The 55,970-nt window shown below is 70.5% G+C and carries 53 protein-coding genes (1 of these 53 cut by a window edge); 39 read left to right on the plus strand and 14 right to left on the minus strand.

The annotated features are described in order from the left end of the window. Together B9O00_RS19665 and B9O00_RS19670 are read right to left on the minus strand one after the other, a co-directional pair. Positions 1-228, minus strand: the 5' end (the start) of a protein-coding gene (locus B9O00_RS19665) for an ABC transporter permease (RefSeq protein WP_085124499.1). It extends 636 nt beyond the left edge of the window; only the first 228 of its 864 coding nucleotides appear in the window; the start codon lies at positions 226-228; its stop codon lies off the left edge, out of view. Positions 229-457: 229 nt separating this feature from the next. After that, a complete protein-coding gene (locus B9O00_RS19670) occupies positions 458-1,546 on the minus strand; it encodes an ABC transporter substrate-binding protein (RefSeq protein WP_085124427.1) in 1,089 nt (362 codons plus the stop codon). 176 nt (positions 1,547-1,722) lie between these two features. Here B9O00_RS19670 and B9O00_RS19675 point away from each other — a divergent pair, with 176 nt between their 5' ends. Both B9O00_RS19675 and B9O00_RS19680 read left to right on the plus strand, forming a co-directional pair. After that, on the plus strand, positions 1,723-2,334 hold the full coding sequence (locus B9O00_RS19675) for a TetR/AcrR family transcriptional regulator (protein WP_085124429.1): 612 nt from the start codon (positions 1,723-1,725) through the stop codon (positions 2,332-2,334). Between the two features lie 468 nt (positions 2,335-2,802). Beyond that, positions 2,803-3,423: a transglycosylase SLT domain-containing protein gene (locus B9O00_RS19680; protein WP_218822898.1), complete on the plus strand. Its 621-nt coding sequence runs from the start codon at positions 2,803-2,805 to the stop codon at positions 3,421-3,423. A gap of 13 nt (positions 3,424-3,436) precedes the next feature. On the opposite strand, the gene B9O00_RS19685 is transcribed toward B9O00_RS19680, so the two are convergent. Then, positions 3,437-4,246 carry a helix-turn-helix transcriptional regulator gene (locus B9O00_RS19685; protein WP_085124433.1) on the minus strand — a complete coding sequence of 270 codons (810 nt, stop codon included), beginning with the start codon at positions 4,244-4,246 and terminating at the stop codon, positions 3,437-3,439. A 167-nt stretch (positions 4,247-4,413) separates the two neighbouring features. On the opposite strand from B9O00_RS19685, the gene B9O00_RS19690 reads away from it, so the two are divergent. From B9O00_RS19690 to B9O00_RS19710, 5 genes are read left to right on the plus strand one after another with little or no spacing between them, the layout of a single operon-like run. Beyond that, positions 4,414-5,538, plus strand: coding sequence for an ABC transporter ATP-binding protein (locus B9O00_RS19690; protein ID WP_085124435.1), 1,125 nt, complete (start codon positions 4,414-4,416; stop codon positions 5,536-5,538). 35 nt (positions 5,539-5,573) lie between these two features. After that, positions 5,574-6,728, plus strand: coding sequence for an ABC transporter substrate-binding protein (locus B9O00_RS19695; protein WP_085124437.1), 1,155 nt, complete (start codon positions 5,574-5,576; stop codon positions 6,726-6,728). Positions 6,729-6,762: 34 nt separating this feature from the next. Continuing rightward, a complete protein-coding gene (locus B9O00_RS19700) occupies positions 6,763-7,647 on the plus strand; it encodes an ABC transporter permease (RefSeq protein WP_085124438.1) in 885 nt (294 codons plus the stop codon). An 8-nt stretch (positions 7,648-7,655) separates the two neighbouring features. Continuing rightward, positions 7,656-8,477 (plus strand): ABC transporter permease, encoded by an 822-nt coding sequence (locus B9O00_RS19705; RefSeq protein ID WP_085124440.1) that lies wholly within the window; start codon positions 7,656-7,658, stop codon positions 8,475-8,477. 7 nt (positions 8,478-8,484) lie between these two features. Further along, positions 8,485-9,246: an SDR family NAD(P)-dependent oxidoreductase gene (locus tag B9O00_RS19710; protein WP_085124442.1), complete on the plus strand. Its 762-nt coding sequence runs from the start codon at positions 8,485-8,487 to the stop codon at positions 9,244-9,246. Between the two features lie 4 nt (positions 9,247-9,250). Here the strand turns inward: B9O00_RS19710 and B9O00_RS19715 are convergent, their stop codons facing one another. Then, on the minus strand, positions 9,251-9,862 hold the full coding sequence (locus tag B9O00_RS19715; protein WP_085124444.1) for an HD domain-containing protein: 612 nt from the start codon (positions 9,860-9,862) through the stop codon (positions 9,251-9,253). A 233-nt stretch (positions 9,863-10,095) separates the two neighbouring features. Here B9O00_RS19715 and B9O00_RS19720 point away from each other — a divergent pair, with 233 nt between their 5' ends. From B9O00_RS19720 to B9O00_RS19790, 15 genes are all read left to right on the plus strand, one after another. After that, positions 10,096-10,329 carry a hypothetical protein gene (locus B9O00_RS19720; protein ID WP_085124445.1) on the plus strand — a complete coding sequence of 78 codons (234 nt, stop codon included), beginning with the start codon at positions 10,096-10,098 and terminating at the stop codon, positions 10,327-10,329. 131 nt (positions 10,330-10,460) lie between these two features. Further along, positions 10,461-11,363 (plus strand): LysR substrate-binding domain-containing protein, encoded by a 903-nt coding sequence (locus B9O00_RS19725; RefSeq protein WP_085124446.1) that lies wholly within the window; start codon positions 10,461-10,463, stop codon positions 11,361-11,363. Positions 11,364-11,605: 242 nt separating this feature from the next. Continuing rightward, positions 11,606-12,775, plus strand: a complete 1,170-nt coding sequence (locus B9O00_RS19730; RefSeq protein WP_085124447.1) for an ABC transporter substrate-binding protein — start codon at positions 11,606-11,608, stop codon at positions 12,773-12,775. A gap of 78 nt (positions 12,776-12,853) precedes the next feature. Next, positions 12,854-13,885, plus strand: a complete 1,032-nt coding sequence (locus B9O00_RS19735; protein ID WP_085124448.1) for an ABC transporter ATP-binding protein — start codon at positions 12,854-12,856, stop codon at positions 13,883-13,885. Next, entirely contained in the window at positions 13,885-14,844 is a 960-nt protein-coding gene (locus tag B9O00_RS19740) for an ABC transporter permease (RefSeq protein WP_085124449.1), read from the plus strand. Before B9O00_RS19735 ends, B9O00_RS19740 begins: the two co-directional genes overlap by 1 nt. Beyond that, on the plus strand, positions 14,834-15,646 hold the full coding sequence (locus B9O00_RS19745; RefSeq protein ID WP_085124450.1) for an ABC transporter permease: 813 nt from the start codon (positions 14,834-14,836) through the stop codon (positions 15,644-15,646). The genes B9O00_RS19740 and B9O00_RS19745 overlap by 11 nt, the downstream gene beginning before the upstream one ends. Positions 15,647-15,690: 44 nt before the next feature. Further along, positions 15,691-17,133 carry a gamma-aminobutyraldehyde dehydrogenase gene (locus B9O00_RS19750; protein ID WP_085124451.1) on the plus strand — a complete coding sequence of 481 codons (1,443 nt, stop codon included), beginning with the start codon at positions 15,691-15,693 and terminating at the stop codon, positions 17,131-17,133. A gap of 611 nt (positions 17,134-17,744) precedes the next feature. Next, positions 17,745-19,478: a glycine/sarcosine N-methyltransferase gene (locus B9O00_RS19755; protein WP_085124452.1), complete on the plus strand. Its 1,734-nt coding sequence runs from the start codon at positions 17,745-17,747 to the stop codon at positions 19,476-19,478. 213 nt (positions 19,479-19,691) lie between these two features. Continuing rightward, positions 19,692-20,696: an AAA family ATPase gene (locus B9O00_RS19760; protein WP_085124453.1), complete on the plus strand. Its 1,005-nt coding sequence runs from the start codon at positions 19,692-19,694 to the stop codon at positions 20,694-20,696. A gap of 37 nt (positions 20,697-20,733) precedes the next feature. Continuing rightward, entirely contained in the window at positions 20,734-21,645 is a 912-nt protein-coding gene (locus tag B9O00_RS19765) for a DUF58 domain-containing protein (protein ID WP_085124454.1), read from the plus strand. Continuing rightward, complete coding sequence (locus tag B9O00_RS19770) at positions 21,629-22,090, plus strand: DUF4381 family protein (protein WP_085124455.1); 462 nt, start codon at positions 21,629-21,631, stop codon at positions 22,088-22,090. The genes B9O00_RS19765 and B9O00_RS19770 overlap by 17 nt, the downstream gene beginning before the upstream one ends. Continuing rightward, the gene (locus B9O00_RS19775) at positions 22,087-23,115 is read left to right on the plus strand and encodes a VWA domain-containing protein (RefSeq protein WP_085124456.1); all 1,029 of its coding nucleotides are present in this window, start codon (positions 22,087-22,089) and stop codon (positions 23,113-23,115) included. Before B9O00_RS19770 ends, B9O00_RS19775 begins: the two co-directional genes overlap by 4 nt. Beyond that, complete coding sequence (locus B9O00_RS19780) at positions 23,112-24,038, plus strand: VWA domain-containing protein (protein WP_085124457.1); 927 nt, start codon at positions 23,112-23,114, stop codon at positions 24,036-24,038. The genes B9O00_RS19775 and B9O00_RS19780 overlap by 4 nt, the downstream gene beginning before the upstream one ends. A gap of 1 nt (position 24,039) precedes the next feature. After that, positions 24,040-24,705, plus strand: a complete 666-nt coding sequence (locus B9O00_RS19785; RefSeq protein ID WP_085124458.1) for a hypothetical protein — start codon at positions 24,040-24,042, stop codon at positions 24,703-24,705. Next, a complete protein-coding gene (locus B9O00_RS19790) occupies positions 24,699-25,937 on the plus strand; it encodes a BatD family protein (RefSeq protein ID WP_085124459.1) in 1,239 nt (412 codons plus the stop codon). Before B9O00_RS19785 ends, B9O00_RS19790 begins: the two co-directional genes overlap by 7 nt. Here B9O00_RS19790 and B9O00_RS19795 read toward each other — a convergent pair. Then, positions 25,934-27,139, minus strand: a complete 1,206-nt coding sequence (locus B9O00_RS19795) for a 3-hydroxybenzoate 6-monooxygenase (RefSeq protein ID WP_085124460.1) — start codon at positions 27,137-27,139, stop codon at positions 25,934-25,936. The genes B9O00_RS19790 and B9O00_RS19795 overlap by 4 nt on opposite strands. Before the next feature lie 19 nt (positions 27,140-27,158). Next, positions 27,159-27,620, minus strand: coding sequence for a MarR family winged helix-turn-helix transcriptional regulator (locus tag B9O00_RS19800; RefSeq protein WP_085124461.1), 462 nt, complete (start codon positions 27,618-27,620; stop codon positions 27,159-27,161). Between the two features lie 84 nt (positions 27,621-27,704). On the opposite strand from B9O00_RS19800, the gene gtdA reads away from it, so the two are divergent. After that, positions 27,705-28,769 carry a gentisate 1,2-dioxygenase gene (gene gtdA, locus B9O00_RS19805; RefSeq protein WP_085124462.1) on the plus strand — a complete coding sequence of 355 codons (1,065 nt, stop codon included), beginning with the start codon at positions 27,705-27,707 and terminating at the stop codon, positions 28,767-28,769. Positions 28,770-29,012: 243 nt separating this feature from the next. Beyond that, positions 29,013-30,905 (plus strand): bifunctional sugar phosphate isomerase/epimerase/4-hydroxyphenylpyruvate dioxygenase family protein, encoded by a 1,893-nt coding sequence (locus B9O00_RS19810; protein ID WP_085124463.1) that lies wholly within the window; start codon positions 29,013-29,015, stop codon positions 30,903-30,905. A gap of 154 nt (positions 30,906-31,059) precedes the next feature. Here the strand turns inward: B9O00_RS19810 and B9O00_RS19815 are convergent, their stop codons facing one another. Beyond that, positions 31,060-32,511 carry a mannitol dehydrogenase family protein gene (locus tag B9O00_RS19815; RefSeq protein WP_085124464.1) on the minus strand — a complete coding sequence of 484 codons (1,452 nt, stop codon included), beginning with the start codon at positions 32,509-32,511 and terminating at the stop codon, positions 31,060-31,062. A 127-nt stretch (positions 32,512-32,638) separates the two neighbouring features. On the opposite strand from B9O00_RS19815, the gene B9O00_RS19820 reads away from it, so the two are divergent. The 6 genes from B9O00_RS19820 (at position 32,639) to B9O00_RS19845 (ending at position 38,553) form a co-directional block, all read left to right on the plus strand. Next, positions 32,639-33,340 (plus strand): GntR family transcriptional regulator, encoded by a 702-nt coding sequence (locus B9O00_RS19820; RefSeq protein WP_085124465.1) that lies wholly within the window; start codon positions 32,639-32,641, stop codon positions 33,338-33,340. 50 nt (positions 33,341-33,390) lie between these two features. Continuing rightward, positions 33,391-34,374, plus strand: a complete 984-nt coding sequence (locus tag B9O00_RS19825) for a TRAP transporter substrate-binding protein (protein ID WP_085124466.1) — start codon at positions 33,391-33,393, stop codon at positions 34,372-34,374. 75 nt (positions 34,375-34,449) lie between these two features. Then, positions 34,450-34,947, plus strand: a complete 498-nt coding sequence (locus B9O00_RS19830; RefSeq protein ID WP_085124467.1) for a TRAP transporter small permease — start codon at positions 34,450-34,452, stop codon at positions 34,945-34,947. A 3-nt stretch (positions 34,948-34,950) separates the two neighbouring features. Further along, positions 34,951-36,231 (plus strand): TRAP transporter large permease, encoded by a 1,281-nt coding sequence (locus B9O00_RS19835; protein ID WP_085124468.1) that lies wholly within the window; start codon positions 34,951-34,953, stop codon positions 36,229-36,231. Between the two features lie 34 nt (positions 36,232-36,265). Next, the gene (gene manD, locus B9O00_RS19840) at positions 36,266-37,474 is read left to right on the plus strand and encodes a D-mannonate dehydratase ManD (protein WP_085124469.1); all 1,209 of its coding nucleotides are present in this window, start codon (positions 36,266-36,268) and stop codon (positions 37,472-37,474) included. Positions 37,475-37,491: 17 nt separating this feature from the next. Continuing rightward, a complete protein-coding gene (locus B9O00_RS19845) occupies positions 37,492-38,553 on the plus strand; it encodes an L-idonate 5-dehydrogenase (RefSeq protein ID WP_085124470.1) in 1,062 nt (353 codons plus the stop codon). A 32-nt stretch (positions 38,554-38,585) separates the two neighbouring features. Here B9O00_RS19845 and B9O00_RS32580 read toward each other — a convergent pair whose 3' ends face one another. Together B9O00_RS32580 and B9O00_RS19850 are read right to left on the minus strand one after the other, a co-directional pair. Continuing rightward, positions 38,586-39,542, minus strand: coding sequence for an ImmA/IrrE family metallo-endopeptidase (locus B9O00_RS32580; protein WP_143596287.1), 957 nt, complete (start codon positions 39,540-39,542; stop codon positions 38,586-38,588). Between the two features lie 6 nt (positions 39,543-39,548). Next, on the minus strand, positions 39,549-41,267 hold the full coding sequence (locus tag B9O00_RS19850) for an HD domain-containing protein (RefSeq protein WP_085124471.1): 1,719 nt from the start codon (positions 41,265-41,267) through the stop codon (positions 39,549-39,551). A gap of 106 nt (positions 41,268-41,373) precedes the next feature. Between B9O00_RS19850 and B9O00_RS19855 the strand changes: the two genes are divergently transcribed. Beyond that, entirely contained in the window at positions 41,374-41,643 is a 270-nt protein-coding gene (locus tag B9O00_RS19855) for an MDR/zinc-dependent alcohol dehydrogenase-like family protein (RefSeq protein WP_085124472.1), read from the plus strand. Positions 41,644-41,668: 25 nt separating this feature from the next. On the opposite strand, the gene B9O00_RS19860 is transcribed toward B9O00_RS19855, so the two are convergent. Beyond that, a complete protein-coding gene (locus B9O00_RS19860; RefSeq protein ID WP_085124473.1) occupies positions 41,669-42,436 on the minus strand; it encodes an SDR family oxidoreductase in 768 nt (255 codons plus the stop codon). Positions 42,437-42,456: 20 nt separating this feature from the next. Then, positions 42,457-43,764 carry a type I glutamate--ammonia ligase gene (locus B9O00_RS19865; RefSeq protein ID WP_085124474.1) on the minus strand — a complete coding sequence of 436 codons (1,308 nt, stop codon included), beginning with the start codon at positions 43,762-43,764 and terminating at the stop codon, positions 42,457-42,459. 180 nt (positions 43,765-43,944) lie between these two features. On the opposite strand from B9O00_RS19865, the gene B9O00_RS19870 reads away from it, so the two are divergent. Then, positions 43,945-45,012, plus strand: coding sequence for an adenylate/guanylate cyclase domain-containing protein (locus B9O00_RS19870; RefSeq protein WP_085124475.1), 1,068 nt, complete (start codon positions 43,945-43,947; stop codon positions 45,010-45,012). A gap of 18 nt (positions 45,013-45,030) precedes the next feature. On the opposite strand, the gene B9O00_RS19875 is transcribed toward B9O00_RS19870, so the two are convergent. Then, a complete protein-coding gene (locus tag B9O00_RS19875) occupies positions 45,031-45,819 on the minus strand; it encodes a GntR family transcriptional regulator (protein WP_159460271.1) in 789 nt (262 codons plus the stop codon). Positions 45,820-46,038: 219 nt separating this feature from the next. Here B9O00_RS19875 and B9O00_RS19880 point away from each other — a divergent pair, with 219 nt between their 5' ends. From B9O00_RS19880 to B9O00_RS19910, 7 genes are all read left to right on the plus strand, one after another. Next, positions 46,039-47,562, plus strand: coding sequence for an ABC transporter substrate-binding protein (locus B9O00_RS19880; RefSeq protein ID WP_159460272.1), 1,524 nt, complete (start codon positions 46,039-46,041; stop codon positions 47,560-47,562). A gap of 19 nt (positions 47,563-47,581) precedes the next feature. Continuing rightward, the gene (locus B9O00_RS19885; RefSeq protein WP_085124478.1) at positions 47,582-48,526 is read left to right on the plus strand and encodes an ABC transporter permease; all 945 of its coding nucleotides are present in this window, start codon (positions 47,582-47,584) and stop codon (positions 48,524-48,526) included. Further along, a complete protein-coding gene (locus B9O00_RS19890) occupies positions 48,523-50,454 on the plus strand; it encodes a dipeptide/oligopeptide/nickel ABC transporter permease/ATP-binding protein (protein ID WP_085124479.1) in 1,932 nt (643 codons plus the stop codon). Before B9O00_RS19885 ends, B9O00_RS19890 begins: the two co-directional genes overlap by 4 nt. Further along, entirely contained in the window at positions 50,451-51,476 is a 1,026-nt protein-coding gene (locus tag B9O00_RS19895) for an oligopeptide/dipeptide ABC transporter ATP-binding protein (protein WP_085124480.1), read from the plus strand. The genes B9O00_RS19890 and B9O00_RS19895 overlap by 4 nt, the downstream gene beginning before the upstream one ends. After that, positions 51,473-52,435, plus strand: coding sequence for an alpha/beta hydrolase family protein (locus B9O00_RS19900; RefSeq protein ID WP_143596288.1), 963 nt, complete (start codon positions 51,473-51,475; stop codon positions 52,433-52,435). Before B9O00_RS19895 ends, B9O00_RS19900 begins: the two co-directional genes overlap by 4 nt. Positions 52,436-52,443: 8 nt before the next feature. Then, the gene (locus tag B9O00_RS19905) at positions 52,444-53,646 is read left to right on the plus strand and encodes a CaiB/BaiF CoA transferase family protein (RefSeq protein ID WP_085124482.1); all 1,203 of its coding nucleotides are present in this window, start codon (positions 52,444-52,446) and stop codon (positions 53,644-53,646) included. A gap of 340 nt (positions 53,647-53,986) precedes the next feature. Continuing rightward, on the plus strand, positions 53,987-54,526 hold the full coding sequence (locus B9O00_RS19910; RefSeq protein WP_085124483.1) for a hypothetical protein: 540 nt from the start codon (positions 53,987-53,989) through the stop codon (positions 54,524-54,526). 37 nt (positions 54,527-54,563) lie between these two features. Here B9O00_RS19910 and B9O00_RS19915 read toward each other — a convergent pair whose 3' ends face one another. Both B9O00_RS19915 and B9O00_RS33835 read right to left on the minus strand, forming a co-directional pair. Beyond that, a complete protein-coding gene (locus B9O00_RS19915) occupies positions 54,564-55,082 on the minus strand; it encodes an RES family NAD+ phosphorylase (RefSeq protein ID WP_085124484.1) in 519 nt (172 codons plus the stop codon). 10 nt (positions 55,083-55,092) lie between these two features. Further along, positions 55,093-55,533 (minus strand): MbcA/ParS/Xre antitoxin family protein, encoded by a 441-nt coding sequence (locus tag B9O00_RS33835; RefSeq protein ID WP_322111204.1) that lies wholly within the window; start codon positions 55,531-55,533, stop codon positions 55,093-55,095. Positions 55,534-55,970 lie beyond the last annotated feature (437 nt).

The raw sequence follows: 55,970 nt of genomic DNA on the forward strand, positions 1-55,970 counted from the left end.
CTCGATCGAGTTGAGCAGGCTCTCCAGGAAGAAGGACTTGGCCAGGAAGGCCCGGTAGTTGGCCAGGCTGAGCTCGGTGACGAGGCGCATGCCGAGGCGCTGCCACAGGCTGTAGAGCGCCATGACGGCGAGCGGCAGCAGGAAGAAGGCGAGCGTCCAGACGAGGCCCGGCAGCACGAAGCCCCAGCCGCGCAGGCGCCCGCAGAGGGTGCGGGGGGCGTCAGGCATGACCAGCCGGCTCCCCTCCTCCGTCGTCATCCCGGAAGCCGCTCTGCCCGGCAGCTCTGCTGCCGCCGGCGAAGCGAGCTGTCCGGGATCCAGGGGCGACGAGCCGGAGCGGTACGGCCCTGGATCCCGGGCTGCAAGGCTCGCAAGCCGAAGGCCCTTGCGGGCCTTCGGGCTCGCCTGGCCCCCGGGATGACGGGGAAAGGAGGACCACCTCCACGCCCCCGCCCCCTCAGTGCTGCAGGAACTCGGTCCAGACGTCGAGCATCTTGGCGTCGAGTGCTGCGTCCGGGATGAAGTAGCGGTAGGAGCGGGCCAGGAAGTCCGGCTGCTCGTCCCAGCGCAGGGTCGCCTTCTGGGCGTCGCTCAGCACCGCGCCGGCCTTGCGGTTCGCCGGCATGCCCCAGAAGCAGGAGGAGGTGGCGAGGCGCGCCTGGCCCTCGGGGCTCATGATGTACTTCACGAACGCCAGGGCGAGCTGCTGCTTCTTCGAGCTCTGGAAGACGCCGATCGACTGCGCCCAGAGGATGCCGCCCTGCTTGGGCAGCACCCAGGTCAGGTCGGGGTTGTCGGCCTCCATGACCGCGACGGCCCACTCGCCGCCGCCGAGCAGGATGTCGGCCTCGCCGGTCGCCAGCGCGGTGGTCGAGGACACGACCTCGCCGACCATGGCGGCGTTGTCCTTCAGCTTGAACAGCGCCTCGCGGATCTTCGGCAGGGTCTTCTCCGAGATCTCGTCCGGCTTCATGCCGAGCTCGAGCGCGACCAGGTCCATCAGCGGGATGTAGTAGTCGTAGACCGCGATCCGGCCCTTGTACCTGTCGCCCCAGAGCGTCGTCAGGTCGCGCATGTCGGCCGGGTCGACCTTGGCCTTGTTGTAGCCGACGACGTTGTAGCCGAACTTCTCCATGACCGCGTAGCGCTTGCCGTCGTGCACCGTGACGTCGTCCATGCGGACCTGCGGGAAGACGTCGTCGAGCGGCAGCTGGTCGTCGGGCAGCGGCGCCAGCAGCCCGGCCTCGACGACCCGCGGCACGTCGACCCCGTCGACCACGAAGACGTCCCAGTCGCCGGGCTGCGACTGGTCGACCAGGGCCAGCGCGGTGCCGGTGCCCTCGTACTCCTTGAGGTTGACCTTGACGTCGTGGGCCTTCTCGAAGGGCTCGATCAGCGCCGGGTCGGTGTGGTCGCACCAGACCAGGGCGTTGAGCTCCTCGGTCGCCGCCGCCGGGCCCGGCCGCAGCGCCAAGACGGCGAGCGCCGCCGCGGCCAGGGCCGGCCGCAGGCCGGTGGGGGATTCCGATCGCACCTTACTCGACATGGTTCTCTCCCTGCTGTCAGCTTCGCAAAGCCTCGTCCCGCCAGTGTTTCTGCCGGCGGCACCCGGCCGCCGGGCGCTCTCTTGCGGAGCCCTCGCGCCTCGTCAATAATCGAAGCGACTTCAAACTTTAGAATGACAAAAAATTTGAAGTCAATTCAGTTTATGGAGGAGCGGGCGTGAGCGGTCTCAGGGAGAAGCAGAAGGCCGAGCGGCAGCGCCGGCTGGTGCGGGCGGCGGCGGCGCATTTCCGCGAGGCCGGCTTCGAGAAGACCCGGATCGAGGAGATCGCGGCGACCGCCGAGCTGTCGGCCGGCACGGTCTACAACTACTACCGCCACAAGGGCGAGCTGCTGATCGCCGTGGTCGCGATGGAGGTCCACGAGGTCCTCGCCGCGGGCGAGCCGCTGGTCCAGCACCCGCCCGAAACGGCCGAGAGCGCGATCAACGCCCTGATCGACACCTACCTGGACCACGCCCTGGTCTATCTCTCCAAGGACAACTGGCGCCATGCCATGGCCGCGGCCATCGCCCAGCCCGACGCCGTGCTGGCCCGGCGCTACACCGAGCTGGACGCGCGCCTCGCCGACCAGGTCCGCCGCCTGCTCGATTCGCTGCAGCAGCGCGGCGCGGTGCGTGCCGACCTGGACACCATCGCCTTCGGCAAGATGATCTTCAACAACACCAACCAGCTGTTCACCGAGTACGTGAAGGAGGAGGGCCAGGAGCTGGCCGAGCTGAAGGCCGGCCTGCGGGCCCAGCACGCCGCGCTCTGCCGGCTGATCGCCTGAGGCCGGCGGCTGGCCCGCGGCCGAGGCCAGCTTCGCTTCGCTTTCCTTCGGCCGCCGACCCGCGCGCCGCTGCGCGCAGCGCCGCCCACCGCTCGCCGCTCGCCGAAAAAAAAGGGCCGTGCGCGAGGCACGGCCCAAGTTTAGGGAGGAAACGCCCTTAGAGACGTACGGCAGAACAGCAGCGGACAGTGCCATTCATGCCGCACTGCAAAATATGATCCCTGACGAGCGGTTTGGCAAAGGGAAAATGCATCGCCAGCAGATCCATATGGTTAGGGCCGGATCCGAAGGTCGGCTCCGAGGCGGGCCCGGCAATCTCTGCCGCACTGCAGCATCGCGCTTGCGGGAGAACCGCCGCGCCGGGCCCGAGCCGCGCGAAACCGCACTAAACTGCGACTAAACCGGCCGCCACGGCTGGCACGGCACTTGCGTCGGAGGGGGCAGGTACCGACCAGGAGGCCGTCACCCGTGTTCCGTTCCGCGTTTCCCGCATTGCTGTCCGCCTGCCTCGCCATCGCGCTGCTGCTGCCCCCCGCCGCCCCGGCGGCGGCCGCCGACTCCGTGGATAACTGGGACATCTGCGCCCGCCACATCGAGGCCGCCGAATCGATTCTCTCGCTGCCGCCGAAGCTGCTGACCGCGATCTCGCTGGCCGAATCGGGCCGCTACAACGAGCAGCGCTCGGCAACTCTTGCCTGGCCCTGGACGGTCATGGCCGAGGGCCGCGGGCGATATCTGCCGAGCCGTGCCGCGGCCATCGCCGAGGTCAAGCGCCTGAAGGCGCGCGGCGTGACCAACATCGACGTCGGCTGCATGCAGATCAACCTGCACTTCCACGGCGACGCCTTCGACAACATCGATCAGGCCTTCGACCCGGCCTTCAACGTCGCCTATGCCGCCAAGTACCTGATGGACCTGCGCGACGAGACCAATTCCTGGATCCGCGCCGTCGCCCGCTACCACTCGGCGACACCGGTCTACGCCAACAGCTACCGCGCCAAGGTGATGGTGCTGTGGCGCGAGGCCCGCAACGAGGCCTACCGCGCCCAGCTCGCCGAGCTGCAGGCGGCGCGCGGCCGGCTGAACTGAGCGGCCGCCGCCCCTACCCGCCCCCGGCGCCGCTGCTGAGCGCCCGGATGAACTGCGAGAAGAGCTCGCCCTGGGAGTTGATGCCGAGCTTGGCGTAGATGTTCTTGCGGTGGATCCGCACGGTGCCGGGCGAGATGCCGAGGATCTTGCCGATCGCCTCGGAGGAGTGGCCCTTCAGCACGTACTCGACGACGTCGCGCTCGCGCGCCGTCAGGACCGAGCGGCCGAAGGTGCGGAAGGCGTAGTCGATCGTGCGCTGGATGGTCGAGGGGCCGTCGCCCGGGTCCTCGACCGAGAAGTGGCGGTGCAGGTCGCGCCAGTGCTGGCCGGCCGCCGCCGCGACCACCGGCCAGGCCTCCTGCAGCGTCGCGAACTCGCGGGCGCTGAAGGCCGGCGTCGCGTCGGCGCGCATCAGTGAGACCACCGCCCTGACCTCGCCCGGCAGCGCCAGGAAGAAGCCGATCTCCTCGGACAGGCCGGTCTGGACGTAGTAGGAGCGGAAGTATTCGCTCTGATAGAAGCGGTCCGGCGCCAGGTCGCGCAGCCGGTAGAGCGCCGGCGCGACCTTGCGCGCGCAGGCCAGGTAGAAGGGATCCAGGAGGTAGGGCCCCTCCTGGTAGAGGTCGACGAAGACCCGCCGCTTGCCGGCCGGGAAGTTGTCGTAGAGGTCGATCGGCCGGACGTCGCCGCAGTAGGCGAACATCACCGAGTAGTCGAAGACGGCGAGACGCTTCAGGGCCGCGACCAGCTCCGCCGGGAACTGCGGCGAGCCGATCGCCGAAACGGCCCCGGCGAGCCCCTGGTTCCAGGCCGCGAGGCTCATGCCCGGCCCCCGGTCGATCGCGGCGGGCCCAAGTCTATCCCAAATGGAGTATCCATCGCGGTGTATATACAGGAAAATCCACTGTCGCCTAAGCTTAGGGTCATTCAAGGGCTATCCGTCAGAAGGGCCCTGTACCGGGAAACGCCGCGTTTGGAAGGGTAGTCCGGATGCCATCAGGGGGGGCTTCGGTCCCGGTCGTCCAGTTCCGGGACGTGACCAAGCGCTTCGGCGAGGTGGTCGCCGCCCGCGACCTCGACTTCGAGGTGCGCGCCGGCGAGTTCCTGTCGTTCCTCGGTCCCTCGGGCTGCGGCAAGACCACGACCCTCCGGATGATCGCCGGCTTCGAGCAGCCGAGCGCGGGCGAGGTCCACCTGGAGGGCCGCGTCGTCAACGGCGTGCCGGCCTACCGGCGGCCGGTCAACATGGTCTTCCAGCACTACGCCCTGTTCCCGCACCTCGACGTCGCCGGCAACGTCGCCTACGGCCTGCTGCAGCGCACGCCCAGGCCGCCGCGCGCCGAGGTCCGCCGGCGCGTCGCCGAGACCCTGGAGCTGGTCCGGCTCGGCGGCTTCGAGAAGCGCCGCAGCTGGGAGATGTCCGGCGGCCAGCAGCAGCGCGTCGCCCTCGCCCGCGCGCTGATCAACGAGCCCAAGGTGCTGCTGCTCGACGAGCCGCTGGCCGCCCTCGACCGCAAGCTGCGCCGCGACATGCAGATCGAGCTGCAGAACCTGCAGCGCCGCCTCGGCATCACCTTCGTGCTGGTCACCCACGACCAGGAGGAGGCGCTGTCGATGAGCGACCGGGTGGTCATCATGCGCGAGGGCCGGATCGTCCAGATCGGCAGCCCGCGCGCGCTCTACGACCGGCCGGCCGACCGCTACGTCGCCGACTTCGTCGGCAAATCCAACTTCTTCGAGGGCCGGGTCGAGCGGGTCGCCGACGACAGCCTGGAGATCCGCCTCGCCTCCGGCGCCCTGCTGGCGGCCGCCTGCCCCGCCCCGGCGCCCGCCGCCGGCGCCGCCGTCAGCCTGGCGGTCCGGCCCGAGCAGATGATCCTGGCGCGCGCCGCCGAGGGCCTGCCGCCCGACGCCGCGCTGACCGTCGGGGCCAGGGTGCTCAACCGCATCTTCCTCGGCGAGCACACCGAATACCTGCTGGCCAGCGAGACGCTGGGCGAGTTCCTCGCCCTGGTGCCGCGCCAGAGCGAGCTCAACGAACGCCCCTTCGAGACGGGCGAGAGCCTCCAGGCCGCCTGGAGCCGCGCCGCGGCCCTGGTCCTGGAGGAACGGTGACAGGGACAGGCTTCTAGCAGAGGAGGCGATTTCAGATGTCCAGGAACGATCCGACGATCAGCCGTCAGAAGTTCATCGACGAGCTCATGCGCTGGCGCCGCGGCTCCGTGACCCGCCGCCATTTCCTCGGAGTGACCGGCCTCGGCCTCGCGACCGCGGTGATGGCCCAGGCCGTGCCGGGCCTGAAGCCGCGCCGCGCGCTGGCCGCCGACCTCGGCGACACGCTCAACTTCACGACCTGGCCGAACTACTTCGACCCGGCCAACCTCGAGGCCTTCACCAAGCAGACCGGCGTCGCGATCAACGTCTCGGTGTTCGGCTCGAACGAGGAGATGCTGGCCAAGCTCCAGGCCGGCGGCACCGGCTGGGACGTCTTCGTGCCGACCAACTACACGATCTCGACCTACAAGAAGCTCGACCTGATCGACCCGCTCGACCTCAAGCGCCTGCCGAACTACGACCCTTCCAGCCAGGACCAGCGCTTCGTCAAGCCGGGCACGATCGACGGCACGGTCTACGCCGTGCCGAAGGACTGGGGCACCACCGGCTACGTCGTCAACACCGCCAAGGTGAAGGGCGAGATGACGAGCTGGAAGCAGTTCTGGGACCGCACCCGCGACGACCTCTCGGGGCGGGTCATGGTCCACGACTACCAGCTGACGACGATCGGCAACGCCCTCAAGTACTTCGGCTACTCCTTCAACTCGATCGACCCGAAGGAGCTGGCCGACGCCGAGAAGCTGCTGCTCGACGCCAAGCCGCACCTCTTCGCGATCAACTCGGACTACCAGCCGGCGATGCGCGCCGGCGACGCCTGGATGTCGGTCTGCTGGACCGGCGACGGCGAGCAGCTGCACCGCGACATGCCGGAGATGGCCTACGTCATCGGCCGGGAGGGCGGCGAGATCTGGACCGACTTCTACGCGATCCCGAAGTCGGCGCCGCACAAGGCCGCAGCCTACGCCTTCATCGACTACATCCTGACCCCGGAGGTCAACGCCCGCGAGGTGCTGGCCCACGGCTATCCGAGCACCGACGCCCGGACCAACAAGCTGCTGCCGGCGAAGGTCCTGGACGACCCGATCCTCTATCCGGCCCAGGAGCTGCTGACCAACCTCGAGTTCGGCGCCGCGGCGACCCTGACCGACCCGAACCGCGCCGAGCTGATGGCGCGCTTCAAGTCGGCCTGAGCGGCAAGCTCGACCGGCAAGGGACGGCAGGGGCATGACGGCGGCAGCCGGAACCAGGGACGAGGGCCGCGGCGGCGGCAGGGCGACGACCGCCCTGCTGCTGGCCCCGGCCTCGGCCTTCTTCCTGCTGCTGCTGCTCCTGCCGCTCGCCGTCGTCATCGTCTACAGCTTCGGCGAGCGCGCGCCCGCCGGCGGCTACCTGCCGGCCTTCAGCTTCGACAACTACCTGAACCTGGCGGCGCGCGGGCAGGCCTTCCTCAACACCCTGACCCTGGCGCCGCTCGGCACGCTGCTCTGCGCCCTGGTCGCCTACCCCCTCGCCTACTTCCTGGCGGTCAGGGCGAGTCCCAGGATCCGCACCCTGCTGCTGGTGCTGGTCATCGTGCCCTTCTGGGCCAGCCAGCTGCTGCGCATCTATGCCTGGCTGCTGATCCTGGGCTCCAAGGGCATCCCGGCCCTGCTGTCGCTGGTCGGCATCGAGGACCTGCTGCTGGTCAACACCCGCTTCGCGGTGCTGGTCGGCATGGTCTACGGCTACCTGCCGCTGATGATCTTCCCGATCTACGTCAGCCTGGAGAAGCTCGACAAGCGGCTGCTCGAGGCCTCCTCGGACCTCGGCGCCCGGCCCTGGCGGACCTTCCTGCAGGTCACCCTGCCGATGTCCCTGGAGGGCGTCGCGACCGGCTCGCTGCTGGTCTTCATCCTGCTGATGGGCGAGTTCATCATCCCGGCGCTGCTCGGCGGCGGGAAGGTCTTCTTCATCGGCAACGCCCTGGTCGACCTGTTCCTGCAGTCGCGCAACTGGCCCTACGGCGCCGCCGTCTCGATCGCGCTGATCGCGATCATGCTGGCCAGCATCGTGACCTACATGCGCTTCGTGCTCGGCAAGCGCGGCCAGCGCCCGAACGCCTTCATGTGAGCGGCCCCATGCGCTGGTACGCCCTGGCCATCTACGTCTTCCTCTACCTGCCGATCGTGCTGATCGTCTTCTTCAGCTTCAATTCCGGGCGCTACGCCATGGACTGGCAGGGCTTCTCCTTCCAGTGGTACGGCCGGGCCTTCGCCAACCGCTTCGCCATGCAGGCGCTGGCGACCAGCCTGGAGGTCGGGCTCTGGACCGCGGCGCTCTCGACCGTCATCGGCACGCTGACCGCGATCGGCCTGGAGCGCACCCGCGGCTGGCCGCGCCGCCTGTTCGACGGGCTGATCTACGTCGCCATCATGGTGCCGGGCGTGGTCATCGGCATCGCCACGCTGATCGCCTTCGTGACGCTGTTCGGCGCGCTCAACCCCCTGCTGGCGCACCTCTTCGGCCCGGACGGGCCGCAGCTCGCCATGGGCCGGGCGACGGTGGTCGGCGCCCACGTGCTGTTCAACCTGGCCGTGGTCACGCTGATCGTGCGCGCCCGCCTCGCCGGCCTGGACCGCAGCCTGATCGAGGCCTCCGAGGACCTCTATGCGACGCCGCTCGGCACCTTCCGCCAGGTCGTGCTGCCGCTGCTCACGCCGGCGATCCTGGCCGGCTTCCTGCTCAGCTTCACCTTCAGCTTCGAGGACTTCATCATCGCCTTCTTCGTGGCCGGGCCGAACAACACCCTGCCGATCTACATCTTCTCCTCGATCCGCCGCGGCATCACGCCGGAGATCAACGCCATCGGCACGGTCGTGCTGATCGTGTCGCTGACCCTGCTGATCACCGCGCAGTTCCTGCTGCGCTCGCGGGACCGGGCCGTCGCCGGCAAAGGATAGGAAATCCATGATCCTGGAGGGTCGTGTCGCCGTCGTCACCGGCGCGGGCTCCGGCATCGGCCGCGGCAGCGCCGAGATCCTGGCGCGCGAGGGGGCCGTGGTCGTCGCCTCCGACCGCGACGGCGCGGCGGCGGAAGAGACCGCCCGGCGCATCCGCGCCGCGGGCGGCAGCGCGCGGGCCGTCACCTGCGACGTCACCGACGACGAGGCCCTGGCCTGCTTGATCAGCTCGGCGGTGCGCGCCCACGGCCGCCTGGACATCCTGCACTCCCACGCCGGCATCCAGGTCGAGGGCACGCTGGAGCAGGTCGAGCCGGCCGGCATGGACGCCTCCTGGCGGCTCAACGTGCGCGCTCACTTCATGGCGGCGCGCCTCGCCGTGCGCCAGATGAAGCGCCAGGGCGGCGGCTCGATCGTGATCACCTCCTCGAACTCCGGCGTGCTCTACGACCGCGAGATGATCGCCTACGCGACGACCAAGCACGCCGTCGTCGCCATGGCCCGGCAGGCGGCGCTCGACTACGCGCGCCACAAGGTACGGATCAACGCCCTCTGCCCCGGCTGGGTCGACACGCCCTTCAACGAGCCCTTCATGCGCCAGATGGGCGGCCGCGAGGCCCTGGAGCGCTACGTCAGCGAGAAGATCCCGATGGGCCGCTGGGCGACGGTCGAGGAGATCGCCGAGGCCGTGCTGTTCCTGGCCTCCGACCGCTCCTCCTTCATGACCGGCCAGGCCCTGGTGATCGACGGCGGCGAGTGCCTGGGCTGAACGGTCAGGCGGTCCCGGGGCCGGCCAGGGCGCGGAAGCGCGCCAGGTAGGCCTGCTTGGCCTCGGCCGCCGGCGCCGGCGCCAGGCGGATCGCCAGGATCGTCTTCGCGACGGCGCCGCGCGGCTTGCCGAAGTAGGTGCGCGCCTCGGCCTCGGCGAAGCCGGCGAGCTGGGTCGCCTCCAGGTAGGCCGAGGCGATGTCGGCGCGCTTGATCGCCTCGGTCACGCCGGCCGGCAGCTCTCCGGGCAGGCCGAAGCGGATGTGGATCGCCGAGAGCAGGCGCAGCTCGAAGGCCTTGTAGTCGATGCCGACCGCCGCCTTGAAGGGCGAGATCAGGTCGCCGACGACGTATTCCGGGGCATCGTGGAGCAGCGCCGCCAGCCGCCAGCGCGGCGGCCAGCCCGGCATGATCAGGCCCGCCAGGCGCTCGACCAGCAGGCAGTGCTCGGCGACGCTGAAGGCGCAGGCGCCGCTGGTCTGGCCGTTCCAGCGGGCGACCCGCGACAGGCCGTGGGCGATGTCCTCGATCTCGATGTCGAGCGGCGAGGGATTGAGCAGATCGAGCCGGCGTCCCGACAGCATGCGCTGCCAGGCCCGGGCGGCGGCCTGTGCCATGGCGGCTCCGTCGGTCCCATGCGGAAGCGCGCGAGCATAGAGGCGGCGGCAGGGAACTCAAGGCGCGGCGTGCCGCCGCCGGCCGGGGCACTCACGGAGCGCGCCCGGAGAAATCACGCGGCATTCACGCCACTGCCCTAAATCTCCGCTTCATGAAGCGACGGCGGGAGGGGTTCCGACCGTTGCATGACGGGAAGCGGCCGCCGGAAACGGCCAGGAGGATTGCGGTGCCCATGACCTACCAGCGGCGGGAGAGTTTTCCCGCCGGCACGACCGAGGAGCATATCGTCCAGGAGCAGCGGCGGCGCCTCGCCGACGGCGCGACGGTCAGCGCCTACAGCGGCAGCGAAGAGACCGGCTGGTCACTGATCGCGACCTGGGACCTGTTCCGCGACCACGAACGCCAGGGCCCGCGCGGCCCCGGCGCCACCGTGACCCCACTCCACGCCGCCCGCAGCGGACACTAGCCCGCGGGACCCGCGCGCGCGACAGGTCGCCGTGCCACCGGAAGTCCGCCTTGCCGGTCTCGTGGTTGCAGGCCCGCTCCCGGGCGTCGCTTTGCCGCGACGGCCGGCGTGAGGATCGCTAGGCTCGGCCCATGGCCTTCTCGTTCCGCCAGCTGCAGTACTTCATCGCGGTCGCCGAGAGCGGCACGATATCCGGCGCCGCGCAGCAGCTCTCGGTCTCGCAGTCGACCATCACCGAGGCGCTGCAGGACCTGGAGGCCGAGCTCGGCGCCAGGCTGCTGGAGCGCCACCCGCGCGGCATGGCGCTGTCGCACCGCGGCCATCAGTTCCTGCGCCACGCCCGGCGCATCCTGGCCGAGGTGCAGAGCGCCCGGACCCTGTTCTCGGGCGGCGCCGAGGCGATCCGCGGCACGCTCAACCTCGGCGTCACCTCGATCGTCGCCGGCTACGTCATCTCCGACCTGCTGGCGCGCTACCGCCGCGCCTATCCCGAGATCGCGGTCTCGGCGATCGAGGACACCAGCGAGTACCTGGAGCACCTGCTGCTCAACGGCGAACTCGACCTGATCGTCGCGGTGCTGGCCGGCCTCGGCGAGCCCTCGGCCTTCGATTCGACGGTGATCGAGCGCTCCGGCTTCCGGGTCTGGCTGCCCGGCGGCCACGCCTTCGGGCGCCTCGCCGCGGTCGGCCGCGACCGCATCGCCGGGGAGAGCCACATCCAGCTCGCCGCCGACGAGGTGCGCGCCGCCCACGACAGCCTGTGGCGCGGCCGGCCCGGGCGGCCGAAGATCGTGTTCCGCACCCGCTCGGTAGAGGCGGTGCGCAGCCTGGTCGCGACCGGCGCCGGGATCGCCGTGCTGCCCGACCTGATCTACCGGCCCTGGTCGCTGGACGGCGATCGCATCGAGGCCGTCGCCCTGGAGGAGCCGCTGCCGACCCTCGAGGTCGGCCTCGCCTGGCGCCGCGGCTCCAGCCTCTCGGCCTCGACCCAGGCCTTCATCGAGCTCGCCGGGGAGAAGAGCGCAGCGGCGTGAGGCGGGCCGATGGCGCTTGTGGCAGACGCCTTTTGCGCTTCGTGGTTCGACAGGCTCACCACGAAGCATGCAGGCTCCATCAAATCAATGACACAAAGCGTAGCGGCCCCGGCGAACATCGCGCCAAAATTTCGGAAAAGCCGATATCGACTATCTGATTAAGGGAATTGTGGCTGTCCGGGCGCCCGCTCATAGTTCCCGACGGGGAGACAGCGTTTTCACGCCAAGCGGGAGGCTCAGCAATGAAGCAGTTCGTGGTTCTGACGGCCGCCGCGGCGCTCGCCGGCGCGACCGTGCTGCCGGCGTTCGCCCCGACGGCGCTGGGGGCCGAGATGAAGAGCGAGATCGGCAAGCCCGAGGGCCAGGTCGCGATCGTCGCCTGGCCCGGCTACATTGAGCGCGGCGAGACCGACCCGGCCTACGACTGGGTCACCGACTTCGAGAAGCAGACCGGCTGCAAGGTCGAGGTCAAGACCGCCAACACCTCCGACGAGATGGTCGCGCTGATGAACGAGGGCGGCTTCGACCTGGTCACGGCCTCGGGCGACGCCTCGCTGCGCATGGTCGCCGGCCATCGCGTCCAGCCGATCAACACCGCCCTGATCCCGAGCTGGAGCAAGGTCGACCCGCGCCTGCAGAGCGCGCCCTGGCATACGCTCGACGGCGTGCACTACGGCGTGCCCTACCAGTGGGGCTCCAACGTGCTGATGTACAACACCAAGACCTTCCCGACGCCGCCCGACAGCTGGAAGGTGGTGTTCGAGGAGATGACCCTGCCCGACGGCAAGTCGAACAAGGGCCGGGTCCAGGCCTTCGATGGCCCGATCTACATCGCCGACGCCGCGCTCTACCTGAAGGCCCACAAGCCGGAGCTCGGCATCAAGGATCCCTACGCGCTGAGCCAGGACCAGTACGACGCGGCGCTCGAGCTGCTGCGCCAGCAGCGCGCCCTGGTCGGCCGCTACTGGCACGACGCCTTCGTGCAGATCGACGACTTCACCAACGAGGGCGTGGTCGCCTCCTCGTCCTGGCCGTTCCAGGTCAACCTCCTGAAGTCGCAGAAGCAGCCGATCGACAGCGTGATCCCGAGCGAGGGCGCCACGGGCTGGGCCGACACCACGATGATGCACGCCGACGCCCCCCATCCGAACTGCGCCTACCTCTGGATGGAGCACTCCCTGCAGCCGAAGCTGCAGGGCGACCTCGCGGCCTGGTTCGGCTCGGTGCCGGTCGTGCTCGACGCCTGCAAGGGCAACGCGCTGCTCGGCGACGAGGGCTGCCAGACCAACGGGCTCGACAACTTCGAGAGGATCTCCTTCTGGCGCACGCCGGTCTCGAAGTGCGAGCAGGGCGCCTGCGTGCCCTACTACCGCTGGGTCACCGACTACATCGCGATCCTCGGCGGCCGCTGAGTCGCGCGACGCCGGCCGCCGGCAGGAGTCCCCCTGCCGGCGCCCCCCCTTCCGACCGCTTCGCACCGCCGGGATGCCATGGTCGCCGCCGTCCACCTCGTCCGCACCTCGCGCCGCTTCGGCGCGACCCTGGCGCTCGACGCCATCGAGCTGGAGATCGCCGAGGGCGAGTTCTTCGGGCTGCTCGGGCCGTCGGGCTCCGGCAAGACGACCTGCCTCAGGCTGATCGCCGGCTTCGACCACCCGACCTCGGGCCACGTCGAGATCTTCGGGCAGCGCTGCGAGGACCTGCCGCCCTATCGCCGTCCGGTCTCGACGGTGTTCCAGGACTACGCCCTGTTCCCGCACATGACCGTGCTCGACAACGTCGCCTACGGCCTGATGGTGCGCGGCATCGGCAAGGCCGAGCGCTACACGGCGGCGCGCGAGGCCCTGGCGCTGGTCAAGCTGGCCGGCTTCGACGCGCGCCGGCCCTCGGAGCTGTCCGGCGGCCAGCGCCAGCGCGTCGCGCTGGCCCGCTCGCTGGTCACGCGGCCAAAGGTGCTGCTGCTCGACGAGCCGCTCGGAGCCCTCGACCTCAAGCTGCGCGAGGAGATGCAGGTCGAGCTGAAGGCGCTGCAGAAGCGCCTCGGCATCACCTTCGTCTTCGTCACCCACGACCAGGGCGAGGCGCTGTCGATGAGCGACCGCATCGCCGTCTTCGACCACGGCAGGGTCATGCAGGTCGGCAGCCCCGAGGCGATCTACGAGCGCCCGGAGGTGCCCTTCGTCGCCGACTTCGTCGGCGGCTCCAACCTGATCGACGGCGCCGGGCTCGGCCACGCCGGCGTCGAGCCCGGCCGCTACAGCCTGAGGCCCGAGAAGATCGTCCTGGGCCGGCCGGCCGGCGACGGGGCCGGCGACGGGGCCGCCGACGGAGCCATACGGGCGGAGGGCCGCATCAAGGCGATCCTCTACCAGGGCGGCCAGCACCGGGTGACCGTCGCGCTGCCGGCCATCGAGCTCACGGTCCTGGTGCCGGCCGCCGAGGCACGCGGCCTGACGGTCGGCGAGACCCTGCCGGTCAGCTGGCGGCCCGAGGACATGCACCGCATGACGGGGGCCGCCTGATGGTCCCGGGAGCGACCGCCGCCTCGGCCCTGGCGGGCGCGCGCGAGCCGGGCTTCTGGACCCGGCTCTCCGACCTGCTCTACCGGCGCGGCGGACTGGTGCTGGCGCTGCTGCTCGGCCCGCCGCTGCTGTGGATCGGCGTGATCTACCTCGGCTCGCTCTTCGCGCTGCTGCTGCAGTCGTTCTTCTCGATCGACGAGTTCAGCGGGATGGTGAAGTACCAGCTGACGCTCAAGACCTACGGCGAGCTGCTCAACCAGGCCAACCTCGACATCATCCTGCGCACCGTCGTGATGGCGGCCCTGGTCACCCTGGTCGGCGGCTGCATCGCCTTCCCGATCGCCTACTTCGCGGCGCGCTACGCCCGCGGCCGGGTCAAGGCCGGCTTCTACATCGCGGTCATGCTGCCGCTCTGGTCGAGCTATCTGGTCCGGGTCTACGCCTGGAAGCTGATCCTGGCCAAGGAGGGGGCGCTGACCTGGGGCATCGACAGGGTCGGCCTGACGCCGCTGCTCGACGCCCTGCTCAGCCTGCCGGTGATCGGCGGGCCGTCGCTGTCGTTCAGCTACATGGGCACCTTCCTGGTCTTCCTCTACCTCTGGCTGCCCTTCATGATCCTGCCGACCCAGGCGGCGCTGGAGCGCGTGCCGGCCTCGATGATCGAGGCGGCCGGCGATCTCGGCGCCCGGCCGGGCCAGGCCTTCCGCACGGTGATCCTGCCGCTCGCCCTGCCCGGGGTCGTCGCCGGCTCGATCTTCACCTTCTCGCTGACGCTGGGCGACTACATCACGCCGCAGATCGTCGGCACCTCGCGGCTGTTCATCGGCCAGGCCGTCTACATCCACCAGGGCACCGCCGGGAACATCCCGCTGGCCGCCGCCTTCTCGGTCGTGCCGATCCTGGTCATGGCGGTCTACCTGACGATCGCCAGGAAGCTGGGGGCCTTCGATGCGCTCTGATGGAGCAAAGGCGGGCCTCGGCCTGAAGCTGGCCGCCGCCGGCGGCCTCGCGTTCCTGCACCTGCCGCTGCTGATGATCCTGCTCTACGCCTTCACCACGGAGGAGAAGAGCTATCAGTTCCCGCCGCCCGGCCTGACCCTCAAGTGGTTCGCCGTGGCCTGGGCGCGCGACGACATCTGGGCGGCGCTGTCGATCTCGGTGCAGATCGGCCTGGTCTCGACGGCGGTCGCCCTGCTGCTCGGCACGCTGGCCGCCGCGGCGGTGGCGCGGCGCCGCTTCTTCGGGCGCGAGACCATCTCGCTCCTCATCATCCTGCCGATCGCCCTGCCCGGCATCGTCACCGGCATCGCGCTGCGCTCGGCCTACAGCCTGGCCGACATTCCCTTCTCCTTCTGGACCATCGTGCTGGGCCACGCGACCTTCTGCGTCGTCGTGGTCTACAACAACGCGGTCGCGCGCCTGCGCCGGACCTCGCCCTTCCTGATCGAGGCCTCGATGGACCTGGGCGCCAACGGCTTCCAGACCCTGCGCCACGTGCTGCTGCCGAACCTCGGCACGGCGCTGCTCGCCGGCGGCATGCTGGCCTTCGCGCTGTCCTTCGACGAGGTCATCGTCACGACCTTCACGGCCGGCCAGCAGACCACCCTGCCGATCTGGATGCTGAGCGAGCTGGTGCGGCCGCGCCAGCGGCCGGTGACCAACGTGGTCGCGGTCTTCGTCATCGCCGTGACCTTCCTGCCGATCCTGGTCGCCTACTACCTGACCCGCGACGGCGAGCAGGTCGGCGGCGCCGGCAAGTAGCGAGTCCCCGAGAAACGGCAGAGCGAGGAGCCGAGGAGACGACGATGTCCTCTCAGATCACCGAGACGAAGATGCTGGTCGGCGGCGCGTTCCTCGACGGCAGCGAGCAGGCCGAGACCGTGCTGAACCCGCGCAGCGGCGCGACCCTGATCGAGCTGCCCGAGGCCGCGCCCGAGCAGATCGACGCCGCGGTCGCCGCGGCCCGCGCGGCCTTCGAGGGCTGGCGGCTGTCGACGCCGGGCCAGCGCGCCGGCCTGCTGCTGGCGCTGGCCGACGCGATCGAGGCGAATGCCGAGGAGTACGCCCGGCTGGAGGCGCTGAACTGCGGCAAGCCCTACCATGCCGTGCTGGCCGACGAGATCCCGGCGGTGGTCGACGTCTTCCGCTTCTTCGCCGGTGCGGCGCGCTGCCTGCCGGGCAGCGCTGCCGGCGAGTACCTGCCGGGCCACACCTCGATGATCCGGCGCGACCCGATCGGCGTCGTCGCCTCGATCGCGCCCTGGAACTACCCGCTGATGATGGCCGCCTGGAAGCTCGGCCCGGCGCTGGCCGCCGGCAACGCCGTGATCATCAAGCCCTCGGAGCAGACGCCGCTGACCAGCCTGCTGTTGGCCCGGCACGCCGCGGAGATTTTCCCGAAGGGCGTGCTCAACGTGGTGGTCGGGCGCGGCGAGACGGTCGGCAACCACCTGATCAGCCACGACGGCGTCGACATGGTGTCGCTGACCGGCGACATCGCGACCGGCAAGAAAATCCTGGCCGCCGCCGCGCGCACCGTGAAGCGCACCCACCTGGAGCTCGGCGGCAAGGCGCCGGTCATCGTCTTCGACGACGCCGACCTGGAGGCCGTGGTCGAGGGCGTGCGCACCTTCGGCTACTACAACGCCGGCCAGGACTGCACCGCCGCCTGCCGGATCTACGCCGGCCCGAAGATCTACGACCGCCTCGTCGCCGACCTCACCTCGGCAGTCGCCTCGATCCGCTACGACCGCCCCGACGACTCGGAGAACGAGATCGGCCCCCTGATCTCCGAGCGCCAGCGCAGCCGGGTCGCCAGCTTCGTGCAGCGCGCCGCCGAGCTGAACCACGTCGAGGTCACGACCGGCGGCGAGAGTGCCCCCGGCGGCGGCTTCTACTACCGGCCGACGGTCGTCGCCGGTGCCCTGCAGGAGGACGAGATCGTGCGCCGGGAGGTCTTCGGCCCCGTCGTCTCGGTAACGCCCTTCAAGGAGGCCGAGGAGGCGGTCGCCTGGGCCAACGACTCGAACTACGGCCTGGCCTCCTCGGTCTGGACCCGCGACGTCGGCCGCGCCATGGCGACGGCGGCGCGCCTGCAGTACGGCTGCACCTGGGTCAACTGCCACTTCATGCTGGCCAACGAGATGCCGCACGGCGGCGTCAAGCAGTCGGGCTACGGCAAGGACCTGTCGCTCTACGCCCTGGAGGACTACAGCGCCGTCCGCCATGTCATGGTCAAGTTCGGATAGCGGACGCCGGGCACTCCCGGGGGCGAGGCGCGGCGAGGCCGCGGGGACTCGCCGGCCGAACAATCCGTGTCCCAACGGCAGCAGCGAGACTTGATGTCGAGGATTCGCCGGCTTCACCAAATCGTCACATTCAGACACCCAGTCACCACAGCCAACGGCGAGGTTCGGACGTCGTTCTGTTCAGGCCTGTACTACTGAGACGAGACGAGGAGTCTGGATGGAAGCGGGAAAACGTAGCACAGAAAGAATCCAATTTAACCCTTAGAATTATCTCCCGGCCTGCTAACCTTTGATCGTCAGGTTCGGAGCCCGCGACGGCGAGCGTCGAACCGCACCCTGATCGGGAGCCCTCCGGCTTCCGCGCATCCTTTCGGATCGGCTGGTTCCGCGCTGCCGCGGACCGGCGACGCGCGGTCCCGATCGTCGAGGCCGGCCTGGGTCCGGCCCGCCCCAGAATCGGCCCGCAGCCCGATGACGCGTCGTCTCAGAGCGACGCTGCCGCTGCGCCGTCCGATCGTCCCGGAGCGGCGCCGACCGAGCCAGCCTGCCACTGCCCCCCGCCCCGCGCGCCGCCCGGCCGCGGGCCCATGACGAAAAAGGAGCCGGGACGAATGACCTCCGACACGATGCGCCGCGACGAGATCGAGCGCCTGGAGAACGCGGAACTGACCGCCGTGACCCAGGACTACGGCCGGGACCCCCTGGCCAAGCGCGAGACCGGCCACTACCGCGCCGAGTACGTGAAGACCTTCGTCGAGAAGTGGGACGAGCTGATCGACTGGGACGCGCGCGCGGCCGGCGAGGGCGACTTCTTCATCGACATCCTGCGCTCGCGCGGCAAGCAGAAGGTGCTGGACGTCGCCTGCGGCACCGGCTTCCACTCGGTGCGCCTGACCGAGGCCGGCTTCGACGTCACCTCGGTCGACGGCAACGCGGCGATGCTGGCCAAGGCCTTCGAGAACGCCAGGAAACGCAGCCTGATCCTGAAGACCACCCAGGCCGACTGGCGCTGGCTCAACCGGGACATCCAGGGCAAGGCCGACGCGATCGTCTGCCTGGGCAACTCCTTCACCCACCTGTTCGAGGAGATGGACCGGCGCCGGGCGCTCGCCGAGTTCTACGCCGCGCTCAAGCACGACGGCCTGCTGATCATCGACCAGCGCAACTACGACGCCATCCTCGACCACGGCTTCACGACGACGCACAAGTACTACTACTGCGGCCGCCGGGTGAGTGCCGAACCGGAATACTTCGACGACGGCCTGATCCGCTTCAAGTACTCCTTTCCCGACGACTCGTCCTACACCCTGAACATGTTCCCGTTGCGCAAGAACTACCTGCGCCGCCTGCTGCGCGAGGCCGGCTTCGAGCGGGTCCACACCTACGGCGACTTCGAGGAGGACTTCCAGGACCACGAGCCCGACTTCCTGATCCATGTCGCCGAGAAGTCGGTGGTCCGCCAGGTCCAGGTCCGTGCGCCGCAGGCCGAGACCGGCGGGGCCGGCTCCGAGATCCGCGAGCAGACCCGCGCGGTCGCCGAGGACTACTACGACAGCGATGACGCAGACGCCTTCTACCACCGCATCTGGGGCGGCGAGGACATCCACATCGGCCTCTACGAGGAGACCGACCGGATCAAGGAGGCGAGCCGGCGGACCATCGAGGCCATGGCCGGACGGCTCGAGGGCCTGGGCCGCGAGAGCCGGGTGCTCGACATCGGTGCCGGCTACGGCGGCGCGGCGCGGCTGCTGGCCAGGACCCACGGCTGCGAGGTCTCCTGCCTCAACGTCAGCGAGACCCAGAACGACACCAACCGCTACCTCAACCGCCGCCAGAAGCTGAACGACCAGGTGACGGTGGTGCACGGCACCTTCGAGGACATTCCCGAGCGGGACGGCTCCTTCGACGTCGTCTGGTCGCAGGACGCGATCCTGCACAGCGGCGACCGCGAGAAGGTCTTCCAGGAGGCCCTGCGGGTGCTGAAGCCCGGCGGCTCCTTCATCTTCACCGACCCGATGCAGGCCGACGACTGCCCCGAGGGCGTGCTGCAGCCGGTCTACGACCGCATCCACCTGGAGAGCCTGGGCTCCTTCGGCTCCTACCGCGAGACCGCCGAGAAGCTGGGCTTCGAGACGGTCGAGCTGGTCGAGCTGACCGGCAACCTGAGGACCCACTACGCCCGGGTCGGCGAGGAGCTGAAGGCGAACTACGAGGAGCTGGCCGGGCTCTCCAGCAGGAGCTACCTCGACCGCATGCTGGTCGGCCTCGACAACTGGGTGAAGGCCGCCGACCAGGGCTGGCTGGCCTGGGGCATCCTGCACTTCCGCAAGCCCGCGCGGAACTGACCTGAAGAGACGCTTCCTCTGGGAGAAGCAGGCCGGGCGCGGAGGGGAGACCGCGCCCGGCGTTTTCCTGCCTGGCAGCCCCGGCCCCGCGGCCCGCCACCAGCCGACCGCGATTGACAGCCCGGCCGGTGCAACCGATGCTCTTCCCGGCCGGTTCGCCGCACGGGCGCTCCGGCCCGTCGTTCCTTGCTCGAGAACGTGGAGACCGGGGACATGCGGGAGGGCGCGCGCCACGCCGAAGGGCTGCCGGAGGCCGCCGCCGTCGCCGTCGGGGGGCGGATCGGCGCGCTCGCGGAGCGTCTGTCCCGCGGCCTGGTCGGCCGGACGCCGCTGGTCCAGCGCCTGCTGATCGGCCTGCTGTCCGGCGGTCACCTGCTGGTCGAGGGCGCGCCGGGACTGGCCAAGACCCGCGCCGTCAAGCTGCTGTCCCAGGGCATCGACGCCTCCTTCTCGCGCATCCAGTGCACGCCCGACCTGATGCCGGCCGACCTGACCGGCACGCCGGTCTTCCGGCCCGACCGCGGCAGCTTCGAGTTCGTGCGCGGCCCCGTGTTCCACTCCCTGGTCCTGGTCGACGAGATCAACCGGGCGCCGCCCAAGGTGCAGTCGGCCCTGCTCGAGGCCATGGCCGAGGGCCAGGTCACGGCCGGCGGCACCACCTATCCGCTGCCCGATCCCTTCATGGTCGTCGCGACGCAGAACCCGATCGAGCAGGAGGGCACCTTCCCGCTGCCCGAGGCCCAGCTCGACCGCTTCCTGCTGCATGTCGTGCTGGAGCTGCCCGACGCGGTCGAGGAGCGCGAGATCCTGGACCTCGTCGAGCGCGAAACCATCGACCCGGCCCTGCCGCAGAGCGACCGCCTCGACCTTGCGGCGCTGCGCGAGGCGCGTACGGCCGCCCTGCAGGTCCACCTCGCGCCGGCGCTCAAGGACTACATCGTGCGCCTGGTCACGGCGACGCGCGATCCCTCGATCGCGCCCGAGCTGCAGGCCGCCGTCGAGCACCCGGTCTCGCCGCGCGGCACCCTGGCCCTGGCGGCGGCGGCCAAGGTCCGGGCCTACCTCGCGGGACGCGACTACGCGCTGCCCGAGGACGTCGCCGAGCTGGCGACCGACGCGCTGGCCCACCGCCTCGTGCTGACCTGGCGCGCCGCCGCCGACGGCGAGACGCCGCGGCGCCTGATCGACCGGCTCTGCGACCGGGTGCAGCCGCTGTGAGGCGCCCGTCGCCGGCGCGCCGGCCCGGAGCCGGGCGATGGATCCCCTGAGCGCGCCCGGCGTCGCCGCCGACACCGAGAGCCTGCTGAAGCTGCGCCACGTCGTGCGCAACATCCCGGAGCGCCATCTCGCGCCGACGGGGCTGCCCGGCGGCTTCGTCACGCGCCGCCGCGGCCGCGGCCTCGAGACCGTGGACGTCCGGACCTTCGCCTTCGGCGACGACATCCGCCACCTCGACCGCAATACGACGGCCCGGACCGGAGAACCGCACGTGCGGACCTTCCGCGACGAGCGCGACCGCTCCGGCCTGCTGCTCGCCGACTTCCGGCCCTCGATGCTGTGGGGCACGCGCCGGGCGCTGCGCTCGGTCGCCGCCGCCGAGGCCCTGGCCATGACCGGCTGGCGGATCGTCGATGCGGGCGGCCGCGTCGGCCTGCTCGCCTTCGGCTCGGGCGAGCCGCTGTTCGTGCCGCCGCGCGGGCGGACCCGCGGCATGGTCGACGTCGTCGGCGGCCTCGCGGCCGCCCACCGCAGGGCCCTCGAAGCCGCGGCCGCAGGGCCGGACGCAGAGGAGCCGCCGCTGGAGGAAGCCCTGGAGCTCGCCGCCCGGCTGGGGCGGAGCGGCGGCTTCCTGGTGCTCGGCTCCGGGCTCGACCGGCCGGGCCGGAACTTCGACGCGATGGCGTGCGCCCTCGACCGCCGCACCGCCCTGACCATCCTGCTGATCACCGACCGCTTCGAGCGGAGCCCGCCGGACGGCTCCTACCCCTTCACCACCGGCGGCGCGGTGCGCTGGGCCTCCTGCCGGGCCGGCCGGCGCCCCAAGGTCACGGACGTGAGGCTGGAACGGATGGCGCGCGCCGGCATCCGCACCGTCGCCGTCGACGCGAGCGTGCCGCCCGAGGCAATGGCCGAGCAACTGGACTTCTTCGATGGTGGACGTCGCTGACCGGCTCGCCCGCCTGCACGGGCTCCGGCTGCCCGCGCTGGACACCGGGGCCGTGCTGGCCGACGTCGCGGCGGCCTTCGCGGCCGGCCTCCTCCTCGCCATCCTCGTCGTGCTGCTGGCGCGCGCCTTCCTGCGGCCGGCCGATTCGCCGCGCCGCCGCCTCCTCGCGGACCTGGCCGGCAGCCGGACCCTGCCCCGGGAAGAGCGCCTGCTCGCCCAGGCCCGGTTGCTCCGCCGGCTGGCCGCCGAGATCGAGGAGGGGGAGCCGGTGCGCGCCGAGGACTGGCCGGGACTGCTCGACCAGCGGCTCGGCACGGACTTCTTCACCGCCGGCGCCGGCGCCCGCCTCCGCGAGGCGCTCTACCGGCGCGACGCCGCGCTCGACCCCGAGTCGATCGACCGGGAGCTGACCCGGCTGCTGCGCCGGACGAGGCTCCGGCCATGACCTGGGGCCTCGCCGCGCCGCTCGCCCTGCTGCTGCTGCCCCTGCCCCTGCTCGCGCACCGCCTGCTGCCGCCGGCGGGCGGAAGCGGCGGCGCGCTGCTGGTGCCGAGCGCGATCGGCGAGGGCCTCGAGGCGCGGACCTCAGCGCAGGGAACGGTACGGGGCGCGGCGGCGCGCCGGCTGGTCCCCGGCCTGCTCTGGCTCTGCCTCGTCGTCGCGCTGGCCGGCCCCCGGGTCGTCGCGCCGGCACCGGCGCTGCCGGCCAGCGGCCGCGACATCGTGCTGGCCCTCGATCTCTCCGGCAGCATGGAGCAGAGCGACTTCCGGCTGGACGGCGCGCCCGTGAGCCGTCTCGCAGCGGTCAAGCGCGTCGCCGAACGGTTCGTGCGCGGCCGCGGCGGCGACCGCGTCGGCCTGGTCATCTTCGGCGAGACCGCGTTCTTCGCGGTACCGCCGACCTTCGATACGGAAGCCGTGGCCCAGGGCATCGAGGCCGCGACCGTCGGCATCGCCGGGCGCTCGACGGCGATCAGCGACGGCCTGGGGCTCGCGCTCAAGCGGCTCGCCCGCTCGGACGCCGCCTCCCGCGTGGTCGTCCTGCTCTCCGACGGCTCCAACACCTCGGGCAGTGTCGACCCGCGCGACGCGGCCGGCCTCGCCGCCGAGCTGGGTGTCCGGATCTACACCATCGCCCTCGGGCCGCAAGCCCTGGACGACCCGGGCCGCCCGGGCGACGCCGTCGACGTGCGGACCCTGAAGGCGATCGCCGAGGCGAGCGGCGGCACCGCCTTCCGGGTCCGGACCAGTGCCGACCTCCAGGCCGTGGCAGGCACGATCGACGCCCTGGAGCCGAGCCTGCGGAACGCCCCTCCGACCCTGGTCTACCGGGCGCTCTGGACCTACCCGGCGGGCCTCGCCTTCCTGCTCGCCCTCGGCATCCTGCTGGAGCGCGTGGCGATCCGGCTGCCGCGGCTCGCCTCCGGCTTCCGGGCCCGGCCCGCCCGCAGACGCTGGAGGCGGGCATGATCGAGCTCGGCGGCATCGCGCTGCTGCGGCCCGCCTGGCTCCTCGCCCTGCCGGCCGTCGCCCTGCTGGCGCTGCTCTCGGCGCGCCGCGCCGGGCTGCTCGGCGGCTGGGACCGGGCGGTCGATCCGGCCCTGATGGCGGCCCTGCGCCGGCTCGGCCGCGTCGTTCCCGGCCGCGGCGGCCACGACTGGCTGCCGGCCGTCGCCGCGGCGCTGATCGCCCTGGCGCTGTCCGGCCCGGCCCGCGAGACCCGCGACGCGCCGGCCTTCCGCAATCTCGACGGGATCGTCCTGGTCCTCGACCTGTCGCGCTCGGTCGCCGAGAGCGGCTACCTGCCGGAGGCGCTGGCCGCCGCGCGCCTGGTCGCCGAGCGCAGCGGCGCCCGCCCGCTGGCGCTCGTCGTCTATGCCGGGGACGCCTACCTCGCCAGCGCCTTCACGACCGATGCCGAGGCGCTCGGGACGACCATCGCGGTGCTCGACGGCGCGACGGTGCCGGACGCCGGCAGCCGGCCCGACCGCGCCCTGGCCCTGGCCGGCCGGACGCTGCGGCAGGCGGACATCGTCGCCGGCGACGTCGTCCTGGTGACCGATGGCGGCGGCCTGGACGAAGCCGCCCGGCAGGAGGTCGGCAAGATCGTCGCGGCCGGCGGCCGGGTCTCGACCCTCTTCGTGCCGCCCGCCCCCGACCCGGCCGGCGGGCCGCTCCCGGACCGCCGGCAGCTGGACGCCCTGGCCGCGCTCGGCGAGGGCCTCGGCGGCTCGGTCGACCACCCGCTCGAGCTCGCCGAGGCGCTCGGCGGGGAGCAGGCCTCGCGGATCGCGCAAAACGATCTCTCGGCGCTGTTCTGGCGCGACTGGGGCCGCTACCTGCTGCTGGCCGCGCTGCTGCCGGCCCTCGCGCTGTTCCGGCGGAGGGCCTGACATGCGTCTCGCCGCCACCGCCGCGCTGCTCGTGATCGCCGCCGCCTCGGCCCTGCTGCTCGGCGGCACGGCTCCGTTCGGCCGGCTCGCCCTCGGGCTCGGCCTGGACCGGACGGCGAGCCGTCTGCTCGGCGACCCCGCCTGGCGGGGCGTCGCGCTCTACCGGACCGGCGAATTCGGCGCGGCCGCCGAGGCGTTCCGGCGGACCGGGCCGAGCGCCAGCTTCAACCGCGGTAACGCGCTGGCCTTCGCCGGCCGCTACCGGGAGGCCGTCGCCGCCTACGACGCCGTGATCTTCCGCGATCCGGGCGACGCGGAGGCCCACGCCGACCGCGACCTGATCGCGCCGCTCGTCGAGCCGGTCATCGGGGAGGACGTGTCGGGCGGCCGGACCGAGACCGTCGCCGCGCAGCCCCGGGCCGGCGACAGGGCACAGCGCGAGCAGGCCCCGGCGCCGCGTCCGCTGAGCGAGCAGGACATCGTCGCCATGCTGCGGAAGCTCTACACGACCAAGCGCCAGACCGGGCAGTCGGTCGTCGCCAGCCGGCAGTGGCTCGCGACGCTGCCCGACGAGCCGGGCCGCTACCTGAAGCTGCGCCTGATCGCCGAGCACGCCCGGCGGGTCGCCGCCGGCCTGGCGGTCGCGCAGGGCGGCGACCCATGGTGAGCCGCCGGCGGAACGGCCTGCTCGCCGGGCTGCTGGCGCTCGCCTGCGGCCTCGCCCCGGCGACCCGCGCCCCCGCCGCCCAGACCGACGCGCCGGAGTTGCGGCTCGAGGTCCTGCGCGAGGCGCCGTCGGAGACGCCCTATCCGCAGGAGATGGTGCTGCTGGCTCTGCACGGCTCCTACCAGGGCACGATCGCGCGGGAGGAGCTGGAGCTGCCCGCCTCGCCCGACTTCGGCTGGATCGAGCTGGGCGCCGACCACTGGGACGAGACCGGCGGCGCCGGCGGCCGGGTCCGCACCTTCGAGCGCGGCGTCGCGCTCTTCGCCCGGCACAGCGGCCGGCTCGTGGTGCCGCCCTTCGTCCACCACCTGACGCTGATCGATGGCCAGGGACAGCGCTACGAGAGCGCTGTCGCGTCCGCGCCACTGCTCCTGGAGGTCCAGCCCAAGCCGGCCGGCATCGACTGGTGGCTGCCGGCCCGCGAGGTGCAGCTGAGCGAGCGATGGAGCAAGCCGCCCGGCAGCCTCGCCCCCGGCGAGCTGGCTCAGCGCAGCGTCACCCTGGAGGCGGCGGGCGTCGGGCCCGAGCTGCTGCCGCCCGCCCCGGTCCTGCGAGCGGCCGGGCTGAGCGTCTTCTCCGATCCCGAGGAACGCGCGACCCGGCTGACACCCGAGGGGCCGGTCTCGAGCGTGACCTGGCACTGGACGGTCAGGCTCTTCTCGGACACCACGCCGACGCTGGCGGCCCTCAGCATCCCCTGGTTCGACACCAAGACGCGCGAGATGCGACAGGCGACACTGCCGCCGCGCCGGCTCGGCCGCTCGGCAGCGGGACCTGGCCCCGAGCGCGGCCTTGCCCTCCGGCTGGCCGTGCCGGGCGGCTTCCTCGCCGGCTTCCTGCTCGGACTGCTGCTCCTGCTACCCGGCTGGCGGCTGCGTCCGCGGGCCGAGATCCTGGCCGGGCTGGACCGGTTCGGCCTGTCGCTCGCGCCCGAGGCGCGCGCCCTGCGCACCGCGGCCAGGCAGGGCGATCCGGCGGCGGTGCGCGCCGCGGCCCTCCGCCTGCTGCGCCGCCGACGGGCCCTGCGTCGCGATCCGCCGCTGCCGCAGGCCGTCGAGCTCCAGCTGAGGCGCCTCGACCGGCTGCTGTTCGGCCCGCCGGGAACCGGCGAGCCCCCCGACCTCGGCGCCCTCGCCCGCGGCCTGCTGCGGGCGCGGCGCGGCGCGCTCTAGCGCACCGCCGCCGCGCCGACGGCGAGGCCGGAGCCGCCGTAGAGCCACTGCAGGGCATCGTAGTGGTCGCTCGGCGACATCGAGCCAAGCATGGTGTTGCGCAGGTGCGCGTGGCCGCCGGCCGGGTGGTAGATGTGGTCGCCGATCAGGCGCGACTGCAGCTGGACCCGGGCGGTGCGGTCGACCCGGCTGTCGCGGTAGGCCGCGAAGGCGGCCTCGACGTCGCCCTCGTACTGCTCGACCGAGCGGGCGAGGCAGACCGCATCCTCCATCGCCATGCAGGCGCCCTGCGCGAAGTACTGCATCATCGGGTGGGCGGCGTCGCCGAGCAGCACGACCCGGCCGTCCTGCCACTCCAGGACCGGGTCGCGGTCGCACAGCACCCAGAGCTTCCAGTCGCTTCCCTGCTCGATGATCCGGCGCGGCAGCTCGTGGATGTGCTCGAAGCCGCGGCGCACCTCCTCGACCGGCACCGGCTTGCCGGCGACCGGCTCGGGCGCGTCGTTGTGGTAGGTGACCACCAGGTTGAAGACCTTCCAGCCGCTGAGCGGGTAGTGCACCACGTGGCACTTCGGCCCGGCCCAGAGGGTCGCCGCGTTCCAGCGCAGCGCCTCGGGCATGCGCTCCAGCGGAATCACCGAGCGATAGGTCGTGTGGCCCGAGACCCGCGGCGCCGAGTCGCCGACGACCTGGCGGCGCACGTTCGACCAGAGGCCGTCGGCGCCGACCAGGGCCCTGCCCGCCACCGTCCCGCCGTCGGCGAGGCGCGCCGTGACGCCGCTGTCGTCCTGCCCGTAGCCGACGACCTCGGCGCTGGTGCGCAGCTCGACCAGCGGGCTCTCTTCGCAGGCGCGCAGGAAGACGCCGTGCAGGTCGCCGCGATGGACCACGGCGTAGGGATTGCCGAAGCGCGTCCGGAAAGCCTCGCCGAGCGGCACGCGGGTGATCTCCGCGCCGCTCATCGCGTCCATCAGCAGCAGGTTGTCGATGTAGACCGCCATGGCGCGCGCGGCATCGCCGACGCCCAGGTAGTCGAAGGCATGGAAGGCGTTCGGGCCGAGCTGGATGCCGGCGCCGATCTCGCCGAGCTTCACGGCCCTCTCCAGCACCAGGCTGCGGAAGCCCTTCTGCGCCAGGCCCATGGCGGTCGCGAGGCCGCCGATGCCGCCGCCGGCGATCAGGATCGGTTGGTCCTTGGGCATCTCTTCCTCCGCTTCGTCGTCAGAGCGCGCGCTTCAGCGGCACGCGCGAATGTTCGTTGTTGAGCTCGACCAGGGCGCCGAGCAGGCGCATCAGCTCCTGCCGCTGCGGCTCGGCGAGCGGCTGGACGATGCGCTCCTGGGCGCGCCGCACGTGCGGCTCGGCGGCCGCGAGCAGGCCCGCCCCCGCCTCGGTCAGGAAGAGCTGCTTGACCCGCCGGTCGCCCGGGCTCGGCCGGCGCTCGACCCAGCCCTTCTCCTCGACCCGGTCGAGCACGCTGCCGAGGGTCGAGCGGTCGTAGGCGATGACCTCGGAGAGGCGCGTCGCGTCGATGCCCGGCGCGTCGCGGGTCGCGACCAGGACGGCGTACTGCACCGGGGTCAGGTCGAGATGCCGGCACTCCTCGACGAAGATCGCCACCGCGATCTGCTGGGCCCGGCGGATCAGGTGGCCCGGCTTGCCGTAGACGTCGTCCAGGAACATGGCCGCCTCCCCGCGCGCCGATAGATGGACCGCATACTGAATATGAGTATGCTGTCCATCAAGCCGAAGCCACGGGAGGATGCGATGGCGTCGAGGGACGAGCCGGCGAAGGCCGGCGGGAACGGCAAGCGCGAGGCCTTCTACGAGAAGATCGACAAGTCGAACATGACCGCGCTCTGGACGGTGCTGGGCTCGCTGATCACCCGGGAGCCGAAGAGCGCCTGCCGGCCGTTCGGCTGGCGCTTCGACGCGATCCGCGAGGCGATGGTCGAGGCCGGCGCCCTGATCACCGCCAAGGAGGCCGAGCGCCGCGTCCTGGTGCTGGAGAACCCCGGCCTGCGCGGCCAGTCGAAGATCACCACCTCGCTCTATGCCGGCGTCCAGCTGGTGCTGCCCGGCGAGGTCGCGCCCGCCCACCGCCACAGCCAGTCGGCCCTGCGCCTGGTGCTCGAGGGCAAGGGCGCGCACACCGCGGTCGAGGGCGAGAAGGTGATGATGAGCCCCGGCGACTTCATTATCACGCCCTCGATGACCTGGCACGACCACGGCAACGAGACCGACGAGCCGATCTACTGGCTCGACGGCCTGGACATCCCGCTGGTGCAGTTCCTCGACGCCTCCTTCCTGGAGCACCTGGGCGCCGACGAGCAGCCGATCACCCGGCCGAACGGCGATTCCCTGGCACGCTACGGCAGCAACCTGCTGCCGGTCGACTTCCACCCCTCGGCGGCCAGTCCGACCTCGCCGGTCTTCTGGTACCCCTACGCGCGCAGCCGCGAGGCGCTCGACCAGCTCGCCCGTGCCCAGGACTGGGATCCCTGCCACGGCCTGCGCCTGCGCTACGTCAACCCGGCGACCGGCGAGCATGCCATGCCGACCATGGCGACCTTCCTGCAGCTGCTGCCCGGGGGCTTCGCGACCCGGCGCTACCGCTGCACCGACGCCACGGTCTTCGCCTGCCTGGAGGGCGGCGGCCGCAGCCGGATCGGCGAGGAGACGATCGAGTGGGGCCCGCGCGACATCTTCGTGGCGCCCAGCTGGTTCCCGGTCAGCCACGAGGCCGAGGCCGAGAGCGTGCTGTTCAGCTTCTCCGACCGCCCGGTGCAGGAGAAGCTCGGCCTGTGGCGGGAGGACCGCGGCAACGGCTGAACCGGTCGGCCGACGCCCGCCTCTCCCGAGGGGCTTGGCGCGCGGGCACGAAGGGATTTCGTTCGTTCGGCGGGGGACGGCGGCGGCCGCCTGTCGAGGCGACCGGCACGGGCGGTAGGGTCCGACCGATCCCTCTTTTCCGACAGCAGTCGGGGCGGAAGCTTTGACCGCCCGCCAGAAGTCATATTGTACTAACTAGTTAGTGTATTGCGCAACAACGGCTTCCGATGGGAAAATCCGGAGATGCACCGAACCAGCATCGCGACCGTCTCGCTGTCCGGCGACCTCCGGGAGAAGCTGGACGCCATCGCCGCCGCCGGCTTCGACGGCGTCGAGATCTTCGAGAACGACTTCCTGGCCTACCCGGCCGGCGCCGCCGAGGTCGGCCGCCTGGTCCGCGAGGCCGGCCTGGCGGTCACGGTGTTCCAGCCGTTCCGCGACTTCGAGGGGCTGCCCGAGCCGCAGCGCGGCCGCGCCTTCGAGCGCGCCGAGCGCAAGTTCGACGTCATGCAGGCGCTCGGCACCGACCTGATGCTGGTCTGCTCCAACGTCTCGCCGGCAGCGCTCGGCGGCATCGACCGCGCCGCCGAGGACTTCCGCGAGCTCGGCGAGCGCGCCGCCCGGCGCGGCCTCCGGATCGGCTACGAGGCGCTGGCCTGGGGCCGCCACGTCAGCGACCACCGCGACGCCTGGGAGATCGTGCGCCGCGCCGACCATCCGGCGGTCGGGCTGGTGCTCGATTCCTTCCACACCCTGGCGCCCGGCCTCGACCCCGAGACGATCCGGCGGATCCCCGGCGACCGCATCTTCCTGGTCCAGGTCGCCGACGCGCCGAAGCTGGAGATGGACCTCCTGTCCTGGAGCCGGCACTTCCGCTGCATGCCCGGCCAGGGCCAGCTCGACGTGGCCGGCTTCCTGGCCGCCGTCGAGGCGACCGGCTACGCCGGCTACCTGTCGCTGGAGATCTTCAACGACCAGTTCCGCGCCGGCTCGGCGCGCCAGGTCGCGGTCGACGGCAGGCGCTCGCTGATCGCCGTCGCCGACCAGGTCGCCCGCTCCGCCGGCCGGACAGACGGGCTGCTGCCGGCCCGCGCGCGTCCGCTCGGCGTCGAGTTCGTCGAGTTCGCGGTCGACGAGCCGGGCGCCGAGCAGCTCGCCGAGCTCTTCGCCGCGCTCGGCTTCGCCTGCGCCGGGCGCCACGTCTCGAAGGCGGTCGAATGGTGGCGCGAGGGCGGCATCAACCTCGTCGTCAACGCCGAGAAGGAGGGCTTCGCCCACGCCTCCTGGCTGACCCACGGGCCCGGAGTCTGCGCCGTCGGCCTGCAGGTCGAGGACGCCGGAGCGGCGATGGAGCGCGCCCGCGCCCTGCTCGCCCAGCCCTTCAGCCAGCCGGTCGGCCCCGGCGAGCTCGAGGTCCCGGCGATCCGCGGCGTCGGCGGCAGCCTGCTCTACTTCACCGACCCGAAGAGCGAGCTGGCGCGGGTCTGGGAGATCGAGTTCCGGCCGGCCGACCGGCCCGGGGCGCCGGCCCGCAAGAGCGCCGGCCTGACCCGCATCGACCACGTCTCGCAGTCGATGGAATACGACGAGATGCTGTCCTGGCTCTTGTTCTATACCTCCATCTTCGAGATGGAGCGCACGCCCGAGCTGGACATCGCCGACCCCGGCGGGCTGGTGCGCAGCCAGGTCGTCGAGAGCGCCGACAAGGCCGTGCGCATCCCGCTCAACGGCACCCAGAGCCACCGCACCCTCGCCGCCCGCTTCCTCTCGGAGTTCTTCGGCTCGGGGGTGCAGCACATCGCCTTCGCCAGTTCCGACATCTTCGCCAGCGCCGCGGCGCTCGAGGCCAACGGCGTCGCACTGCTGCAGGTGCCCGACAACTACTACGACGACCTGGAGGCGCGCTTCGGCCTGGAGCCCGAGCTGCTGGAGCGGCTCAGCGCCAACGCGGTGCTGTTCGACCGCGACGAGGCCGGCGACTACTTCCAGCTCTACACCCGGCCGTTCCAGGAGCGCTTCTTCTTCGAGATCGTCGAGCGCCGAGGCACCTATGCCGGCTTCGGCGCCGCCAACGCCCCGATTCGCCTGGCCGCGCAGAGCCTGAGCGCCCGGCATCCCGCGGTGCCGCGGCGCTAGGCATCACGGCTGACGGCCCCCTCACCCTCCCACGGCTTCGCCGTGGGCCCCTCCCTCTCCCCTGAAGGGCGAGGGATTGACCGGAGCGCCGACGTAAGCCCTCGCCCTTCAGGGGAGAGGGCGCCGAGCGTGAGCGAGGCGGGTGAGGGGGACCTTAGGCGTAGCCGCCCAGATACCGCTCCACCGCCTCGACCAGCGCCTCCCGCAGCGTCTCGCTGTCAGCCAGGTCCCGCCCGAACACCGCCTCCAGCGACAGCAGCGCCCCGACCAGCGCCGCCGGTGTCCGATCCACTCCCGCCAGCCGCGCCGCGATCTTATCCGCGAGCGGATCGTCGAGCGCCGCGGCGCCACCGGCGCGGATCCGCACGACGACATAGGCCATCCAGGCGCCGACCGCCGTTGTCAGGTGCCCACAGGGCGCCCCCTTCGCCAGGCGGTCGCGCAGCGGCGCGAGCAGGCGGGGCGGCAGCTTCTGGGAGCCGTCCATGGCGATCTGCGCGGTGCGGTGGCCGAGCGCCGGGTTGCGGAAGCGCGCCATCAGGGCGCGGGCGTAGGCTGCGGGATCGCTCGGCGCGGCGAAGGTCCCGGCGGTCTCGGCCCAGAGGCCCTCGACCAGCCCGGCGATCTCCGGGTCGGCGACCGCCGCATCGACCGTCGGGTGGCCCTTCAGCTGGCCCAGGTAGGCGATCGCCGAATGGGCGCCGTTGAGCATCCGCAGCTTCATGCGCTCCCAGGCGCCGATGTCGCTCGAGAAGACTGCGCCGCCCGCCTCCCAGGCCGGCCGGCCGAGCGGGAAGTCGTCCTCGATGACCCACTGGGAGAAGGGCTCGGTCACGACCGGCCAGGCATCCTCCAGGCCGAGGGCCCGGTCGATGCGCAGGCGGTCCGCCTCGGTCGTCGCCGGGGTGATGCGGTCGACCATGGTCGAGGGGAAGGCCGCCTCGCCCTCGATCCAGCGCGCCAGCTCCGGATCGAGGGCGCCCGCGAAGGCCAGCACGGCGCGGCGCAGCACCCGGCCGTTGTCGGAGAGGTTGTCGCTCGACAGCACCGCGAAGGGCGCCAGGCCCGCCGCCCGGCGCCGGCGCAGCGCCTCGACGATCAGGCCGTGGACGCTGCCCGGCGCCCGCGGGCTCGCGAGGTCGGCGGCGACGGCCGGCGCCGCGAGGTCGAGCGCGCCGCTCGCCGGATCCAGGTGATAGCCCTTCTCGGTGACCGTCAGGCCGACGATCCGCGTGGCCGGGTCGGCCATCCGACCGAGCAGCGCCTCTGCCGAGCCCGGCAGGACCAGCACGTCCAGCAGCGCGCCGACCACGGCCAGCCGCTCGCCGAGGCCGTCGCGCACCGCAAGGCTGTAGAGGCCGTCCTGCGGCGCCAGGGCCGCGCGGGTCGCCGGCGAGCGCAGGCTGGCGCCGACGATGCCCCAGTCGAGCGCGCCGTCGGGCTCCGACGCCAGGGCGGCCTCGGTGCAGACGGCCTGGTGCGCGCGGTGGAAGGCGCCGACGCCGAGATGGACGAGACCCGGCGTCAGCCGGCTGCGGTCGTAGGGCGGGCGCGCGACCCCGGCCGGCAACCGCCCGAGGGTCGCGTTCGAAAGCCGCTCCGTCATCGCCGTCCTCCCCCGCGCACAGACTGGCATACTTGTATGGTATTGCGAACTTGTATGGAAGTATGGCAGGGTCCGCGCGCAATCGAGGGACGGGCGCCGCCCGTCCCGGTCCGGGGAACTGCCGCCGATGGCGCTCACCGCGTCCAGGAAACCCGACGAGATCCAGCCGCAGGAGCCGATCGCCGCGCAGCTGTTCCAGCGCCTGCGCACGCGGATCATCCAGCTCGACTTCGAGCCCGGGCAGGTGCTGTCCGAGACCGAGGTCGCCAAGGACTACGCGGTCAGCCGCCAGCCGGTGCGCGAGGCCTTCATCAAGCTGGCCGGCGCCGGCCTGGTCGAGGTCCGGCCGCAGCGCGGCACCTTCGTCAAGAAGATCGAGGTCGCCGCGGTGATGGACGCGCGCTTCGTGCGCGAGGCGATCGAGGCCGATGTCGTGCGCGCCGCCGTCGCCGAGGTCGACGCCGAGACGATCGCCGGCCTGCGCGCCCAGATCGCCGCCCAGCGCGCGATCCCCGAGACCGACCACGCCGGCTTCCTGGCCGCCGACGAGGCCTTCCACCGCACGCTCGCCGAGATCGCCGGCAAGGCCTACGCCTGGCGCGTCGTCGAGGAGGTCAAGGCGCAGATGGACCGCGTGCGCTACCTGAGCTTCGGGGGGGCCACCAGCACCGCCGTCCTGATCGACCAGCACGAGCGCATCGTCGACGCCCTCGAGGCGCGCAGCCGCAAGTCCGCCGAGGCGGCGATCCGCGTGCACCTGCGCGAGATCCTGAAGTCGCTGCCGCAGATCGCGGCGGCCCATCCCCGGCTGTTCGACGCGCTGCCGTAGCGCGTGCCGCGACAACAAGAAACCACCGTCCCGCAACAGGAGGAACCGTCATGACGAGACGCTTGAAGATCCTTGCCGCCAGCGCGCTGGCCGCCGCCCTGATCGGCTTCGCCGGCACCCACGCCCAGGCCGCCGACGTCACGCTGAAGCTCGGCCACCTCGCGAACGAGGACAACATCTGGCACAAGGCCTGCCTGAAGTTCGCCGAGGAGGTCGCCAGGCTGACCGACGGCAAGGTCGAGGTCCAGGTCTTCCCGAACGAGACCCTGGGCAAGGAGATCGACCTGATCAACGGCATGCAGCTCGGCACGGTCGACATGACGATCACCGGCGAGTCGCTGCAGAACTGGGCGCCGAAGGCGGCCCTGCTGGCCCTGCCCTACGCCTACACCTCGCTCAAGCAGATGGACGCCGTCGCCTCCGGCCCGATCGGCAAGGAGATCGAGCAGGAGATCCTCGAGAAGGCGAAGATCCGGCCGCTCGCCTACTTCGCGCGCGGCCCGCGCAACCTGACCTCGAACCGGCCGATCAAGAGCCCGGCCGACCTGAACGGCCTGAAGCTGCGCGTGCCCAACGTGCCGCTCTTCGTCAACGTCTGGAACGCGCTCGGCGCCCAGCCGACGCCGATGGCCTTCTCCGAGGTCTTCACCGCGCTGCAGAACGGCACGATCGACGCCCAGGAGAACCCGCTCGCGCTGATCAAGAGCGCCAGCTTCTTCGAGGTCCAGAAGTACGTGAACCTGACCGAGCACGTGCGCAGCTGGATCTATCTCGCGATCGGCGAGAAGAGCTTCGCCAAGCTGACCCCCGACGAGCAGAAGGCCGTCCAGGAGGCCGCCAAGACCGCCCAGGCCTACGAGCGCCAGCTGTTCCTGGCCGACGAGGACAAGCTGACCGGCGAGCTCAAGGCCAAGGGCATGACCTTCGTCGAGGTCGACAAGGCCGCCTTCGCCGCCAAGGCCAAGGACGCCGTGCTGGCCAGCGTCAAGGAGGAGATCCGGCCGACGGTCGAGAAGATCTTCGCCGGCCAGTAGGCCGGCAGGCCTGCGCGCCGCCGGCGGCCCGCCCGGCCGCCGGCGGCTGCCTCTTCCCGCCCCCGGAGTACCCTCTTGGTCCCTCTCCTCCGCCTGATCGTCGCCCTGTCGCGCGCCGTCGTGCTGGCGGCCTTCGCGGTCATCGTCGGCGCCGTCGCGATCCAGATCGTCGCGCGCAGCTTCCTGCCCCACTCGCCGGTCTGGACCGAGGAGCTGACCCGCTTCGCCCTGCTCTACCTGGCCGCCGCCGGCGCCGGGCTGGCGTTGCGCAGCCGCGACCTGGTCGACGTCGACATCGCCGTCGCCGCCCTGCCGCCGCGCGGCCGCCGGGCCATGCGGATCCTGGCCTGCCTCGCGACCCTGCTGCTGGCCGTCGCGATGTTCGGCCCCTCGCTCGACTTCACCGCGATCGGCACCTTCCAGACCTCGCCGACCCTCGGCTGGCCGATGAGCCTGGTCCACGTCGTCACGACCATCGCCGCCGGCTCGCTCGGCCTCTTCGCGCTGGCCGAGATCGCCGAGCTGCTGCTCGCTCCCCACGCCGACGTACCGGCCGGGACCGGGAGGGACTGAGCCATGGCCCTCGCCGCCCTGCTCGGCCTCTTCCTGCTCTGCCTGGTCGCCAGCGTGCCGGTCGCAGTGGCCCTCGGCCTGTCCTCGGCCGCCTACCTGCTGATCGCCGGCATCCCGCTGGTCGTCATCCCGCAGAAGTTCTACGCCGGCATCGACGTCTTCGTGCTGCTCTGCATCCCCGGCTTCATCCTGGCCGGCAACCTGATGAACGCCGGGCGCATCACCGAGGCGATCGTCGGCTTCGCCAACGCCCTGGTCGGCTGGATCCGCGGCGGCCTGGGCCTGACCAACGTCGCCGGCTCGATGCTGTTCGCCGGCATCTCCGGCACCGCCGTCGCCGATGCCGCCTCGATCGGCGCGGTGATGATCCCCGGCATGAAGAAGAGCGGCTACCCGGCCGGCTTCGCGGCGGCGCTGACCGCCGCCTCCTCGACCATCGGCCCGATCATCCCGCCGAGCGTGCCGATGATCATCGTCGGCGCCCTGGCCGGCATCTCGGTCGGCCGGATGTTCCTGGCCGGCGCCGTGCCGGGCCTGCTGCTCGGCTTCGGCCTGATGATCGTCTGCTACCAGCTGGCCCGGCGGCGCGGCTATCCGCACCAGCCCTGGGCCGGCTGGCGCCGGCTCGGCCGCAGCTTCCTCGGCGCCGCCTGGGCGCTGGCCATGACCGCGCTGATCATCGGCGGCCTGATGAGCGGCAAGGTGACGCCGACCGAGACCTCGATCGTCGCCAGCGTCTACGCCTTCGTCGTCGGCGTCTTCATCTACCGCGGCCTCAAGCTGCGCGACGTGCCGAAGGTGATGATCGACAGCGCCATCTCCTCGGCCGGCATCCTGGTGCTGGTCGGCTTCGCCAACGTCTTCGGCTGGATCCTCGCCTCCGAGCAGATCCCGCAGATGCTGGCCCATTCGGTGCTGGCGATCACCGACAACAAGTACCTCGTCATCCTGATCATCAACCTGCTGCTGCTGTTCGTCGGCATGTTCATGGAGACGATCGCCGCGCTGATCATCCTGTTCGGGCCGCTGCTCGCGGTCGCCCAGAGCGTCGGCATCGATCCCGTGCACTTCGCGACCTTCGCGGTGCTCAACCTGATGATCGGCCTGACCACGCCGCCGGTCGGCGTCTGCCTGTTCGTCTGCGCCAACATCGCCAAGGTGCCGCTCGGCCAGGTCGTGCGCGCCCTGGTGCCGTTCCTGCTGGTCAACCTCTTCGTTCTGCTGCTGGTATCCTACGTGCCGGCCCTGTCGCTCTGGCTGCCGAACCTGGTGTTCGGCAAGTGACGGCGCGGCCCCGTCCAGGAGGGAGAAGCCCGTCTTGAAGATCGTCGATGCCAAGGTCATCGTCTGCTGCCCGGACCGCAACTTCGTCACCCTGAAGATCGTCACCGACCAGGGGCTGACCGGCCTCGGCGACGCGACGCTGAACGGCCGCGAGCTGGCGGTCGCGGCCTACCTGAGCGAGCACGTCGCGCCCTGGCTGATCGGCCGCGACGCGCACCGCATCGAGGACATCTGGCAGTTCCTCTACAAGGGCGCCTACTGGCGCCGCGGCCCGGTCACCATGTCCGCCATCGCCGCGGTCGACACGGCGCTCTGGGACATCAAGGCCAAGGCCGCCGGCCTGCCGCTCTACCAGCTGCTCGGCGGCGCCAGCCGCGAGGGCGTGATGGTCTACGGCCACGCCAACGGCCGCGACCTCGCCGAGACGGTCGAGGCGGTCGGCCGCTACCTGGAGATGGGCTACAAGGCGGTGCGCGCGCAGTCCGGCGTGCCCGGCCTGGACACGGCCTACGGCATCGCCAAGGGCGAGCTCTACTACGAGCCGGCGACCAAGGGCCTGCCCGAAGTGCAGGTCTGGTCGACCGAGGCCTACCTGGACTTCGCGCCGCGCCTCTTCGAGGCGATCCGCGAGCGTCACGGCATGGACTTCCACCTGCTGCACGACGGCCACCACCGCATGACGCCGATCGAGGCGGCGCGGCTCGGCAAGGCGGTCGAGCCCTGCCGCCTGTTCTGGCTCGAGGACCCGACGCCGGCCGAGAACCAGGAGGCCTTCCGGCTGATCCGCCAGCACACCGTGACGCCGCTCGCGGTCGGCGAGGTCTTCAACACGATCTGGGACTGCAAGGACCTGATCCAGAACCAGCTGATCGACTACATCCGGACCACGGTGGTGCACGGCGGCGGCCTCACCCACCTGAGGCGCATCGCCGACCTGGCCAGCCTCTACCAGGTGCGCACCGGCTGCCACGGCGCCACCGACCTCTCGCCGGTCTGCATGGGCACGGCCCTGCACTTCGACCTCTGGGTGCCCAACTTCGGGGTCCAGGAGTACATGCGCCACAGCGAGGCGACCGACGCGGTCTTCCCGCACGCCTACCGCTTCGAGGCCGGCTACATGCACCCCGGCGAGGCGCCGGGCCACGGCGTCGAGATCGACGAGGCCCTGGCCGCGAAGTACCCTTATGATCCCGCGGCGCTGCCGGTGGCGCGCCTCAGGGATGGAACCGTCTGGAGCTGGTGACGATGGAAACGCGAGGCATGGAAACGAGAGTCTGCCGCCTCTACGCCAAGGGCGACCTCCGGGTCGAGACCGACGAGATCGCCGGGCCCGGGCCCGGCGAGGTGCTGGTGCGGATCGGCGCCGGCGGGATCTGCGGCTCCGACCTGCACTACTTCCAGGACGGCGGCTTCGGCCCGATCCGGGTGCGCGAGCCGATCATCCTGGGCCACGAGGCCGCCGGCATCGTCGAGGCCGTCGGCGAGGGCGTGACGGCGGTCAAGCCCGGCGACCCGATCGCGGTCAATCCGAGCCGCCCCTGCGGAACCTGCCGCTTCTGCCAGGCCGGCCAGCAGCAGCACTGCCTGACCATGCGCTTCCGCGGCTCGGCCATGCGCCAGCCCCACGAGCAGGGCCTGTTCCGCGACCTGATCGTCGTCGACGAGGCCCAGTGCGTGCCGGTCGGCCCCGGCGTCACGATCGGCGAGGCGGCCTGCTGCGAGCCGCTGTCGGTCGCGCTGCACGCCGTGCGCCGGGCCGGCGCGATCGCCGGCAGTCTTGCCGGACGCCGGGTGCTGGTCACCGGCAGCGGCCCGATCGGCTCGCTCTGCATCGCGGCGGCCAGGCACGCCGGCGCCCTGGAGATCGTCGCGACCGACCCGCACGCCGCGGCGCTGGAGACTGCGGCGGCGATGGGCGCCACCCGCACGGTCAACGTGCCGAAGCAGACCCTGGCCGAGTACGAGGCCGACAAGGGCTGGTTCGACGTCGCCTTCGACTGCTCGGCGGCGCCGAGCGCGATCCACGCCGCGCTCGCGACACTGCGGCCGGGCGGCACCCTGGTCCAGGTCGGCGTCACCGGCGACCTGCCGATCCCGATCAACATGATCGTCGGCAAGGAGATCAACTTCGTCGGCACGCACCGCTTCCACGAGGAGTTCGCGGTCGCCGCCCGGCTGATCTCTGAGCGGCGCATCGACGTCCGGCCGCTGATCTCCGACAGCGTGCCGGTCGAGGACGCCCTGGGCGCCTTCGCGCTGGCCGGCGACCGCAGCCGGGCGATGAAGGTGCAGCTGACCTTCGAAAGGAAGACTAACAAATAAAAAGGTACGAGTTTTGTAACCGGCCATTCATTCTAAGCCAATGACACTAAATAAATATTCTCCTCCACGTCAGAACCATCCACCGCCATTACCTTTGCTCCCAAAAATCCCTTAAGATAGCCTTGAGCGTTCTTTGTGAAGATCACGTCCAACGTATGGCGTTCGATGACGCTCCCAGCGGAGAATTCGCACGACGGCTTCGGACGCAAAGCTACACTCAGTGCCACCGCGTCACAGAATACATAGTCGGCGTCGCCGCTCTGATCAAATACGGGCGCGATATCGACTATCCACTTCGCAAAAATCATATGCTCGCTGGGCTGCCGACTGAACAAATCTGCGCCCGGCTTTCGCACGCAAAGACAAAAGATCAAGCAACGCCCAGCGCAAAGGCTGCTCACTATTCGAGTCAATCCGAGCCTTGTCGGCACCGCTGAATCCCAAATTATCTTTAATAGAGATGGACCCGACCCAGATACAAGATCTTCTAATGTTGGGAGGCCGACGTCCGCCAGGAGCGAGCGCGGCAAAACAAGCGCTCGCGCTAAATCGTCGGCCAACCGCTCAATCCCAGGGTCTTGGGTCAGAAGGTTCTCCTCATGCCAGCGAGAGAAGGTTCGATCTTTCCATAGGATGGTGTGGGCGAGTTCGTGTGCTAGAACAGCTCGCTGATCCTTGTTGCTCGCTAGCATGAGTTGAGAAACATTCGCTCGCTCGGATTCTAAGGTTACATCGGCCGTCCACCCAAACGACCGCCCCTGCGCCCGCGCCTGCTCCCAGGCGATGGTCGTGACATCAGCGGACAAAGCCTCCAAATAGGCCTGACCGAAGTGAATGCTTTTGCCCACTCGTCCGAATACCGCCAAGCGATCAGCTTGAAGTTCTATCCATTCACGTAAATTCGCCTTCTCAAGCCGAACCCTCAGCGGTTCGACAAATCTCAGATAGAAGTCTGTCCGCTGTGACGCGAAGGCACCCCTGAAATCCAAAGCAGATCAAAGCCTTTCTCTAAGAGCATCCAATAGATACTGCCTCGTTGCGCGTCCGTGAGCAGCTCGGGGCCTTGCACTTACCAAGTCCGCTGCCGCGGCTTTACACGCTGCATAGGTTTCGGGTAACCCATGATTCTTAAAGCTTTCCTCCTCTGCTGCAAGACTAATCAGAAGCTGCTCATACTTACCTTCAGCAAGGTCCCGACCGAAGAATTTAGCCTCAAACGCCAGCTGTGCTATCTTACGACGCGCGTCATCAACTTCAGGGTGAACAAACACATTTGCTCGCCAAAGGCGTTCATGAGCTTTTCCTATCGTGTCCAAGCGGATCTGAAGGAGCGGCTCACTATTAACGGTCCGCAACAAGCACCGCTTCCCCTTGTAGTCCACGATTGCTTCGGCAATCTTCCTGTTCATCTTTGGAGATGCGACGTACAACAAAATATCGCCTGGTCGCGCCCCCGCTATGAGCGCAATTTCGTTCTCAATCTGCCTCCGCTTAGCTGCAGATTCGAACGCCTTTATAAGATCGTTGAACGGCTCCTCTCCACCATGCCCGTGAAAATCCTCAACCACATACCTCTTTAGGCTCTCATAGAGAACACGGTCACGCGCCGCGATAGCTAGACGAGCGGACAGAAGTTCTTGATCCCCCGCCCCCTTTTCGTCACCTAGGCGAGCGAGGTATGCGAGCAATGTCTCATCACCGAAGCGAAGCATCATTTGAGAATTCAGCCGACCCGCCAAAGATGCCTCGAGGACTGATCGGCCAATCATTGTTCCGGCAATCACCTTAGCGTGATGAAAGTAAACTCTCTCCGCCAGCAGATATCGGGACTCAAGCAGCCCCACCATATCCGTCATCACATCACGCCGAGGCTCTCCATCACGCGGCTTCCAGAGCCGAACAACCACGCGTCGACGCAAGCCCGCCCCTTCCACATCCACGTCACCGACATACAAATAATTTAAGAATCGCGTTGGTATCCTCAGCTCAAGATCGCAAAAATAGCTGTCTCGTCGAAGGTAGTCGATCAGGTCCGCGCAGACCGTATCAGATACCAAATAGTAGACGAACTCATCAGCTGTGCGACCCTCAGCATCCTCAACTTCCAATCTGTCAAACTTTCCACGTAAATAAATGTTGCGAAAGCGTTCATACAGTCCTTCACCACAATCACCTCTGATCACCTTTCCTATGTCGCTCTCAGGTCCAAGGACTTGCTCAAATCGATCCAATCCTCTCTTTTCTCCTACCGATTTTTGAAACTCATCATGCGAATCAAAGATCTTTAACTCATCTTCAAGCGTATGGCCAAATGGTACATGGGTAATGTCATGAAGCAGCGCATACAGTCGAGCGAGAATGCGCTGACTCTCTGTTATCAACTGAGGCTCCACCTCCTCTGGACGGCTAGCGAGAGTGACATATCGGAGTGCATCTCGCATTCGGACTATCATATCGTCGACAACGGCCAAGACGCCGAGGGAGTGGTCAAACCTCGTGTGTAGTGCTGTCGGGTAGACCCATGACGATGTCCCAAGTTGCTGAATTCGGCGCAGCCGTTGGAAGTCCGGGGTATCAATAATCCCCACTTCAGCTCTAGTGAGCCTCACGTCACCTGAGACGGCGACACGGATCGTCTTGTGCCACTCGATACTGGTCCTTGCTATCCCTGACTGGGGACCAAAGGGCAGAGTGTTTTGCGTCGCTGCCGGCATGGACGATCACCGGAAATTTGGTGCACAGAAAATTTCTATATCATGAATCGTTCACGGAAACTACAATTGAAAGAATGGCGTCTTGGAACGCCATGATGGGTGCTTCATGATCGGTCAGAGGCGATGCATTAGCGTCACCGGCGACCTGCCGATCCCGATCAACATGATCGTCGGCAAGGAGATCAACTTCGTCGGCACGCACCGCTTCCACGAGGAGTTCGCGGTCGCCGCCCGGCTGATCTCCGAGCGGCGCATCGACGTCCGGCCGCTGATCTCCGACAGCGTGCCGGTCGAGGACGCCCTGGGCGCCTTCGCGCTGGCCGGTGACCGCAGCCGGGCGATGAAGGTGCAGCTGACCTTCGCCGGCGCGGCCTGACGCCCCCCCGCCGGAGGGAACGCCCTCAGAGCACCGAGGTCATGCCGCCGTCGACGTAGATCATCTGGCCGCTGACGTAGTCGGAGGCGGCGGAGGCGAGGTAGACGGCGGTGCCGACCAGCTCGTCGGCCCGCCCCCAGCGGCGCGCCGGCGTATGGCCCGTGACCCAGGCGTCGAAGGTCGCGTCGGCGAGCAGCGCCTCGTTCATGTCGGTCAGCATGTAGCCGGGGCCGACGGCATTGACCTGGATGCCGTGCTGCGCCCACTCCGCCGTCATGACCCGGGTCAGCTGCTTGAGGCCGCCCTTGGCGGCGGCGTAGGGCCCGGTCGTCGGCCGCACCAGCTCGCCGATGACCGAGCCGATGTTGACGATCTTGCCGCGGCCGCGCGGGATCATGCGCTTCGCGGCCTCCCGCCCGACCAGGAAGGCGCTGGTCAGGTTGGTCTCGAGGATCCGGCGCCAGTCCTCGCTGGCCATCTCGACCAGCGGGCGCCGGACCTGGATGCCGGCGTTGTTGACCAGGACGTCGATCTCGACGCCCGCCGCGTCCAGGCTCGCGAAGGCCGCGGCCACCGCCGTCTCGTCGGCCACGTCGAAGCCGGCCTCGCGCACCGCGTGCCCCTCCGCGCGCAGGGCCTCGGCAGCCGCGCCGAGGCGGCCGGCGTCGACGCCGTTCAGCACCACGGCGGCGCCGGCCTCCGCCAGGCCGCGCGCCATCGCGAGTCCCAGGCCGCGCGACGAGCCGGTGACCAGGGCGGTGCGGCCCTTCAGGCTGAACAGTTCGACGGACATGGCGCTCTTCCCCTCCTCGACTAGTAGACCTGGGCGTAGAGCGCGCAGACCTCGGCCGGCGACAGGCCCTCGAGGCGGGCCAGCTCGCCGCGCTTGTGCAGCAGATAGGCGCTCTTCAGCGCCTCGGGCATCAGCACCCTATCGGCCTCCAGGCAGTCGAGCGCCTCCCCCAGGGAGCGGGGCAGCGGCTCCAGGCCGAGCGCGGCGATCCGGTCCGGCGGCAGCGCCGCGATCTCCTTGGCGGTGATCGAGTCCGGCCGCGGCGTCTTCGCGTCGAGCCCGGCGAGGCCGGCGCGCACCAGGGCGCCGAGCACGAGATAGGGGCTGGCCGCCGCGTCGGCGGCCCGGTACTCGAAGTTGAAGGCCCCGGCGATCTCGGCACCCGGCTTCTCCGAGACCGGGCAGATGCGCAGGGTCGCCTCGCGGTCGCGCAGGCCGAGATTGGCGTGCGAGGCGCTCCAGGTGCCCGGCGTCAGGCGCAGGTAGGAGGCGCCGGAGGGCGCGGCGACGGCGCTGAGCGCCCGGGCGTGGGCCAGCAGGCCGCCGAGGAAGTGCCCGGCGACCGCCGACACGCCCTCGGGCAGCGCCGGGTCGTGGGACAGCGGCCGGCCCTCGCGGTCCTCCAGGCTGAAGTGGATATGCACGCCGTTGCCGACGACATCGGGCCGGACCTTGGGCGACAGGCTGACCGTGACGCCGCAGCGCCAGGCCGTGGCCTGGATCAGCTGGCGCAGGATCGCCGCCCGATCGGCCGCCGCCAGGCCGAGGGCCGGCGCGATCGTGACCTCGAACTGGCCGGTGCCGTACTCGGGCAGGAAGGTGTCGGGCTCCAGCCCGGCGACCCTGAGGGCGTGCAGCAGGGCGTGCGGCAGCTCGCCGAGCCGGCGCACGGCGTCGAGGCCGTAGGAGGCGCCGAACCGGGTCGGCGCGTCGAGCGCCATGAACTCGTGCTCGAAGGCGACCCGCAGCCGCAGGCCGTGGCGCTCCTCCAGCTCGGCCAGGGCGGCCTTCAGGTACTGGCGCGGGCAGCAGTCCCAGGGGTCGCCGGCCAGGGTCTCGACCTCGCCGATCAGGAAGTGCTCCTCGACCCCGCCGTCGCCGAAATCGACCCGCGCCTCGGTCGAGGCGACCGGGCGCAGCAGGACCTCGCCGGCCGCGCCCCAGGGGGTCGCCGGGATCTCGCCGAAGCAGTTGATCATGTAGTTGGTCGGCGCGAGGCCGATGCCGCTGCCCAGCCGCCGCTCCAGCTCGCGCGCGGGGAAGCCCTTGCCGCGCAGCTGCCCGGCGAAGTCGCTGTAACAGAGCATGACGTAGGCTTCGCGGTGCACGGGCTTGTCCCCTCCCTCGGTCCGGCGGCGGGCGCAGCTTGCGGCGCGGCCGGCCGACGGTCAACCGGGCCGGCCGCGGGCGTCCGGCATGCGCGCGCGGCCATGCCGTGCTAGAGGACGGCGGTGACGAGGCTGCTCGCGCCCGCGATCGGCCTCCGCGATCGGCCAGGGAGGATTCGCTTGACCGGCAGTGCCGTCCAGAGGCTCCGGCTGCTCGCCCTGATGGTCGCGCTCTCGGCGGCCGCGGGCGCCGGCTACGCGCTGGCCGAGCGGTCGTCCGGCACCGGCTGGGTCGTGGAGGCGGCGTCCGGCGCCACCATCGGCACCGTGATTTCGTCGTTCATCGTCGGCATCGGCCTGTTCGGCGAGGGCCGCCTGCTCGGGCGCAGCCGCCGCCTGCCCTTCGTCGTCGCGGTGCTGCTGCGCACCCTGGTCTACGGCGTCGCGATCATGGCGGCGCTGGTCGTCGTCCCCTGGCTCTACTTCGGGGTCCCCCTGCTGCCCCTGAGGCCCGGCATCGCCGGAGACCTCGCCTTCTCCTTCGCCGTGACCTTCGTCGGCGTCTCGCTGCTCTCGATCGCCCAGCTGATCGGCCCCGGCGTGCTGGCCAACCTGCTGACCGGCCGCTACTACCGGCCGCGCGAGGAGCAGCGCATCGTGCTGTTCCTCGACCTGGTCGGCTCGACGACGATCGCCGAGCGCATCGGCAACGTCCGCTTCCACGCCCTGCTGTCGGAGACCTTCACGCTGCTGTCGAAGGTCGTGATGGATCAAGGCGGCGAGGTCCACCGCTACGTCGGCGACGCCCTGATCGCCACCTGGCCGCTCGGCACGCCGGCGCGCAATGCCCGGCCGCTGCTCTGCCTGCTGGCCTGCCGGGACGCCCTCGACGCGGCCGGTCCCGGGCTACTGCGCCGCCACGGCCACCAGCCGGCGTTCCGCGCGGGCCTGCACGCCGGCCCGGTCGTGGCCGGCGAGATCGGCGGCTTCAAGCGCGAGATCGCCCTGCTCGGCGACACCATGAACACGGCGGCCCGGATCGAGGAGGCCTGCCGCACCGCCGGCCACCCCCTGCTGGTCTCCGGGACCCTGGCCGGGCGGGCAGAGATCCCCGCCGGCCTGCGCCTGACGTCGATCGGGCCGGCCCTGCTGCGCGGCAAGTCGGCGGGCCTGGAGCTGTTCGCGCTGGAGCGGGCGGAGGCCGGATCGGACGAGCGCGGCGGGACTCCCGTCGGCGGCACCAGGTAGGCGGCCGGGCAGCGGCGATCAGGACTCCGGGAAGCCGCCCAGCTCCAGCAGGCGGTTGCGGTCGTCGAGGTCGATGTTGATGTCGAACACGACCCCGTCGGTCCGGTAGACGAGCCGGGCGAGGCACAGGACCTCCCGGCACTCGTTCAGGAAGATGCGGCGGACCTGCACCACCGGGTCGTGGATCTGGATCTCCAGTTCCGCGGCCTCCCGTGGCAGGGCCGAGATGACCCGGAACTGCTGGCGGACCTTGCTCAGGCCCACGGCCTCGGTGTCGTAGAGCAGCGTGCTGACCAGCTCTCTCGACCAGAGGCGCCCGGGCATCTTGCGATAGACGTCGTCGGCGATCAGGTAGTCGGCGACGATGAACGGTCGCCCGTCCCTGGCGAAGATCCGCTTCATGTAGCGGTAGCCGGACAGGGCGACGCCGTCCTCCTCGACGATGCGCAGCTCGTCCCGGGCCGGCCTCGACGCGACGACCCGGAAGCTGAGCCCGCTGCCCCGCAGGCCGGCGATCGATGCCAGCTGGTAGGGCACGGAAGCATGGGGCTCGGGCCTGGCCACCACGAAGGTGCCGCGCCCGCGCTCCGCGCTGACGAGCCCCTCCTGCTCCAGGCCGGCCACGGCGTGGCGGACCGTCATCGGGGAAACGCCGAAGGTGGCGACCATTTGCCTCAGGGTCGGGAGCTTGTCGCCGACGCCCCAGCTTCCATCGGCGATCTGGCGGCGCAGGATCGCCGCGAGCTGGACATAGTAGGGCGTGCCGTCTTCCCGGAACCGGTGTCTGGCTTCTGTTTCGGTCTGCAAGGCCGAGGTCCATTCGGTGTTGGCGCGCGTTATCGCATCCCACCGGGTGCGCGACAACGGCTGCGGCTTCGCCTGCCCACCGGTCGAATGCGCGACACGAAGGCGATAGCACGATTGTACTAAAGTGCTATAGTTAAATCACAATAGGCACCAGCTGAAGGTGCAGGGCACTCGATGCTGCCGGAGCGATTTCCGGCGGGTCGTGCAGGGAGGGATCAAATGAATCAACGCATTAGAGGTTCGATTCTTGCGGCCGCGCTGGGCCTGGGGCTCGGCACCGGGACGATGGCGGCGAGCGCCGCGCCGGCCGGCACCTTCAGGTATGCCGAGGAGGTCAAGCTCGTCACCCTCGATCCGCAGCAGCACAGCGGCGGCGGCATCTCCTACCTGCGTCCGGTCTACGAGACGCTGTTCACCCGGAGCCCAAACGGTAGCGATGCGCCCCTGCTGGCCACGGGCTACGAGATCGACGGGCTGAGCGTGAAGCTGACCCTGCGGCAGGGCGTCAAGTTCAGCAACGGCGAGCCCTTCGACGCGGCCGCCGTCGCGGCGAACATCAATCGCGGCGTCAAGCTCGGCATCCTCGAAGGGCTGAAGCCGGTCGCCGAAGCGGTCGCGACCGGCGACCATGAGGTGACGATCAAGCTCAAGAGGCCCGACCCCTCGATCATCGACGACCTGACGGCGGAGTCCGGCATGATGATCGCCCCCAAGGCGATGCAGGACCCGGCGCTGGACCGCAACCCGGTCGGAACCGGCCCCTACGTCTACGACAGGGAGCAGTCGCGCGAAGGCGAGGTGCGCGTCTATAGGCCGAACCCGACCTACTGGGATGCCAAGGAGCAGGGACTGGCGCGGGTCGAGATCTGGGAGCTTCCCGACGACACGGCCCGGCTCAACGCGCTGAAGACGGGACAGGTCGACGCCGGCGTCTGGCTGTCAAACCCGCAGGCGGCGATCATCGACAGGACGCCCGGGCTGAAGCTGGTCCGCAACACCGGCGGATACAACTATCACCTCATCATCCTGGACCGCCAGGGCACGAAGGTCCCCGCCTTCGCCGACCAGCGCGTGCGCCAGGCGATGAACTACGCGATCGACCGGGCGGCCTTCTCCAAGGCGGTCCAGTTCGGCCTGTCCGTGCCCGCCTATCAGCCCTACGCCAAGGGCAACTGGGCCTACGATCCGAGCCTGGAGGGCCGCTACCGGTACGATCCCGGCAAGGCCAGGGAGCTGCTGAAGGAAGCGGGCTATCCGAACGGCTTCACCTTCACCATGCCCAGCATCCCGATCTTCCAGTCGCGGCTCGAGGCCGTCGCCGGCTTCCTCAAGGACGTCGGCATCACGATGACCATCAAGCCCGTCGAGCCCGGAACCCTGGCGCGCCGCAGCCGCACCACCGATTTCCCGGCCACGAATCTGGTCTGGAACACCATGGACGACCCGAAGTTCCTGATCGACCGCTATGTCTCCCCGGACGGCGTCTACAATCCCTACAAGGTGCCGCCCGGCGGCGACCTGATGACGCTGGGCGAGCAAGGCCTCCAGTCGGCCGACCCGGAAAAGCGGGCGCCGGTCTACCGGAAGATGGCCGAGGAGCTGGACGACCAGTCCTTCCTGATCTTCATCACCTCGACGCCGCTGCTGTTCGGCGTGACGGACCAGGTGGCCGACAACCCGACGGTCCATTTCAGGCCCGGGGAGGACACGATCTTCCTCCGCGGGCTGCGGATGGACCGGTGAGCGCCGGGCGGGCAAGGCCATGCTCAGGCTCGTCGTGCAGAGGCTGCTGGCGCTCGTTCCGCTCCTCTTCATCGTCTCGGTTCTGACGTTCTCCCTGACCTCGCTGCTGCCCGACGACCCGGCCGACCTGATCATCGGGCAGTGGGGCACCGAGCAGCAGTTCGAGATGGTGCGGGAGCGGCTGGGGCTGAACGAGCCGCTCGTGCCGCGTTATGTCCACTGGCTGGAGCGGGCGCTTCACGGCGACCTCGGCACCTCCTTCTTCAACAGCGTCGAGGTGAGCGACGCCGTGATGCAGCGGCTGCCGGTCACCCTGTCCCTGACGGCCGTCTCCGCCCTCATCGCGCTGCTCGTCGGCCTGGCGGCCGGCATCGCCGCCGCGCTCAGGCCCCGGTCCTGGACCGACCGCCTCGCCACGTTCGGCGCCACCATCGGACAGGCCATCCCGAACTTCTGGTTCGGCATCCTGCTGGTCGCGGTCTTCGCCGTCACGCTGCGCTGGTTCCCGGCCACCGGCTTCACGCCGCTGTCGAGCTCGCCCTGGGAATGGCTGCGCAGCGTCACCCTGCCCGCGATCGCGCTGGGGCTCGCCTCGAGCGCCGCCATCGCCCGCCAGGTGCGCTCGGCGATGGTCGGGGTCCTGCAGCAGGACTACATCCGCGCGGCCAGGGCGCAGGGGCTGTCGAGGCGGCGGGTGATCTTCAAGCACGCGCTGACCAACGCCCTGGTCCCCGTCGTCGCGGTGCTGTCCTTCCAGATCACCGTCCTTCTGGGCGGCGCGCTCATCGTCGAGCAGGTCTTCGCGATCAACGGGCTGGGCACGCTCGCGATCACCGCGGTGCGCCGGCAGGACATCCCGATGATCCAGGGCCTCGTCCTGGTGATGGTCGTCCTGGTGGTGATCGTCCAGCTCGCGACCGACGTGGTCTACGGCTTCCTGAACCCGAAGGCGCGGCCGTCGTGAGCGTGCAGTCGGCAAGCGCCTCCGACCGCGGAGCGCGCAGCGGCAGCAGGCGGCGCGCCTCCGCACAGGCCGTCACGGTCGCGGCCGTCGCCGTGCTGTCCCTGCTCGTGATCGCCGCCGTCGCGGCCCCCTGGATCGCGCCCTACGATCCCCTGCACCAGAGCCTGGGCGCGGCCCTGCAGGGACCTTCCACGGCGCACTGGCTGGGCACCGACGATCTCGGCCGCGACGTCCTGAGCCGGCTCGTCTACGGCTGCCGCATCGCGGTGATCGCGGCCGCCGAGGCGACCTCGATCGCCGTCGTCCTCGGCGTCCCGCTCGGCCTCTTCGTCGGCTATCGCGGCGGCTGGTGGGACTGGGCCGTCATGCGCCTGGTCGAGGCGGTGGTCTCGATCCCCGGCATCATGGTCGCGATCGTCATCATCGCCATCCTGGGCACCGGCCTGCACCGTGCGATGATCGCGCTGGGCATCCTGTTCTCGACCTCCTTCCTGCGCCTGGCGCGCGGCGTCGTGCTGACCGAGCGCGAGGAGGTCTATGTGAAGCTGGCGCGGGTGGTCGGCGCCTCGGACCGGCGCATCCTGCTGCGCCACATCTTCCCCAACATCGCGCCGCCGCTGATCGTCCAGGTCACCCTGACGGTCGGCGCGGTGCTGCTGGCCGAGGCGGGACTGAGCTTCATCGGCCTCGGCGTCCAGCCGCCCGACGCGAGCTGGGGGACGATGCTGAACACGGCGGCGAGCTACATGGAGCTCAACTGGTTCCTCGCCATCCCGCCGGGCATCGCGATCGTCGCGACGGTCCTGTCGATCAATCTCCTGGGCGACGTCATCCGGGACTCGATCGGCCGGGGCGTCGCGGTCGGCGTGAAGCCGACGACGCCGGTCGCGCGGTTCGAGGCGGCGGCGCCTGCATCGCCGGAGTCGGCGGCGCCGCCGCCGCGACGCGACGACGACGTCCTGCGCATCGAGGGCCTGCAGGTCGTCGTGTCGGCAAAGGAGGGCGGCGAGGTGCCGGTGATCACCGACCTGTCGCTCGCCATCGCCAGGGGCGAGACCCTGGGGCTGGTCGGCGAATCCGGGAGCGGCAAGACCCTCACGGGCCTCTCGATCCTGGGGCTGATCGGCGCCGGCGGGCGCTCGACCCACGGCACCATCACGCTGAACGGCACCGAGCTCCGGGCCCTGACGGAAAGGCAGAGGGAGCAGGTGCGCGGCAACGCGGTCGCGATGGTCTTCCAGGACCCGACCACCAGCCTCAATCCCGCCTTCACCGTCGGCAACCAGATCGCCGAGGTCCTGCGCGCCAAGAAGGGACTGTCGCGAAAGGCGGCCTGGGCGCGCACGATCGAGCTGATCGACAGGGTCGGCATTCCGCGGCCCGCCGAGCGCGCCAGGGCCTATCCGCACGAACTGTCGGGCGGCATGGCCCAGCGCGTCGCCATCGCACGGGCGCTCAGCTGCAACCCGGCGCTGCTGATCGCGGACGAGCCGACCACGGCGCTCGACGTCACGGTCCAGCAGGAGATCCTCGACCTCTTCCGCGACCTCCAGGACGAGTTCGGCATGGCCATCCTCTTCGTCACCCACGACCTGGCCGTGGCGGCCGACATCTGCGACCGGATCGCCGTGATGTACGCGGGCGAGATCGTCGAGGTGGCCCCGGTCGACACGCTCTTCGCGACGCCGCGCCATCCCTATACGCGGGGCCTGCTGTCCGCCATGCCGCACGCCTCGGACCGCGATCCGCCCCTGCCGACGATCCGGGGCACGGTCCCGAGGCCCGGATCCTGGCCGCGGGGCTGCCGCTTCTCCGACCGCTGCGGCTTCAGGACGGACGCCTGCGGGCAGCGGGTTCCCCTGACCGGCACGGGCCGCCTGGTGCGCTGCCTGCGCGCGGGCGATCCCGAGCTGGAGGCCGGCCGGTGAGCGACAGCCCTCTCCTCGAGATCCGCGACCTCTGGGTGACCTACTGGCAGCGCTCGGGCCTGACGCTGCGACGCCGGCCCTTTCATGCGGTCAAGGGCGCGACGCTCTCCATCGCGCCCGGCGAGACCCTGGGCCTGGTCGGCGAGTCCGGCTCCGGCAAGTCGTCGATCGCCAACGCGGTGCTCGGCCTGGTGCCGGCGGCCTCGGGCTCGATCCGTTTCGGCGATGCCGAGCTCTCGGCCATGAAGACGCGCTACCCGGCGGCGGCGCGCAGGCAGATCCAGGCCGTCTTCCAGGATCCCTTCTCGTCGCTCAATCCCTCGATGACGGTCGGGGACATCGTCGCCGAGCCGCTGCGGGTCCACACCGGGATGAGCCGCGAGGAGCGGCGCGCCCGCGCGGCCGAGCTCCTGAAGCTGGTCTCGCTCTCGGAAGAGCACCTCGGGCGCCATCCGCACCAGTTCTCCGGCGGCCAGAGGCAGCGCGTCGCGATCGCCGCGGCGCTGGCGCTGCAGCCGCGGCTGATCGTGCTGGACGAGCCGGCGAGCGCACTCGACGTGTCGACCCAGAACCAGATCATCAACCTGCTCTACGAGCGCCGCGACGCGCTCGGCATCGCCTACCTGCTGATCGCGCACGACCTGGCGCTGGTGCACCACATCTCGGACCGGATCGCGGTCATGTACCTGGGACACATCGTCGAGCAGGGACCGGCGGGCCGCGTCTATTCCGCGCCGGCGCATCCCTATACCAGGGCCCTTCTGGAGGCGGTCCCGCTTCTCGATCCGGCCAGGCAGCGCGCGCGGCGCGCGGCGCGCAAGGCGGCGCCGGCCGTCGAGGCGCCCCGCGACGCCGTCTCCGGCTGTCCCTACAGCAACCGCTGCCCCAGCGTCATGGCGCGCTGCCGCTCGGCCATGCCTGCGGCCTTTCCGGTCGAGGGCGGCGGCACCGCGAGCTGCTTCCTGGCCGAGGACAGAGGCCGCGCCCGGCCGGCCGGCGAGCCCGCGAGCCTCGCCTCGTGACACGGGACCCTCGTCTCGCCGGGCACGACGGCCGGCCCGTCAGCGTCTCCCACGAGATCGCGCTGGCGGGGAGTGCCGGCGGCGCGCCGTCGATGCTGACCTGCCGCTGGCCGGACGGCGAGACGCCGAAGGCGCTCGTCGTCTTCTGCCACGGCCTCGGTGCGAGCGGTCGCGGCTACGACGCGCTCTCCGGCTACTGGGCGGCCCGCGGCTATCTCGTCGTGCATCCGACCTTCCCGGACTGGATCGCGGCCGTCGCGGCCCGGGAGCCCGGCCTGGGCCTCGATCCCGACGCCGACCTGTCGGGCTGGGCCGCCATGCCCCGGGTGCGGGCGCGCCTGCACGAGATCCTCCATACGCCGTTCTACTGGCTGGAGAGGATCCGGATCGTACGGCGGCTGCTGGACGAGGCGGACGCGATACTGGCGGCCACCGGCGGCGATCCCGGCCGGCCGGTGCCCCTGGCCGTCGCCGGCCACTCCTTCGGCGCCTACACCGCCCAGCTGCTGGCCGGCGCCGAGATCGACCTGCCGGGCGAGAGCCCCGCCCGCTTCCGCGACGACCGCCTCGCGGCCGCCATCCTGCTCAGCGCGCAGGGGCGCGACCAGCAGGGGCTGCGCGACGGCTCCTGGGAGGCGATGACGGGCCCCGTCCTGACCGTGACGGGGACGCTCGACCGCGGCGCCGGCGGCCAGGGATGGGAGTGGAAGAGCGAGCCCTACGAGCTGGGCCCGCCCGGCGGCAAGTACCTCGCCGTCCTGGAGGGGGCCGACCACTATCTCGGCGGCTTCGCGAGCGGCGGGGCCGGGGCTGCCGTGCCCAACCAGCGAGATGCCGTCCGCCGGCTCACGCTCGCCTTCCTCGACGCCCACGTGGCGCGGGACGCGGCGGCGGCCTCGTGGCTCGCATCGATCACCGACCGGATCGGGCCTGCGCCCCTCCTCTTCAAGCCGAAATAGGGTCCTCGATGTTCCAGCCCCTCGCCGGACTCCGTGTCGTCGACCTCACCCAGGTGCTGGCCGGGCCCTACGCGGCCTACCAGCTCGGGCTGCTCGGCGCCGAGGTCCTGAAGATCGAGGCGCCGGGGCTCGGCGACTGGTCCCGTCACAACGGCTGCCTGCCGGAGCTGAACGAGACGCAGATGGGCCTGACCTACCTGACCCAGAACGCCAACAAGAAGTCCGTGACGCTGAACCTGAAGACGCCGGAGGGGCTCGCCATCCTGAAGCGCCTGATCGCCGGCTCGGAGGTGTTCATCGAGAATTTCCGGCCCGGCACGATCGCCCGCCTCGGCCTGCCCTTCGAGGTGGTCAAGGAGCTGAACCCGCGCATCGTCTACTGCTCGATCTCGGCCTTCGGGCAGGACGGCGCGATGAGCCGCCGGCCCGCCTACGACCACGTCGTCCAGGGCATGTGCGGCATCATGAAGACCACCGGCACGCCGGAGACCGGTCCCCTGAAGGTCGGAGCGCCCTATGTCGACTATGCCACCGGCCTCAACGCGGCCTTCGCCATCGTCTCAGCGCTGCACGAGACCCGGCGCAGCGGCGAGGCGGTCCAGCTCGACGTCGCGATGCTCGACACCTCGATGCTGCTGATGGCCTCGCTGCTGACCAGCCACCTGACCGGCGGCTGGCTGCCGAAACCGTCGGGCAACGAGGCCTGGAGCCAGAGCCCCTCCTCCGGCGCCTTCGAGACCGCCGACGGCCTGCTGATGATCGCCGCCAACAACGACCGGCAGTTCAGGGCGCTGTGCGCGGGGATCTCGCGTCCGGACATCCTGGAGGACCCGCGCTGGGCGAGCCCGGAACAGCGCGCGCTCCATGCCGGGGAACTGCGCTCGGAGCTGGTCGCGACCTTCCGGTCCAGGCCGGCCGTCGAGTGGGAGGAGGCGCTGGACGCGGCCGGCGTCCCGGCAGCGATGGTCCGGTCGCTGGACCAGCTGCTCGCCGAGGATCATGCCCGCACGCGCCGCTTCACCGAACGCCTGGACCTGCCGGGGGCCGAGCGCGCCATCGACGTGCCGACGCTCGGCTTCAAGGTCGATGGCGACACCGTCGCGCCGGCCGTCGCGCCGCCCTTGCTGGGCCAGGACACCGGCGCGGTGCTGCGCAACCTCGGCTACAGCGAGGCGGACCTCCGGAGGCTCGAAGAACAGGGCGTGATCTGACAGTCGTTGCCGGCGGCGGCAGGGTATGGTTTCGGCCGGAAAGGTCAGCGAATTCAAGGGCCGTGCGCGTTGGCGCGGCGAGGTGCGGATTCCGCGGACGGCCATTCTCCCGAACAAATTCGCACCTCGCCGTGGACAGCCTGAGCCATAGGCGCACGCTGGCGAAAGGGCCGGGTCAGCGCCGGGCCGCCAAGGGTGCGCGCCCGGGGTGCGCGTCGCGGCGCGACGACGAAGCCGCCCCTGACCGCCCGTCCCCGACCCGACTAAGGCTGGCCATGCGCCCAAGCGCACAGCTGCACTTGGAAGCTGCGGCAATGGCGAAAACACCGTAGGCTTCGCCATGGCTATTCTCGAATTTATCGCAGCAATGACGAAGGCGCTCGCGTGGCCGCTTGTCGTGTTACTCGCGATCATTCTGTTTCGGGGAGTAATCGGCAGTCGGCTCGCGTCGATCCTGAAGATCTCACACGGCAAAACCGCCGTCGAATTCGATCACGTCGCCAAGCAGGTGGAGGCTGTGATCGCGAGTGAACGTCTGCCCCAGCCCACCCTTAGGCTTCCCGATGATCCGACCGATCACGCAACCAACGTGGGCCGGATCATAGCGGTCTGGGGTCAACTTGAAGATACAGTCAGGCGGCGGCTCTCCAGTGCCGGGACCGATGCAGGGCGGATGGGTAGCGTTCCGATGCTGCGTCTCGCCAACGAGCAAAATCTAATCACGTCGGAGCAGTTGAGGGCGCTCCTTGGTCTTAACGCGATGCGGAATTTGGCTGCGCACGGAAGAGCGCAGGAAATTGACGAGCAGAGGGTGCAGGAGTTCCTCGTTCTGGCCGAAGCCATGAACGCTGTGCTCGCGATATCCGCACCTGGCGAGTGAGCCCCTTCCTTCGACGAAAGGCGCTCGAGACGGCCGCCTAGGTCCAAGACAGCTGGTTCTTCGGCAGCTTTCCGGTCGGGTCGTAGACCGCAACCTTGTGGGGCAGGTCTGGGCCCCATCGCCATAGGACGAGGTTCTGATCGTCGGCCGTCGCGCCGTTGGCGAAGCTGGGGACGAGGATGCCGGCATGACCCTCGTCCATCAGGCCGCGGACCACGGTCCACGAGGCCGGCTCGCGGCCGGCGACGAGGGCATCGCCCCAGGCGCAGGCCAGATGGTCCAGCGCGACGCCGTGCTCGGCGCGGCCGGCATCGCTGCGCAGGTCGGCAACGTCGTCGCAATCGACGTCGTAGCTGCACAGCACATAGGGCGTCAGGCGGTGGGCGAAGCCGGCCGAGACCTCGCGGAAGGCGGTCTTGAGGCTCAGGGAGAGGTAGAGCGTCTCCAGCCCCGGCCAGTTGAAGCGGCGGCCCTTCAGCGCCGCGCCGGCGCCCGAGAGCGGCGTCCACGACCAGTTCGGGTCGTGCGCCCGGAACGCCTCGCCCCTGAACCGCACGGGGCGCGCCTCAGGCGTAGCCGCCGGTCGCCAGATGGTCGAGGTAGTCGCGCACGGCGGTCGCCTGGCCCGACTTCACCAGGGCCTCGGCGGTGCGCCCGCCGAAGGCCGGGATCGGCTCAGCCCGGTACCAGGCCATCGCCTGCGTCGCGCCGCCCGCCCAGCCCTGGACGAGGTTGATGATCTCCAGCATCTCGCGCACGCGGCTCTGAGCCTTGGGCCCGTTGCGGCGGCTGGCCTTCTGGAAGACCTCGCGGCCGAGGCCTGCGGTGTCGGCAAGCTGAGCCTTGGACATGCTGAAAGTCTCTGCCACCTCGTCGACCTTCACAGTGCCGCGCTCGTCCATCAGGCTGGCGATCGAGAACCGGCCGGTCGCGATATGGCGGACGATCCTGCCCACGCGCGCCGGGCCTCGGGTCGCCTTCGCTGCTTGCGTCATCTGCCGCTCCATTGACCGATATTGCGGTAAAAATATAGTCCAGAGCGCCTGATTGCAAGGACGGGGCGCAAGCGCGGATCGAGGAGGCCTGCCGGATTGCGGGCCGGCCGCCGCTCCTCTCCGGAGGCTCCGGCCGTGCGCCGCAGGACTGGAAAATCCGGGCGGACGGCGGCACATAGGGGCGTCATGACCGAGACCGCCCTGCCCGCACCGCCCGACCGCCGCCTCTCCGTCGCGCCGATGATGGACTGGAGAGAGACACTAATCTTTTCAATCGGTTAGATGTCCGCGTGTACAGAACTTGTACACGCCTGTTCCACTTTTCTTTCCTATCCGTTCGCGCGCACCCGATCCGTCCAGCCCCCGATTCCCGCCGCGACACCGCCGTCACGCGCCGTCCGCCGACCTGCTTCGCCTAAGCTACCGTTGGGGCGAAGTCCTTGAGGTCT

It is taken from the genome of Tistlia consotensis USBA 355 (assembly GCF_900177295.1).
Classification (GTDB): domain Bacteria; phylum Pseudomonadota; class Alphaproteobacteria; order Kiloniellales; family DSM-21159; genus Tistlia; species Tistlia consotensis.

Excerpts from the sequence above, each read along its gene's own strand:
- B9O00_RS19670 (WP_085124427.1), bottom strand. The coding sequence starts at position 1,546 with ATGTCGAGTAAGGTGCGATCGGAATCCCCCACCGGCCTGCGGCCGGCC.
- B9O00_RS19685 (WP_085124433.1), bottom strand. The coding sequence starts at position 4,246 with ATGAGCCTCGCGGCCTGGAACCAGGGGCTCGCCGGGGCCGTTTCGGCG.
- B9O00_RS19690 (WP_085124435.1), top strand. The coding sequence starts at position 4,414 with ATGCCATCAGGGGGGGCTTCGGTCCCGGTCGTCCAGTTCCGGGACGTG.
- B9O00_RS19695 (WP_085124437.1), top strand. The coding sequence starts at position 5,574 with ATGTCCAGGAACGATCCGACGATCAGCCGTCAGAAGTTCATCGACGAG.
- B9O00_RS19700 (WP_085124438.1), top strand. The coding sequence starts at position 6,763 with ATGACGGCGGCAGCCGGAACCAGGGACGAGGGCCGCGGCGGCGGCAGG.
- B9O00_RS19705 (WP_085124440.1), top strand. The coding sequence starts at position 7,656 with ATGCGCTGGTACGCCCTGGCCATCTACGTCTTCCTCTACCTGCCGATC.
- B9O00_RS19710 (WP_085124442.1), top strand. The coding sequence starts at position 8,485 with ATGATCCTGGAGGGTCGTGTCGCCGTCGTCACCGGCGCGGGCTCCGGC.
- B9O00_RS19715 (WP_085124444.1), bottom strand. The coding sequence starts at position 9,862 with ATGGCACAGGCCGCCGCCCGGGCCTGGCAGCGCATGCTGTCGGGACGC.
- B9O00_RS19720 (WP_085124445.1), top strand. The coding sequence starts at position 10,096 with ATGACCTACCAGCGGCGGGAGAGTTTTCCCGCCGGCACGACCGAGGAG.
- B9O00_RS19725 (WP_085124446.1), top strand. The coding sequence starts at position 10,461 with ATGGCCTTCTCGTTCCGCCAGCTGCAGTACTTCATCGCGGTCGCCGAG.
- B9O00_RS19730 (WP_085124447.1), top strand. The coding sequence starts at position 11,606 with ATGAAGCAGTTCGTGGTTCTGACGGCCGCCGCGGCGCTCGCCGGCGCG.
- B9O00_RS19735 (WP_085124448.1), top strand. The coding sequence starts at position 12,854 with ATGGTCGCCGCCGTCCACCTCGTCCGCACCTCGCGCCGCTTCGGCGCG.
- B9O00_RS19740 (WP_085124449.1), top strand. The coding sequence starts at position 13,885 with ATGGTCCCGGGAGCGACCGCCGCCTCGGCCCTGGCGGGCGCGCGCGAG.
- B9O00_RS19745 (WP_085124450.1), top strand. The coding sequence starts at position 14,834 with ATGCGCTCTGATGGAGCAAAGGCGGGCCTCGGCCTGAAGCTGGCCGCC.
- B9O00_RS19750 (WP_085124451.1), top strand. The coding sequence starts at position 15,691 with ATGTCCTCTCAGATCACCGAGACGAAGATGCTGGTCGGCGGCGCGTTC.
- B9O00_RS19755 (WP_085124452.1), top strand. The coding sequence starts at position 17,745 with ATGACCTCCGACACGATGCGCCGCGACGAGATCGAGCGCCTGGAGAAC.
- B9O00_RS19760 (WP_085124453.1), top strand. The coding sequence starts at position 19,692 with ATGCGGGAGGGCGCGCGCCACGCCGAAGGGCTGCCGGAGGCCGCCGCC.
- B9O00_RS19765 (WP_085124454.1), top strand. The coding sequence starts at position 20,734 with ATGGATCCCCTGAGCGCGCCCGGCGTCGCCGCCGACACCGAGAGCCTG.
- B9O00_RS19770 (WP_085124455.1), top strand. The coding sequence starts at position 21,629 with ATGGTGGACGTCGCTGACCGGCTCGCCCGCCTGCACGGGCTCCGGCTG.
- B9O00_RS19775 (WP_085124456.1), top strand. The coding sequence starts at position 22,087 with ATGACCTGGGGCCTCGCCGCGCCGCTCGCCCTGCTGCTGCTGCCCCTG.
- B9O00_RS19780 (WP_085124457.1), top strand. The coding sequence starts at position 23,112 with ATGATCGAGCTCGGCGGCATCGCGCTGCTGCGGCCCGCCTGGCTCCTC.
- B9O00_RS19785 (WP_085124458.1), top strand. The coding sequence starts at position 24,040 with ATGCGTCTCGCCGCCACCGCCGCGCTGCTCGTGATCGCCGCCGCCTCG.
- B9O00_RS19790 (WP_085124459.1), top strand. The coding sequence starts at position 24,699 with ATGGTGAGCCGCCGGCGGAACGGCCTGCTCGCCGGGCTGCTGGCGCTC.
- B9O00_RS19795 (WP_085124460.1), bottom strand. The coding sequence starts at position 27,139 with ATGCCCAAGGACCAACCGATCCTGATCGCCGGCGGCGGCATCGGCGGC.
- B9O00_RS19800 (WP_085124461.1), bottom strand. The coding sequence starts at position 27,620 with ATGTTCCTGGACGACGTCTACGGCAAGCCGGGCCACCTGATCCGCCGG.
- gtdA (WP_085124462.1), top strand. The coding sequence starts at position 27,705 with ATGGCGTCGAGGGACGAGCCGGCGAAGGCCGGCGGGAACGGCAAGCGC.
- B9O00_RS19810 (WP_085124463.1), top strand. The coding sequence starts at position 29,013 with ATGCACCGAACCAGCATCGCGACCGTCTCGCTGTCCGGCGACCTCCGG.
- B9O00_RS19815 (WP_085124464.1), bottom strand. The coding sequence starts at position 32,511 with ATGACGGAGCGGCTTTCGAACGCGACCCTCGGGCGGTTGCCGGCCGGG.
- B9O00_RS19820 (WP_085124465.1), top strand. The coding sequence starts at position 32,639 with ATGGCGCTCACCGCGTCCAGGAAACCCGACGAGATCCAGCCGCAGGAG.
- B9O00_RS19825 (WP_085124466.1), top strand. The coding sequence starts at position 33,391 with ATGACGAGACGCTTGAAGATCCTTGCCGCCAGCGCGCTGGCCGCCGCC.
- B9O00_RS19835 (WP_085124468.1), top strand. The coding sequence starts at position 34,951 with ATGGCCCTCGCCGCCCTGCTCGGCCTCTTCCTGCTCTGCCTGGTCGCC.
- B9O00_RS19845 (WP_085124470.1), top strand. The coding sequence starts at position 37,492 with ATGGAAACGAGAGTCTGCCGCCTCTACGCCAAGGGCGACCTCCGGGTC.
- B9O00_RS19850 (WP_085124471.1), bottom strand. The coding sequence starts at position 41,267 with ATGCCGGCAGCGACGCAAAACACTCTGCCCTTTGGTCCCCAGTCAGGG.
- B9O00_RS19855 (WP_085124472.1), top strand. The coding sequence starts at position 41,374 with ATGATCGGTCAGAGGCGATGCATTAGCGTCACCGGCGACCTGCCGATC.
- B9O00_RS19860 (WP_085124473.1), bottom strand. The coding sequence starts at position 42,436 with ATGTCCGTCGAACTGTTCAGCCTGAAGGGCCGCACCGCCCTGGTCACC.
- B9O00_RS19880 (WP_159460272.1), top strand. The coding sequence starts at position 46,039 with ATGAATCAACGCATTAGAGGTTCGATTCTTGCGGCCGCGCTGGGCCTG.
- B9O00_RS19885 (WP_085124478.1), top strand. The coding sequence starts at position 47,582 with ATGCTCAGGCTCGTCGTGCAGAGGCTGCTGGCGCTCGTTCCGCTCCTC.
- B9O00_RS19905 (WP_085124482.1), top strand. The coding sequence starts at position 52,444 with ATGTTCCAGCCCCTCGCCGGACTCCGTGTCGTCGACCTCACCCAGGTG.
- B9O00_RS19910 (WP_085124483.1), top strand. The coding sequence starts at position 53,987 with ATGGCTATTCTCGAATTTATCGCAGCAATGACGAAGGCGCTCGCGTGG.
- B9O00_RS33835 (WP_322111204.1), bottom strand. The coding sequence starts at position 55,533 with ATGGAGCGGCAGATGACGCAAGCAGCGAAGGCGACCCGAGGCCCGGCG.